Source organism: Methyloferula stellata AR4 (assembly GCF_000385335.1).
GTDB lineage: Bacteria > Pseudomonadota > Alphaproteobacteria > Rhizobiales > Beijerinckiaceae > Methyloferula > Methyloferula stellata.
The window spans coordinates 570,999-628,023 of sequence record NZ_ARWA01000001.1 but is presented as its reverse complement, the minus strand read 5'-3'; the positions used below and the strand labels follow the sequence as shown (position 1 = coordinate 628,023).

The window sequence follows — 57,025 nt, the reverse complement described above, 5'->3', positions numbered from 1 at the left end:
CGGTCTGATTGCAATCGTCGTCGATCGCCTGCTTGCCGAGAATGATGAGGCCCGGTTGCTCGGCCTCCGCGACGGCCTTCAGGATCTTGGCGACGGCCAAGGGCTCCACGGGGGCGTCGGTCTTGACGAGAATGGCGCGGTCGGCGCTGAGCGACAGGCCGTGCCGCAGCGTGTCCGCGGCCTGCGCCGGACCGATCGAGACGAGCACGACTTCGGTGGCCGCGCCTTTGGTGCGCAGCCGGACGGCTTCCTCGACCGCGATCTCGTCGAAAGGATTGATCGACATTTTGACATTGGCGAGATCGACGCCCGACCCGTCCGGCTTCACCCTGATCTTGACGTTGTAATCGACCACCCTTTTGACGGGGACCAGGATCTTCATGGCGGGCTCCAGGTGGCGAGAGCTCTTCTAGCTTTTCAGACGGTCTGAAAAGCGCTCTTCCCACATGTTTTGATTGGGTTTCACAGCAAAAACCGGGGCGGTTTCAGATCTCGCTTGAAAGCTTCGGTTGCAGCGCAATGGGCTGCCGCGCTTGGTAGTCTCGGGGGCCCTGCGAGTCAACGCGGCGCAAAAGCCGGACGGCGGCGCTGGGCGCGTGCATCGGCTTTGCCGAGAAAAGTCGTCCTCGTCCTTCGAGACTCCGTTTTCAACGGCTCCTCAGGATGAAGGCTTCGGTCTGCGCGCTTTCAAAGCCCTCATCCTGAGGAGGCCGCGTAGCGGCCGTCTCGAAGGACGAGGGCGTCTTATCGGTATTCAGCAGGCGCTTTCATGCGCGCAGCAATCGGCTTCGTCCAAAAACATGTTGCGGGCGCGATAGGCGTCGAGCGGCGCCGTATCGATGCCTAAACGTTCGGCGATGGCGTGGCCGACGGCTGCGAAACGCTGGCGGAATTCATAGATGAAACTGAGCGGATGGCCTTGATGGCAGACCTCCGGCCCGACCAGAAACAGGCCGGACAGGATCGTCGATTCGTCATGGCCGGTGAGAGCTGCGTGGCCTTCGCCATCTCTTTCGAGCCAATGGCCGATGAGGCTCGTGCTGCCTGTAAAGCCTGTCGCGAGCACCGGAAAGGACTGCGTCGTCCAGACCCGGCCGTCGGCCGTGCGGAGCGCGACTTGTTCGCCGTGCCGCTCGATGCGGACGATATCGGCATCGCCGACGAGCTTGATCGGCCGCTTTTGCTGAAGCGCCATGTTCAAACGCTGGCAGGTCAGGGGCGAGAGGGCGATCCCTGGATCGCCGTCCTCGCTTTCCCAGGGCGCCGAACGGCTGAGCAAGGTCACGCTCTTGCCAGCTGCCGCAAGGCCGATCGCGGCATCGATGCCGCTCTCATAGCCTCCGACGACGATGGCTTCGCCGCCGGGATAGTCGGACCAGAGCCGGATCTGGCTCGAATGAATGCCATGCTCCGATCCGGGCAGTGCCATATTCGGATATTGAAACTGGCCGGCGGCCCAGATCACGAAACGGGTGCGGACCTCGCCTCGGCTCGTATGAAGCACAATGTCGGAGCCGTCCGGGTCGAGACCGAAAATGTCGATGCCGGTCGTAACATCGAGGCCAAACGCATCGACCGCTTCTTCGAGATAGATGGCATATTCGGCTCCGGTCATATGCTCGCGCCGCAGCACATGCGCAGGCGAACTGTCGAAGCTCACCGCATTGAGATCGGTGAGACCGAAGGCATTGCTCGGAAACGATGGCGTGATGAAATGCGTGGTCCCCGGCCAGAGCTTAAACGACGCCCCGATCGATTTGCGCTCGAAAATCCTGACATGCGGAATGGCGAGATCGCGCAGAACCCGCGCCATTCCGATACCGGCGGGACCGGCGCCGATGATGGCGACGGTCACGCGAGCCTGCGGCGGCAGGGAAGAAGAGGATCTGCTCAACGTTTGGTCCTGCCGCTGGAGATGGCTTGCCGTGCGGATATCGTTCTTCGAGGGAAAGCGCCTCCGGCCTCAGCCGGACAGGGCGCCCAGCAATTCGATGGTCACATCCTCGGTGCCTAGGATGCATTGGCAGGCGAGGCGCGATTTCGAGCCGACGCCGATGATCGAATCAAGCTTTTCGCTTTCCGGCCGGCCCATTTTCGCGAGGCTCTTTCTGCCTTCGAGAACGAAGATATGGCAGGACTCGCATTTCGCGTCCCTGTCGCATTTCACTTCCATCGGTTCGCCTGCGGCCAGAATAGCATCCAAAATGCTGGCTCCGGATTCGACGGTTTGGGTCTTGCCGGAAGGCTTGATGGTTACGGTCGGCATGGTTGGTCCTGTCTTTTGATTTCACGCAAAAACCGAAGGCGGCGTGCGGATCACCTTCAGTTGTTAGAAATGATATAACATAACTTATCGAGCCTATGTCAAGACGGGAAACGCGCCTCAATCGGCAAGACAACACCGTGCGCCGTCAGCGATGCGCGCCGGGGACCCAGAGAATGTCGGCTTCGCCCTTGCGATTGCTGTAGCGCGCCGCAACGAAGAGAAAATCCGACAGGCGGTTCAAATATTGAAGCGCCGCCGGGCTGACGACCTCGCCGGGCGTGGCGGAGAGTGCGACCGTAAGACGTTCGGCGCGCCGCGTGATGGTGCGCGCAAGATGCAGTGCCGCGGCGGCCGGACTTCCGCCCGGCAGAACGAAGGAGCGCAGCGGCGTCAATTCCGCGTTCAGCTCGTCGATCTCCTGTTCGAGGCGGATGACTTGCGACGCCAAGATCCGCAAGGGCTCGTGGTGCGGTGTCATCGGGGTCTCGGGAGTCGAGAGGTCGGCGCCGAGATCGAACATGTCGTTTTGGATGCGCAGCAACATGGCGTCGATTTTGGCATGTTCCGCCAGATCTGCGGTCGAGAGCCTCGCGAGACCTATGGCGCTATTGGCCTCATCGACGGTGCCATAGGCCTCGATGCGTAGATCGTCCTTCGGCCGTCGCTCGCCGCTGGCGAGAGCGGTCGTGCCATCATCGCCGCTGCGTGTATAGATTTTCGACAAAACGACCATGGGGCTTCCACCTTAGGCAACAGGTTTTCAACTGCGTCATGGCCGGGCTTGACCCGGCCATCCAGGCGCTAAGCTGTTGTGCTTGGATGCGCGGATCAAGTCCGCGCATGACGGCGTTTTGCGATTTATCTGACCGTCCGCCGCTCTGTAGGTTATGGACTCGTGAGCGGGTGCGATTTGATGCTCGAAGATTGAGCGCGTTTCCTTCTCCCAGAGGGAGAAGGTGGCTTGCGGGCAAGCCAGATGAGGGGTTACCACCTATTCGGATGAGGCCGTAACCCCTCACCCGGCGCCTTTCGGTGCCACCCTCTCCCTTTGGGAGAGGGTTACCCTGCTCGCGGACCGAAGTGATATTCTAGCCCCGGAACCAGAGCACGCACATGATGATGATGACGGCGACGAATTGCAGGCCGACGCGCCAGCGCATCAGTTTTTGCGACAGATCCGGGCTGCCGCCGCGCATCATGTTGATGAGGCCGGCAAAGAGAACGAGCGCCACGACGGAGACCGCGACGCCGACGATGAAATTGCCGGAAATATGCATGAGGTCGTGCCTGTGATGAGCGGGAAACGCAGTCTAGAGCATAGAACCCGGAAGTGGGAACTGTTTTGGGACGCTCCAGCGCTTACACAAAAAGACCGGGCCCGAAATGTCGAGCTGATCTTTCGGACGATGCCCTCAGCCTTTATTGCGGTGCATCACCCCTCGCGGAAAGTCCTCCCGATTTTTCAGGATGATGCTCAATACCGCCGCAACAGCCGTTCGAGATAGTCCATCTCGTCATGCGGGCGGCTCGGGTCGCTGAGCCTGCGCCGCAATTCTTCGAGTACGCGCTGCGCACGCTGCACCGCGGGTGTCCCCAAAGGATCGAAAGGCGTATTGGAGCCCGGATTATGGTTGGCGCTTGCGCGCGGCCGGCCGAGCGGATCCGTATCGCCCGATCCTTCGGATTGCTCAGACGAACCCTCCTCGCCCTCCCCGCCTTCTCCGGATTCGCCTTGCTGCTGCTTCAGCTTTTCGGCGAGCTTCTGCGAACCTTTGCGCAGCTGGTCGAGGGCGCGTCCCTGCGCATCGACGGCATCGTCCTGGCCGTTCTCGCCTTGGCCGAGCGCCTTTTCGGCGTCCTCCATCGCGCCCTGCGCGTCATCGAGGCCCTGCTCGCCTTGGCCCATCTGCTTCAGGCGCTTTTGCAATTGATCGAGGCTCTGCCGCAAAGCCTGCTGGCGCTTCTGCAAGTCCTCGCTGCTCTGCTGGCCCTGCCGTCCGGGCTTGCCGTCCTGCCCTTGTGGATTCATCTGAGCGTCTTCGTCGTCTTCCGAATCCTGCTGGCCGGGGGCGCCTTGGTTTTGCGGGCTATTGCGGCCGGACTGTTGCTGTTGCTGCTGGCGCCGCTGACCATTGCGCGGAGGCTGGTTGCCCTGGTTGTTTTGACCTTGCTGATAGGTTTCGTCGCGCAGCTCCTGCTGTTCTTTGCTCATGCGGTCGAGATCGTTGAGCGCGCGGGCCGTCTCGCGCGACTTCGGATCTGTGCTGCGCTGCTTGGCAGTCTTCAAGTTTTCCAAAATATTCTGCAATTGATCGAGCGCCTTTTGCGCATCGGCCATATTGCCGGACTTTGCCAGATCCTGCATGCGATCGAGCATGGATTGGAGCTGTTTCGGCGTGACGCTCTTCGATTGGCTTTGGCCACGGTCGGCGTTGCGGTCATTGCCTTGCTCGCGGTTCTGCTGGGCGAGCTGCTGAACGAATTTATCCATGGCCGCGCGCAGATTTTCGGTGAGCTTGCGGATCTCTTCCGGCGAGGCATTGCGCTGCAGCGCTTCGCGTAATTTCTGCTCGGCGTCGCGCATCTCGCGTTCGGCTTCGGAAAGATCGCCATTTTCGATGCGAAGCGCCATGTCCCAAAGATAAGCGGCGAGCGAGACGATATCCTCGTCGGTCTTCACCTCCGCGAGCCTGGTCGCCGCGACCTTGAGGCCGAGGTAGACCGAGTCCTTCATGTCGAAGGCTTCGGGCGCGATCATCAAAGCGTTCAGCGCCGTCTCGACGCCGGCTCTATCGTCCGGCTGGAGCAGGAGATCGCGCCTCTGTTCGGCGAGCGCGCGCGCCAGAGGATTGGCGAAGGGTTTGCGCGGCAGCGTGATTTCGGCGGGGGCGCTTTTGCCCTCATTGCCGCCTTCGTCCTTGGCGGTGAGGGTCATGGTCACGCGCAATCCGGCCCAGGGATGGTCGGAGAGATCGGCCGTCGTCTCGGCATCTCCGAGGCCGCCGGTGCCGGGCGCCAGCGTGAGATTGATTTGCGGCGGGGTGGCGAGCGAGCGGCCGGTGAAACCCGTGCCGTCGGCCAGTTTCGGATTGACGAAATCGGCCGTGGCCCTGGTCACGCCATAATCATCGCCGAGGCGATAGGCGAGCGTGAGCGAGCCGCGTGCATTGATTTTCGGGACTTCGGTCAAGGCGATCGTCGGCGGCCGGTCGGCGATCGCGTGGATTTCGAAGGCGCCGGCCAGAGCGCCGGCATGATGCAGAGTGAGATCCGCATCGCCGCTCAGCAGAAACCGGTGTTCGTTTTCACCCGGGGCAGGCGCGACCTGTTTGACCGGCTGGGCCGCAGGCAGAGCGGGTTTCGCTGCCGCGGCGTCGGCCAGAGCGCCCTTTGTGTCGATCGCGGTCTCGCCGCCGAAAGAGCGCACGATGACGATCGAACCGACAGGAGCTTCGATCACTTGCGGGTGATCGGCCTGCCGCGCTTCGGCGCTGCCAAGATTTAAGAGAAGCGGCGCCTTGCCCGTATAGGCTGGCGGATCGATCCAGGCATCGAGCCTGTAGCCGCTTCCGGATATGCCGGTGCCACGCCAGTCGAAAGCCGCGGCGATCCGCGCATATTTTTCCGGCCCGGCCAGAAAGGCTGTGGCGATCAAGCCGACAAGAATGGCGGCGCGAAGCCCATAGCGGTCGATCTCGACTGTGCGGGGCGAGGGAGAGCCCACGCGCAACGCCGAGATGAATCGCGCCGCGCGGCGCTTATGTAAGGCCCAGAGCGTCCGTGTGACCGGATCGTCGCTCGCATTGGCGAGCCTATCGTCGAGTACCGAGGCTGGCCGATGCGCGAAGCCCGAGGCGCGATCGATCCGGTCGAGCGCATCCTTGCGCGACGGCAGCGCGACGCGGAGCAAGCGCAGGAGAGAAAACCCCAAAAGCCCGGCAAAGACGAGCACCAGCGCAATACGGGCGCCATGCGGTATTTCGAGCCAAAGCCCGGCAAAGGAGAGACTTAAGAAAAGCCCGACCACGCAGAGAGGAAAGACGAGCCCGCGCCAGAGCCGTTCGAAGAAAAGCGCCGACCAGGCGTAAATCACCAGCCGCTTCAACTTGCGGTCGGACTCGGGCGTTAAGCCTGTGTCTTGAGACTCTTGTCCTGTCACGCGTCGATCGATCCTGCGATGGTCGCCATGATATGAGATCCTGAGGCCCATCTGGGAAGGCCGCGATCCATTACATTCCGGGCGTGGCCAATTCCGGCCTTATTCTACTTCAACCAAGCCGGAATTTTGTCCAGCCCGATCAAAGCATCATAGGTGCCGCGCGGCCGCACGACGGCAGAGTTCGAGCCGGAAACCAGAACTTCCGGCGCCAAAAGCCGCGAATTATAGGTCCCGGCTTGAACGGCACCATAAGCGCCGGCCGACATGACGGCGAGAAGCGCGCCCGGCTCAGGCAGCGGCATCTTGCGGTCGAGCGCGAGATAATCGCCGGTCTCGCATACCGGTCCGACGACATCGACGATCGTCTCGGGCGCATCCGTCTCGCGGATCGGCAGAATGTCGTGATGCGCATCGTAAAGCGTGGGGCGCACCAGGTCGTTCATAGCCGCGTCGACGATGACGAAGGTCCGCGCGTCGCCTTGTTTCACATAGAGTACGGAAGTCACGAGAATGCCGGCATTGCCGACGATCAGCCGCCCCGGCTCCAGAATGATCTCGCAGCCGAAAGCGTTGAAATGCCGCTTCACGATCGCGGCATAGCGGTCGGGGTGATAGCTCTCGGGATCTTCCTGGGCATTATAGGGAATGCCGAGGCCGCCGCCGAGATCGATATGGTTGATGGTCACGCCCGCGGCACGCAGCGATTGCACGAATTCGGCAACGAGCGCGAAGGCCGCGTCGAAAGGCGCGAGATCGGTGATCTGCGAGCCTATATGAATATCTATGCCTTCGATGCGGATACCCGGCAGCTTTTGCGCCTCGAGATAGAGCGCATACGCGCGGGCGAAAGGAATGCCGAATTTGTTTTCGGCCTTGCCGGTGGTGATCTTCGCGTGGGTCTTGGCGTCGACATCGGGATTGACGCGCAATGAGATGGGCGCGATCTGGCCGCGGCTTGCGGCAAGAGCCGAGAGCGCGTGAAGCTCTGGCTCCGACTCGACGTTGAAGCAGAGGATCTTCTCGTCGAGCGCATAGGCCATTTCGCCAAGCGTCTTGCCGACGCCCGAGAAGGTGATGCGGCTGCCTGGGACACCCGCTGCCCGCGCCCGTCGCAATTCGCCTTCCGAGACGACATCCATGCCGGCGCCGCGCTCGGCGAGGATCTTCAAGACCGCCTGATTGGAATTGGCCTTCAGCGCATAGCAGACGAGCGTCGGAAGCGGATCGAAGGCCGCCTTGAAGACATCGTAATGGCGCGCGAGTGTTGCCGCTGAATAACAATAAAACGGCGTGCCGACCTCTGCCGCAAGACGCGTGAGATCGACGTCTTCGGCATGCATCACGCCGTTCTTCATCGTAAAATGATGCATGGCTAGAACATTTTCATAAACGATTTAACCGGACAACCGGCGGGAGCTTGCCTTCTCCCTGTGGGAGAAGGTGGCATGCGCAGCATGACGGATGAGGGGTTACCATCGTTGTCAAATTGCACGGTCGTAACCCCTCACCCGGTTGGCTCTGCCAACCACCCTCTCCCGTACAAGTCGGGCCTGCCCGACTTGTGTCTTTTTAGCAATACCCAACTCGGGCAAGCCCGAGTTGGGGGGAGAGGGTTTGCGCACTACGTGGAGACGCTTTACCTGCGTCCATTGTGACACTGCCCTAAAGCAGCGGATCGAGCAGGAAAGGTTTTTTAATTTTGGGCGCGGGCGTTGTGGCGGGCTGCGTGGCCGCCGTGCCGGTCGCGGGCTGCTGCGTCCCCGCATCGGGAATGGGGCTGTTTGATTCCTTCGAGGCCAAGGAATTATTGGCGTCCAAAGTCCCCGACGTGGTTGGGTTGATCATGGGCGCGGCTTGGCTTTCGGGGACGCCCGGCGGTGGCTGCACGGGCCCGCGCCGGCCACAGCCTGCGAGTGCCAACGCAGCCGCGGCGATACAGAGCACCATACCTAGGTTCTTGAGAAGGCTGAAATTCAAGCGATCGACTCCAAAGCCAAGGTCACTCTAGAGCATTTTCAGCAAAAGTGTGCGCGGTTTTGCGCCCGAAAATGCTCTAACTTTTTGAATCGGAGCGTGCCCTTATCGATTGGATGATTCCATCCAATCGGAACACGCTCTAGCCGAAAAAGACCTGTTCGTCAGGCGCAGCCGGAGGGATTGCCCGCACGGCTCTAAGTGGCGGGCTTCTCCTTGGCAAGCCGGCTGAGCCAGCGCTTGGCCTGGGCGCGGACGTTTTTAGGCGCCGTCCCGCCATAGCTCGTCCGGCTTTTGACCGAGTTTTCGACGCCGAGCACGTCATAAATCTCTTTCGTGATCCGCGGCTCGACCGATTGCAGCTCGTTCAATGACAGCTTTTGCAGCCCGATTTTGCGGTCGGACGCCAAAGCGACAAGCCGGCCCGTCACATGATGCGCTTCGCGGAACGGCATTTTCAGCTCGCGCACGAGCCAATCGGCCAGATCGGTCGCTGTCGCATAGCCGTCGCCCGCGGCGGCCTTCATCTTTTTCAGATCGGGTTCGAGATCGCGGACCATGCCGGCCATCGCCGCGATCGACAGCGAGAGCGTCTGCAAGGCATCGAAAGCACCTTCCTTGTCTTCCTGCATGTCTTTCGAATAGGCGAGCGGCAGACCCTTCATGACGATCAGGAGACCGGCGAGCGCGCCGATCACGCGGCCCGATTTGCCGCGCACCAGTTCGGCCGCGTCCGGGTTGCGCTTTTGCGGCATGATGGAAGAGCCGGTCGAAAACTGATCGGTGAGCCGCACGAAGCCAAATTGCGCCGTGGTCCAAAGCACGATTTCCTCGGCGAAACGCGACAGATGCACGGCGCAGATCGCGGCATCGGCGAGCGGCTCCAGCACGAAATCGCGGTCGGCGACCGAATCGAGCGAATTGGCGGTCGGCCGGTCGAAGCCGAGCGCCTTGGCCGTCGCCTCGCGATCGATCGGAAACGAGGTTCCGGCAAGCGCCGCCGCGCCGAGCGGACATTCGTTGAGCCTTGCCCGCGCATCACAAAAGCGCGAGCGGTCGCGCGAAAACATTTCCACATAGGCCAGAAGATGATGCCCAAATGTGACGGGCTGGGCCGTTTGAAGATGGGTGAAGCCCGGCATCAGGCTTCCAGCGTGCTCGACCGCCTTTTCGGCCAAAGCCTGCTGCAGATCCCTCAATTGCGCATCGAGATGATCGATCGTGTCGCGGACCCAGAGCCTGAAATCAACCGCGACTTGATCGTTGCGCGAGCGGGCCGTATGCAGGCGGCCGGCGGCTGCGCCGATCTTGGCTGCGAGCCGGGACTCGATATTCATATGAATATCTTCGAGTTCTGGCGAAAAGGTGAAAGCGCCGCTCTCGATTTCGCCGCGAATTTCGGCTAAGCCCCGCGAAATCGCTTCGGCGTCCTCGCGCGACACGAGACCCGTTTGCGCCAGCATTTCGACATGGGCGAGCGAGCCTGCGATATCCTGCGCGGCGAGCTTGTAATCGAAGCCGACCGAGGCGTTGATCTCTTGCATGATGGCGGCGGGCTTTTCCGCGAACCGTCCGCCCCACATCTTGTTACTCATCGTCTCGCGCTCTTTATCGTCTCGTGCTCTGACAAAGGCCTCATGACCGAAGACCCTCAAAAACCCGTTGAAGCCACCGCCCGGAGGAAATCGCGGCTCGTGCCGATTTTGGCAGGGGTGGCGTTCGTCATCGCCGCCTCGGGTGCCGTCCTATACGGGATTGGCAAGCCTGACAGCAAGGAAGCCGCGGCCGACGCGGCCAAATGTGCGCCGGAACGGGATGTGGCCCTGCGGCTGAAACCGTTCGTTCATGGCGAAGTGGCCGCCCTGAGCCTTAATCCTGCCCCCAAATCCTTGCCGGATCTTACCTTTAATGGGCCGGACGGCGAAAAAACCAGCCTCGCAGCCTTCAAGGGCCGGCTGGTGCTCCTCAATCTCTGGGCGACCTGGTGCGTGCCCTGCCGCCAGGAAATGCCTTCGCTCGACCGGCTCGAGGCCAATCTCGGCTCCGACGGCTTCGAGGTCGTGGCGGTCAATATGGATACGTCGCGGCTCGAGAAGGCGAAGGCGTTTTTCGGCGAGATCGGGGTCGAGAAGCTCGGCTTCTACGCCGATCCGAAGGCCGATGTTTTTCAGGTGTTGAAGCAAAAGGGCGGGATCATGGGCCTGCCGACGACGATCCTGGTCGGCAAGGATGGCTGCGAGATCGGCACGATGGCGGGTCCCGCCAAATGGGATTCGCCCGAGGCCGCGGCGCTGATCACCGCGGCGGCGAAATAGGCATCGCCGCTTTAAGCGACGAGCGTTTTCGGCGCGACGCACACGTCCTCGCTCAAAAGCAGCTTGCCGGCGGGGGCATAGTGCCTTTGCTGCCCCGTATAATGCTGCGCTGCCGTCTGAAGATCGCGCAGACGGCGCTGGAGCGGTGAAGCCTCATAAATCGCGGCGGCGCCGGCGAGCGCGTAACAGGCTTCGGCAACGCTCAAGGACGTACCGGTGATCCAGGCCGTACTTTGCCGCGCTTGCGTAAGAAGCGCTTCGTCCCCCAATGTTCCGGCAAGTGCATAGCGCCAAAAGCGTCCGCCCTCACTTTGGAGGAGGGCCTGGGCGGCATGAAGGTCGGCGGCGGCGCGCCCGAGCCCGGCTTGAAAGAGCTCTGAATCGCGCAAGGGCACGGCGGCGCTGAATTGTTGTCTGCCGCCTTTGGCCATGGCGGTAAGCGCCTCCAAGGCGCCTTCGGCCATGCCGACGGCATTGGCGCTATGAAGAAGAGGCAGGACTTGCTGCGCTCCGTGGGAAAGCGGCGCCGGGACGCAAGGCGTGGCGTTGGCAAAGTCGATGAGATTGGCGTCGGGGACGATGATGTCCTTGAGCAGGATGTCGTTGCTGCCGGTGCCCTTGAGGCCAGCGACATGCCACGTATCTTCAATCTGCCAATCGCTGGCGGGCAGGATGCAGCCGCGAATGACGGGCATGCCGGGTTCTGGCCCCGGGATCGGTTTGCCGTCTTTGACGACGATGCAGAAGGCGGCCATCCAGTCGGCGTGGAGGCAGCCGCTCGCGAAGGACCAGCGGCCATTGACGCGCCATCCGCCCGGGATGGCCTCGGCCGTGCCGCCGGGACGGGCGGAGCCGGCGAAAGCGACGTCCGGGCCCTTCGCATAAATCTGCGCATATGTCTCCTTCGACGCCAAAGGCACGAAAATACTGGCTCCGGTGGCGATCATCGCGGTCCAGCCGACGGAGCCGTCTATTCTGCCGAGAGCGGCGATGACCTCCATGGCAGAGGACAAATCGAATTCCAGCCCCCCGCTGGATTTCGATACCAGCATGCGGAAGACGCCAATCGATTTCAACTTTTCCACGATGTCGAGCGGCATGCGCCGTCCGGCTTCGATCTCGGCCGCGCGGGCGGCGATGCTAGGGGCTAATGCCTGAATGTCGGAGAGGAGATGTTGGACTGTTTTTGTCATGCAGCGAGGCTACGAAACTTGCGTTGCGAGTGCGTTTCAACGCCCGGAAACAAAGTTACGATCGTAGCGCCGGGCAGCTCTGAGGGGTGGGCACCTCAAAAGGCGCAACGGGCTGGCCCGAAATGGATTTCGCCACGACGCTTATCGCCGTGGCGAACAGGCTCAAAAATCGGCCCGGGTTTTACGCGGCAAGCGCTTTCCTGCTGATCTGGGGATCGCCCAAAACCATCTTCCCGGCAGTGACATAATGACGTTGCTGCACGGCATAATGTTGCGATGCCGCCTGCATGTCGCGCAGGCGACGCTGCAATGGCGAGGTTTCGTAAAGCGCGATGCCGCCGGCGAGCCTGTAGCAGGTTTCGGCGATGCGCGTGGCTGTGGCTGCGATCCACGTCCCCGTTTGCAAGGCTTGCGTAAGAAAAGCTTCGTCCTGCAATGTCCCGGCGACAGCATGGCGCCAATGGCTTGCGGCCTGCATCTGCAGCAATCCCTGCGCTGCCCGCAGATCGGCGACGGCGCGGCCGAGTTCGGCTTGGAACATTTCAGATTCGCGTAGCGGTGCCATGGCTCTGAATTGCTGACGTCCGGTGTTGGCAAGTGCGACGAGTTCGTCCAAGGCGCCTTCGGCGACGCCGATCGAATTGGCACAGTGCAGCAAGGGAAGCACTTGCTGCACGGCGCGGGCAAGCGGTGCTTGCACGCACGGTACGGGGTTCGCGATATCGACGAAATTCGCGTCGGGGACTGTGACGTCCTTCAGCACGATGTGGTGGCTGCCCGTAGCCTTGAGCCCGGCCACGTGCCAAGTGTCTTCGATCGACCAGTGGTCGGCCGGCATGAAGCAGCCGCGGATAAGCGGCATGCCTTCGTCCTGTCCGGGAAGCGGCTTCCCGTCCCGGGTCATGATGCAGAACCCGCCCATCCAATCGGCATGCTGGCAGCCGCTGGCGAAAGGCCAGCGTCCATTGACGCGCCAGCCGCCCTGTACGGCTTCGGCCGTTCCGGCCGGCTGGACGGAACCGGCGAAGATCACGTCGGGGCCCTTATCATAGATCTGCGTATAGATTTCCCGGGTGAGCAAAGGCGCAAATATGCCACCTCCGATACCAATCATCGCGGTCCAGCCGACGGACCCGTCAATTCGGCCGAGCGCCGTAATGACATCCAAAGCGGACGGCAGGTCGAACTCCAGGCCGCCATGGGACCCGGGCACGAAGACGCGGAAGACGCCGATGAATTTCAGCATTTCCACGAGGTCGAGGGGCATGCGGCGCGCGGCTTCCATGTCGGCCGCGCGCGCGGCGATGTCAGGGGCCAAGTCCTGAATATTGGCGAGGAGGTGCTGAGCTGTTTTGGTCATGCGACCATGCTGGCGCACCCGCATTGCCGCGGCGTTTCAGCATGCAGGAAAGAGGTTACGACTGTAGCGCGCGCCAGAAACGCAGATGGCCGGGACAAGCCCGGCCATGACGACGTTCTTCTAAAAAAGACGAGGCGGGATTACGCCTTTTGGGGCTGCTTCGGCGGGGCCGGGATCTTGTATTCGATGCCCTTGGCGCTGAGGGTCGTGACGAGCTCGCCCGACTGGAACATTTCCTTGACGATGTCGTTGCCGCCGACGAACTCGCCCTTGATATAGAGCTGGGGAATCGTGGGCCAGCTGGAGAAGTCCTTGATGCCCTGACGGATTTCGTCGTTCTCGAGGCAGTTGACGTGCTCGTAGTTCACGTCGAGGTAGCCAAGCATCTGGACCATCGAGCCCGAAAAGCCGCATTGCGGGAAGTTCGGGGTGCCCTTCATGAAGAGGACGACGTCGTTCTTGTCGATGATGGACTGGATGAGATCAGAAACTCCAGACATGTCTATGTCCTTTCGGTGGTTGTGGCGCGCGGTCAGCCCGCTTGTTTGATGGTTTAGGCCTTCGGTGCGTAGGTCGTGAGCTGCAAAGCATGGAGCACGCCACCCATATTAGCGCCGAGCGCTTTATAGACGATCTGATGCTGCTGGAGCTTGCTCTTGCCGGTGAACTCCGAGGAGATCACGACGGCGGCCCAATGATCCTTGTCGCCGACGAGGTCGGTGGTTTGAACCCGGGCGTCAGGAATACCTTCCTTGATGAGCCGCTCGATTTCTGATCCTTCCATAGGCATAGCTTTAGTCCTCGTCGTGGGGCTGGGGCGCGCAAGGTGCTGCCGCCGGAAAACCCTTAAGTATGGAAACGTCCCATATAGTCCGGAAGCCACGCTTCATGGCCCCGCCTCAGGTCATCCAATAATATGGCCGTGGCGTCCCCGATGGTCAACGCATTGCCCCCGGTCAAACCGATGATTTTGCAGGCAACACCTGCCTGTTGCGATTCCATCAAGATCGCATTTGCCTTATCTGGAGCCGCTGTGACGATATAGCGCGCCTGGTCTTCCCCAAAGAAATAAGCGTGGGGCGGGACTTGGCCGTCGACGTCGACGGTCGCGCCCATATTGCCGGCGAGCGCCATCTCGGCCAGGGCGACGGCGAAGCCGCCGTCTGAAATATCATGCGCGGCCGTCAGTGCCCGGTTGCGAATCAGCCCACGGACGAAGTCGCCATTCTTCTTCTCGGCGGCGAGATCGACCGGCGGCGGAGCGCCGTCTTCACGCCCGCAGATGTCGCGCAGGTAAAGCGATTGGCCAAGCCAGCCCTTCGTCTCGCCGATCAGCAGGATCGAATCATTCGGCCGCATAAAGGCGATGGTCTGGGTCCGGCTCGCATCCTCGAGCGTGCCGACCCCGCCGATCGAGGGCGTCGGCAGAATGTCCTGCCCGGCACTCTCGTTATAAAGCGAGACATTTCCCGAGACGATCGGGAAATCGAGGGCGCGGCAGGCTTCGCCTATCCCGTCGAGGCAGGCGACGAGCTGCCCCATGATCTCGGGCTTTTCCGGATTGCCGAAGTTGAGATTATCCGTCACCGCGCGGGGCAAGGCGCCGACCGCCGAGAGATTGCGCCAAGCTTCGGCGACCGCCTGTTTGCCGCCCTCGTAAGGGTCGGCCTCGCAATAGCGCTGCGTGACATCGGTCGTAAACGCAAGACCAGGCGCAGCCATGGCGCCCGCCTCTTCGTCGAAGGAATCGCCAAGGCGAATCACGGCGGCATCGCCGCCGGGGCCAGCGACTGTGTTGCTCAGAATGAACTGGTCATATTGCTCCCAGATCCAGCGCTTGGCGCAAAGATCGGGGGTGGCGAGAAGCCGCTTCAAAGCCTCGCCATTATCGATCGGTGGCACGATGGAAGCCGCATCGAGGACGGGCAGCTTCTTCGGCGCGACATGCGGGCGATCGTAGAGCGGCGCCTCGTCGCCAAGCTCCTTGATCGGCAGATCGGCTTTGATCTCGCCCTTGTGCTTCACGACGAAGCGCAGATCGTCCGTGGTCTTGCCGATGATTGCGAAATCGAGACCCCATTTGCGGAAGATCGCTTCCGCTTCGGCGCGTTTTTCCGGATGCAGCACCATGAGCATGCGCTCCTGGCTTTCCGACAGCATCATCTCGTAAGCCGTCATATTGGGTTCACGGCAGGGCACGAAATCGAGATCGAGCTCGACGCCGAGATCGCCCTTGGCGCCCATTTCCACGGCTGACGATGTGAGACCGGCGGCGCCCATGTCCTGGATCGCGACGACCGAGCCGGACGCCATCAATTCGAGGCAGGCCTCAAGCAAAAGCTTTTCCGAGAAGGGATCGCCGACCTGCACGGTCGGGCGCTTGGCCTCGGCATCGGCCGAGAAAGACGCCGACGCCATGGTCGCGCCGTGAATGCCGTCGCGGCCGGTCTTCGAGCCCAAATAGACGATCGGATTTCCGACGCCGGTCGCCTTCGCATAGAAAATCTCGTCCGTCTTGGCGATGCCGATGGCCATGGCATTGACCAGGATATTGCCGTCATAGCGGCGATGAAAATTGGTCGAGCCGCCGACGGTGGGCACGCCGAAACTATTGCCGTAGCCGCCGATGCCGGCAACGACGCCCGCCACGAGATGGCGCGTCTTCGGATGATCCGGGGAGCCGAAGCGCAGAAGATTGAGACAGGCGACCGGCCGCGCGCCCATGGTGAACACGTCGCGCAAGATGCCGCCGACGCCGGTTGCTGCGCCTTGATAGGGTTCGATATAGGACGGGTGGTTATGGCTCTCCATCTTGAAGATGCAGGCCCATCCGCCACCGATATCGATGACGCCGGCATTCTCGCCGGGACCCTGGATCACCCAGGGCGCCTTCGTCGGCAATTTGCGCAAATGCAGGCGCGACGACTTATACGAACAATGCTCGTTCCACATGGCCGAGACGATGCCGAGTTCGGTAAAGCTCGGCTCGCGGCCGATGAGCTTTTTGAACCGCTCATATTCGTCGGGCTTCAGGCCATGCGAGGCGACGAGATCGGGGGTGATGGCGGGTTCGGGTGTCACGCTGGGACCTTGGCAAAGGCAGCAAGGCTCTCGAACAACCCGCGCCCATCGATGCCGCCGACGATGTGATCGACGAGGTTTTCGGGATGCGGCATGAGGCCGAGCACATTCAGGCCCGGCGAATAGATGCCGGCGATATCGTTCATCGAGCCGTTGGGATTGGCCGCGCCGCCAATTTTGCCATTGGAGTCGCAATAGCGGAAAGCCACAAGACCTTCGCCTTCGAGCCGCGCGATAGTGTCCGCGTCCGCGGTGTAATTGCCTTCGCCATGCGCGATCGCGACATTGATCGCTTGGCCCTTATGATAATGCGAGGTGAAGGGCGTGTCGTCGCGCTCGACGCTGATATGCTGCAGTTTTGAGACGAAGCGCAGATTGGCGTTGCGCATCAACACGCCGGGCAGAAGCCCGCTCTCGACGAGGATCTGAAACCCGTTGCAAATGCCGAGTACGAGGCCACCGCGCGCGGCATGGGCGCGAACCGCATCCATGATCGGCGCGCGCGCTGCGATCGCGCCGCAGCGCAGATAATCGCCATAGGAAAATCCGCCGGGCAGCACGACGAGATCGGTGCCTTGTGGCAGCGCGGTCTCTGTATGCCAAAGCCGCACGGGGGTCTTTCCGCTTGCCTGCGCCAGAGCGCGCATGACGTCGCCGTCGCGGTTGGAGCCGAGAAATTGGATGACGCAAGCCTGCATCAAAGTCTCTCGATCCGGAAGTCTTCCACCACGAGATTGGCAAGCAGCTTTTCGCAGGCATCTTTCAAAAGCGCCTCGGCTTTCGCGCCATCGGCCTCGGCAAGCTCGATATCGAAAATCTTGCCCTGCCGCACGCTCGCGACGCCCGGCAGATCCATGGATTTGAGCGCGCCTTCGATCGCCTTGCCTTGCGGATCCAAGATGCCTTCCTTCAAGGTCACGATGACACGGGCTTTCATTATGGGCTCTTCAGTTCAGTCGGCGAAGCCGATAGCTAGCCATTCATTCGATGGCGGACATTTTTGGCGAGGCGGTCTCGTTTCTGTCAATGACGATCCTTCGGACCGCCGCCAAGAGATGAATGGCAGAATCTATGCTGCCTGTCTTTTGGCGGTGAGGCTTTGCACATCATTTATGCGCTCTTCACCAAAAACAAAACGGAGGCCGAAGCCTCCGTTTGAATCGTCTGAAGTCGCAACCTATTCAGCTCACTGAACCAGCTTCGGTCCCGTTGCGCGGGGCTGCTCGTTTTCCTGCAGGATACCGAGACGCCGGGCGACTTCCGTATAGGCTTCGACCAGACCGCCAAGGTCGCGGCGGAAACGGTCCTTGTCGAGCTTGTCGTTCGACTTGATATCCCACAGTCTGCAGGAGTCCGGCGAGATTTCGTCGGCGACGACGATACGCATCATATCGCCTTCCCACAGCCGCCCGCATTCGATCTTGAAATCGACGAGGCGGATGCCGACACCCAAGAACAATCCAGACAGGAAGTCGTTGACCCTTATGGCCAAAGCCATGATGTCGTCGATTTCCTGCGGGCTCGCCCAGCCGAAGGCCGTGATGTGCTCTTCCGAGACCATCGGGTCGTTCAGCTCGTCGTTCTTATAATAGAACTCGATGATCGAACGCGGCAGCTGGGTGCCTTCCTCGATGCCGAGCCGGGTCGAGAGCGAGCCGGCGGCGACGTTGCGCACCACGACTTCGAGCGGCACGATTTCCACCTCGCGGATCAATTGCTCGCGCATATTGAGCCGCCGGATGAAATGCGTGGGCACGCCGATATCGTTCAAGTTCTGGAAGATGAACTCGGAGATACGGTTGTTGAGCACGCCTTTGCCGTCGATGACTTCGTGTTTCTTCGCATTGAAGGCCGTCGCGTCGTCCTTGAAATGCTGAATCAATGTGCCGGGCTCGGGACCTTCATAGAGGACCTTTGCCTTGCCTTCGTAAATGCGCCGGCGGCGGTTCATGGGGATTAACCGTGGCTTGAGAGGATCCATTAGTGGCCGTGGCTCCTTTGAATGTCCCTGACGGAATGTCTCTGACCCAGTCCCGCACCTGAACTTTCAGGATTGGATCGGAGAAATTCCGTAAGATCCTTAAAGAATCCGGCAGGTTGCCCTTGACCATCAGGAGCTATGGGCAAGGGCAACCTGCTTTTGGGGCTTCGCGTCCGAACCGGTCCGCGTTTTAGCGCGTCAGGCTGGTGAACAGCCTTTCCGCGTGATGGTGCCGCAGCGCGCTGCGGTCCTAGCTTGTTACGAACCGCGAGACAACCCGGTTCGATGGGACCCTATCCGAAAGGCCCTGCCCGCACAATGCGAGGCGCTTGGCCGCAGGCCGGACTTTCTACCGAATCGCATCAGAGAGCAGGGCGGTGACACGCCGATGACGCTGAAATGCAAGAAAAACCATAATCTTAAGGGCTCACGCCCTTGGCGGATACAGCCAATGGCTGGTCTAGTGCCCGGGCGCAGCCGGAAATCCCGCTTGGGTCTTTCCAGGCGATGCCGCTAATATAAGGGCGAATACCGCAATGCCCAGAGGCGTGGTGCGCGCGGACCCCGGGCATCTGCCGATTGTGCGATGCAAAAAGCCCTAAAAGGTTGAGCAATGACGACTTTCGACGAGCGCGAACGGGCCGAAGAAGCCAAGTTCAGGCATGAGGAAGAGTTGAAATTCAAGGCGACGGTGCGCCGCAATAAATGGCTCGGCTTCTGGGCGGCCGAATTGCTCGGTCTGGAGCCCGCCGCCGCGGAGGAATATGCCTCGGCCCTGATCGCGGCGGAACTCGAAGAAGACGGCGATGAAGAAGTCTTCCGCATGATTCGCACCGATTTCAACACCAAACGTGTCGATAAGACCGATGAGGAAATCCGCGACGCCATGACGAATCTCTACGACGCGGCCGTCATCGAGATCAAAGAAGTTGCGGCCGAAGCCAAAGCGCTCGGCTTCAAGCCGCCGCCGCAGGAGCAAGATCAAGAAGAGTCCTGAACGGAATTTTTAGCTCTCCGGCGTATTCCGTTTCGCATGGAGCATATTTTGGTGGATGGTTCTGCCGCCTTCGATATCGGTCCGGCTGATGCGGAGGTTGCGGAGGCCGCGGCGGCCTGGCTCGCCGAGCTTGCGAGCGAAAAACGGCTGGCGGCGCTGACCTGCGAAGCTTATGCGCGGGATCTCCGGCAATTCCTCGTCTTTCTATCCGAGCATTTCGGACAACCCGTCACATTCGCGACCTTCGCCGATCTGACCGCAGCGGATCTGCGCGCCTTCATGGCCCGCCGCCGCAAGGAAGGGGTCGGCAGCCGGTCGCTGCTGCGGCAGCTTTCGGGCCTGCGCTCCTTCGCCCGCATGCTGCAACGCGAGGGTAAAGCCGAGGCGGCGGCATTTTCGGCCGTGCGCACGCCAAAGGTGGCGCGGACCCTGCCGAAGCCTCTACCCATCAGGGAGGCCCGCGAGATGATGCGAGTCGAAGCCCGCGCCGGCGCGGAAAAACCCGCCTGGGTGCTGGCGCGCGATGCCGCCGTGCTGGGCCTCCTCTATGGCGCGGGGTTGCGTATTTCCGAGGCTCTGTCGATCAAGCGATGCGACGCGCCGCTTGGCACGAGCGATTCCCTGACCGTCACCGGCAAGGGCGGCAAGCGCCGCGGCGTGCCGATCATCCTGCCCGTCAAACGCGGGCTTGAGACCTATCTGTCGCTTTGCCCCTACCATCTGCCACCCGAAGGGCCGCTCTTCGTCGGCGCCAAGGGCGGTCCTCTTTCGCCGCGGATGATCCAGTTCACGGTGGCCGAATTGCGCGGTGCGCTCGGCCTGCCGGACAGCGCTACGCCGCATGCGCTGCGCCATTCCTTTGCGACGCATCTTCTGAGCCGCGGCGGCGATCTGCGCGCCATCCAGGAATTATTGGGCCATGCCTCCCTGTCGACGACGCAGATCTATACGGCTGTCGACGGCAAGCGGTTGCTCGAAGCCTATCGCTCGGCGCATCCAAGGGGGCGGTGAGCCCTGACCGGGCTCACCTCATTATCTGCCATTCTTCTCTTGGCTGGCATTTTCGGCGAGACGGTATCGCTTTTGTCAATGATCGCAGACCGCCTTCGGCGGCGACCCATCTTTGATGGGTCGTCATTGACTAAAGCGATCCGCTCGCCACGCTCGCCGCCAAGAGCTGAATGCAGTAGTCCGATGATGGACCCCGCAATTACGCGCTCTTGCTTCTTCGCCGCACAAGCTCGCGCAGCGCGATCAGCTTGCGGATAAACGGGCTCTGCCCGTGCGCCGCGAGCTTTTCCTTCACCCAAAGACGGAACTCGGCCATGGCCGCGAGGATCTTTTCCTTATAGGGCCGCACCAACTCGTGCGCCCAGGCGTTCACCCGCAAGACCCATTCGTAAAGCTTGAAGAACCACGGCATCGACAAGAGCTTGTCGCGGAGCGCGTCGAAGAGAAAGGCGATAATGCCCGCCGTAAAGGCTTCGGCGAAGCAGAAGGTGAGCACGCCCCAGACGATATGATGATGCCCGAGAAGCCAGATGGCCACGACTTTCAACGGTTCGAGCAGGATGATCGGAATGACGAAAATCACCAGCGCGAGCGGTGCAGGCAATTTGTCGAGGCTGCGCGCCAGCGCCGCCTTGAGGGCGGCAAGCGGGATGATGTCGTAAAGCCAGCGGAGGAAGCCGCCGACATATTCCCAGAGCCAAGCCTCGATGAGGAAGATCGCGGCAAGCGTGAACCAGAAGAATTTCGTAAGCTGCTTCATGAAAAAGCGATCCTGATTTGGCGGCGGAGACGCCCGCATGGACGCCGTCCTTCGAGAGCGCTAATTTCCGCGCCGACTTATCCAGCCATAATATAATAGAGCGCTCGCGATGTCGGATTGCACACCGGACGGCCCCGAATACAAGGTCTTCTTCCTCGACGATCAAGGCAAGATCAAGAAATCGAAGGAGCTGAAGGCGATCGCGAGCGATGAAGAAGCCATTTCCATGGCGCGCACGCTTTTGGACGGGCGCAGGCTCGACTTATTCGAAGGCTGCCGTTTTGTGCGCGCTTTTTCGGGTGCGGGTGCCGAGCAGAGCGCGAGCGGGATAGGTAAGGCGGAGTCAGGCGTCAGTCGATAAGCCGTCATTGCGAGCGAAGCGAAGCAATCCAGGGACAATCGGTCCCACAACAGCATGGATTGCTTCGTCGCTCCGCTCCTCGCAATGACGGTCCTCTGATTACGAAATCATCGAGTCCGGATGCTAAGGCACGCTCGATAAGGTCACGAGCCCGATGCGCGCATCCGACGGCAAAGCCGCCATCACCAGCCGCAAGGCCTGGCCGGCGCTGTGAAAACGGCTGATCTGCCTGATTCCCTGCTCGAACTGGTCCATCGGCTGAGCGGCGGTGACGGCGACGAGAGCGTCCGTGCCGAAAGGCTCCCTGATCTGAACCGTCACACGATAGGTTCTCGTATCGAGAATGCGCGCATCGGAACCCAGAGGATAAAGCGCCTGGACCGTGCCGTCGCCGGCTATGTTGAACAGAACCAAAGACCGGTTCGCGACATTCTCTACGTCGATCTCGACCTTGTCGCCGCGATGCCGCGTCTCGGCGGCGGGGCTGACGCGCATGACTTGCGGCTTTGAGGCCGACAGATCCTTCAGCCCCCGCACCGCCGCCGTGCGGTCGATGACAGCCGGAAGATCGCTTTGCTCGACCTTATAGGCAATGATCGTCCGACCTATGCTCGCGGCATGCGAGGTGGGATCCCACACAAGATCGGGATTGGCACCTGGTGCGACGATTTCAAAGGGCGCATCGCGCGCGGTCATGCCATCGAGCTTGCCGGATTGCCCGTCGGCGACGGCGACGCGAATGGCTGCGACCGGCGCGCCGTTCGGTCCGACAAGCGGCGGCTCCAGATGCGTCGGCGCGATCGGTGCCATTTCCTCACCGGGATTGAGGAGGCGGACGCCGCGGGTCTTTTCAGACGCTGTTCCGGCCGTCAGCACGACGAACATCCCACCAGCGAGACAGCAGGCCGCCAACACGGATGTGGTAAAAAGGTGCAAGACAGGTCCCGCTGAAAAGCGACGGCAGGCCACCGTCATACACCAGATCTCCGGTTCTTGGGTCGTAAGCAGGGCGGCCCGGCTGGGCGCCGGAACCGAGGCGAACGAGCTAAGGCATCTCTTTGTGAAATGCGTTTCACGCTATCCATGAATAATCGATTATGCCCCGCTAAAGAAGAAGCGCATGGTAGGCAAAGCGGGCACGCAAGGTAAAGGGAGGAATTGAAACCTGCTTTGTGTGTTGCCGCGTCCCTCCTGTTGATCTTGGAGGCGGAGTCTGAAAGAAATGGCCGCGGGCGTCATAGGCGCCTGGTGATTCTTCGGTTCCTTCCTTTCCTGGGGCAACATGGCGGCTGCCTGTACCGGGGGCCTCGACACGGGCTTCGTCGCATTGGGCTATGCCAAGGTGGCGGTCCTTGGCGTCGTGCAGGGCCTGACCGAGCTGCTGCCGATCTCCTCGACGGCACATATGCGGATCGTTCCGGCTTTGCTCGGATGGCGCGATCCGGGTTCCGCTTTCTCGGCGGCCATGCAGCTTGCCGCGCTCGCCGCCGTCATCAGCTATTTCTGGTCCGATGTCCGCGGCATTTTCTTCGGCTCGATCGCGGCGGCGCGGCGGCGCGATTTTTCCAATTGGAATTTCCGCTTCGTGATCTGGATCCTGATCGCGACCTTGCCGATCATCATTGCCGGCGTTCTTCTTGCGCCCTGGCTCAATGCCTGCGATTCGCCCTTGCGAACATTGACGGTCATCGGCATCGCCTGTCTCGTGATGGCGGCGCTGCTCGGTCTTGCCGAAGTCTATTCGCTGCATTTGCGCACGCTCGACAATGTGACGATCGTCGATGCGCTCGTCATCGGCATCGCGCAGGTCGGCGCTTTGATTCCCGGCGTTTCGCGCTCCGGCTCGACATTGACGGCGGCTCTATTTCGCGATCTCGAACGGGCCGAGGCCGCGCGCTTTTCCTTTCTTCTCGGACTTCCGGCGATCGCCGCGGCCGGGTTCAAGGAACTGTGGGAATTGCATAAGGCGCATCTCGATGCGCAGGGATGGTCGATTTTAGCCTTGGGCCTCGTCGTCGCTTCGATCTCGGCCTTCGTGGCGATCTGGAGCCTGCTGCGGATTTTGGAGCGTTTTTCGGCTTGGCCTTTCGCGATCTACCGGGCTCTTCTCGGCGTCGTTCTCTTGGCGGGGGTAGCCTTGGGCTGGCTGCCGAACTGACCGGCGGCAGCCCTTGCTGCGATTTGGGCGTGGATCGTTGCAAATAGGTGCGGCACGTTTCCCCACAATTGGGTAAACAATACCAATGGTCGATGAGAGACCTATAATAAAACAGGCGGACGAAGCTTGCTGGGGCCAATGAGCGGCGCCAAACGAGCTTGCGGAGGCGCAAGTCCGAACGGCACAACAGGGCGGAGGCGAAGATGCAGCTCGATCCCACGGTGCTCAGCCGATGGCAATTCGCCTTCACGGTGACTTATCATATTATTTTCCCGGCCTTCACGATCGGGCTTTCGGCCTTCATCGCGACTTTGACGGGATGCTGGCTCTTCACGCGTGACGAGCGCTATCACGATCTGGCGCGGTTCTGGACCAAGATCTTCGCGATCTCCTTTGCCATGGGCGTCGTCTCGGGGCTTGTTCTGTCCTATGAGTTCGGCACCAATTGGGCGCATTTCTCGGTCGTCGCGGGCAATGTCATCGGCCCCTTGCTGGCCTACGAAGTTCTCACCGCCTTTTTTCTCGAGGCGACCTTTCTCGGCATCATGCTGTTTGGCCATAATCGCGTGCCGCCCTGGCTGCATTTTTTGGCATCCATCATGGTCGCGGTGGGAACGGCGACCTCGGCTTTCTGGATTCTCTCGGCCAATTCCTGGATGCAGGTTCCGGCCGGCTATGTGATCAAGGACGGTGTCGCCTATCCGGACGATTGGCTGAAGCTGATCTTCAACCCGACTTTTCCCTATCGTTTCGTCCATATGGTGATTGCCGCCTATCTGACGACGGCGGTGGTCGTGATGGCGGTCGGCGCCAGGCTCATTCTCGCCGGGCGCTATCCGGGTCACGCCGGCATCATGCTGAAGATGGGACTGGGCCTCGCGCTCTTTCTGGCGCCCGTACAGATTTGGGCGGGCGACGAGCACGGGCTTGCGACGGCAAAATATCAGCCGGCCAAATTGGCCGCGATCGAGGCGCATTGGGATTCGGCCGAAGTGCCTGGACTCGTCCTGTTCGGTTGGCCGGACGAGAAAGCCGAGCGCAACGATTACGCCCTGTCGATTCCTCACGGCGCGGCCCTCATCGTCACGCATGAATGGGATGGGCATTTCGAGGGCTTGAAGCAATTTCCGCCGGAAGACCGGCCGCCGGTGGTGCCGGTGTTTTTCGCCTTCCGTATCATGGTCGCGATCGGTTTCGCGCTCTTGGGTCTCGTTCTTTGGGGCGCCTATCTCTGGTATAGGCGCAAGCTTTCGACCGACCGGCTGTTTCTCAATGTCGCGGCTTTGTCGTGGCCGCTGGGCTTTCTCGCGATCATCTCCGGCTGGATGGTGACCGAGATCGGCCGCCAGCCCTGGATTGCGACCGGCATCTTGCGCACGGCGGAAGCGGCTTCGCCCGTCACAGGGGGCGAGGTCGCAATTTCACTTGCGCTCTTCGTGCTTGTTTATGGCATCGTCTTCTCGACAGGGATTTATTACATCAACCGGCTGATCAATGCCGGGCCTTCGCCGGCCATCGTGCGTGGCGACGAGGCCCTGCCGTCGCGGCCGCTGTCGGGCGCGACGCACGCGGCGCAACAGGCGGCTCAGGGCGGCACGTTACCGACGGGTTAATCAACGCAGAGGGCAGTGCGATGACGATAGCGGATTGGTACCTCCCGGTGATCTGGGCCGTCATCATCGGCGTCGCCGTCGCCATGTATGTCATTCTTGACGGGTTCGATCTCGGCCTCGGCATCTTGTTTCCCTTGGCGCGGGAAGAACATTTTCGCGATGATATGATGTCTTCCGTCGCGCCCTTCTGGGATGGCAACGAGACATGGCTCGTGCTTGGCGGCGGCGGCATGCTGGCTGCCTTTCCGCTGGCCTATTCGATCCTGTTTTCGGCGCTTTATATTCCGATCATCCTGATGCTGCTCGCCTTGATCCTGCGCGGCGTCGCGTTTGAATTCCGCTGGGCGGCGAAGCCAAACCAGAAATATTGGGATCTGGCTTTTTCCGGCGGATCGATCGTCGCGGTCTTCGCGCAGGGTCTTGTGCTCGGCGGGATGCTGCAAGGCGTGACGGTCGTGAATGGCCGCTTTGCGGGCGGCCCTTTCGACTGGCTTTCGCTGTTCTCGCTCATGTGCGGCTTCGGGCTTATCGCAGGTTATGGGTTGCTCGCGACCTGCTGGCTGATGATGAAGACGCATGGCGAGGTCGCTTCATATGCGCGAAAGCTGGCGCCGCGTTTCCTGATCGCCGTCGCGCTTTTCGCCGGCCTTGTCAGCCTGTGGACGCCGATCCGCTATGAGCGGATCGCGGAGCGCTGGTTCTCGATGCCGAATATTTTCTTCCTCTGGCCTTTGCCGCTGGCGACGATCGGTCTCGGTTTTCTCGTCTGGCGGTGGATCGGAAGGGGCGCCGAGATGAAGCCCTTCTTCGGCGTCATAGGCATTTTCCTTTTATGTTTCCTCGGACTTGCGATTTCCTCCTATCCTTATCTCGTGCCGCCATCGGTCGACGTCTGGCAGGCCGCCGCGGCATCCGCCTCGCTGAAATTCATGCTGGCCGGCGTCGTTATCTTGCTGCCCCTCATTCTGCTCTACACGGGTTTTGTCTATTGGACGTTCCGCGGCAAACTCGGACCCGGTGAGAGCTATCACTAGATCACGATGATTTGGTTGCGCCGGAAAGGTTGCAGGCTTTTCCGCAGCTTGCTGTAGTTGACAAGGTTGGGCTTTGTTTGCCTAGTCTGCGGAATCGGTCGGTATATCCCGCGATCGTCATAATAGCTAAGCTATGCCCGCTCTCACCCATGTCTTTTTGCGGATGTTTTCGCTCATCGCCGGGTTTCTGGCCCTTGGGTTGATCGTCGGCGCGAGCCTTTGGCTCAGTCTGCGTCAAGCGGAAGACACAGCGGCGCTCCGGTCGTCGGTGGCCACTGAAAGCAGTCTCGCCGCGGTCCTCTCGGCCTTGCAGGATGTCGAAACCGGGCAGCGGGGTTTTCTGCTGACCGGGCAAGAAAGATATCTCGAGCCCTTTAACAATGGCCGCGAAAACCTCGAGAGACAGTTCGAAGTCCTGTCGAAAGAGCTTTCTGGCCACGCAAGCGAGATCCCGCTTCTGTCGACTTTGCATTCCGTCGCGCAGCAAAGACTCGAAATTGCGCAGGCCGGAATTGAGGCAAAAGATGACGGGAAGCTGGCGGTCGTCATAAACAGCGATCGCGGTAAGGTCGTCATGGATCGCGCCCGGGAGCTCATCGCGGAAATCAGGGCGGAGGAGGCGCGCCTCATCGACGAACGTTCGGCCGCGGCCGATGCGGCGTCGAGCCATGTGCGGATTGGCATTCTCTCCGCCGCTGTGCTGGTCGTCGTCCTCGGCCTGTTGAGTTTTTGGATCAATCAGCGGCAGGTCGCGACGCTGCTTGCGGCGCGGGACGCTTTGTCGGCGGCCAATGTCAATCTCGTTCGCGAGGCTCAGGAACGCGAGCGGCTGTCCGATCAATTGCGGCAGGCTCAAAAGATGGAGGCCGTGGGCCAGCTCACCGGCGGGATCGCGCATGATTTCAACAATATGCTCGCGATCGTGATCGGTAGCCTCAATCTCCTGAAAAGACGGCTCGATCGCGGCGAGACAAGCGATGCCGCGCAACTCATGGACAGCGCCTTGGAGGGTGCGACCCGCGCGGCTGGTTTAACGAACCGGCTTTTGGCCTTTTCCCGCCAGCAGGCGCTGACGCCCGAGCCCATCGATCCGAACAAGTTCGTGTCGGGCCTGTCGGATCTTTTGCGCCGGACGCTCGGAGAAGCGATTCAAATCGAGATCGTGCTGGCCGGCGGACTCTGGAAGACGCATGCCGACGCCAATCAGTTGGAAAGCGCCATTCTCAATCTCTGCATCAATGCCCGCGATGCCATGCCCGACGGCGGTAAGCTGACGATCGAAACGCTCAACGCCTATCTTGATGAGACTTACGCTGCCGAGCATGTCGAGGTGCCAGCCGGGCAATATGTTTTGATCGCCATTACCGACACCGGAATGGGCATGCCGTCCGACGTCGTGAGCCGGGCTTTCGATCCTTTCTTTACGACGAAGGAGATCGGTAAGGGCACCGGGCTTGGGCTCAGTCAGGTGTTTGGCTTCGTCAAACAATCGGGCGGCCACATCAAAATCTATTCGGAAGTCGGGCAAGGCACGACGGTCAAACTTTATCTGCCGCGGTTTCTCGGCAGCGAACAGGCCGCCGTTGAAAGTGCGCGCCCCAACCGCGCGGCCGGGAACCTGAGCGAATCGGTCCTTGTCGTCGAGGATGAAGACCGCGTCCGGTCCTTGACGGTCGGCTGCCTGCGCGAACTGGGATATACGGTGCACCACGCCGACGGTGCCGCCGCGGCCTTACGGATTCTCGACGCCGATCCGGCGATCAATCTGCTCTTTACGGATATTGTGATGCCGGAGATCAACGGCCGCAAACTCGCGGATGAAGCGCTGCGGCGGCGTCCCAAACTCAAGGTTCTCTTCACGACCGGCTATACGCGCAATGCCATCGTCCATAATGGCGTGCTCGACCCCGGCGTTCATTTGATCGGCAAGCCCTTCACCCTCGATCAATTGGCGGCCAAAGTCCGCGACGTCCTCGACGGGGCGTGATCCGCCTTTTGTCTGCTCCGCTCCAATCAGCTGCGGCCGGCTGCCTGCCGAAGCCGCTCGCAAATGCGGTATCAGCTTGAAAAGAAAAACCTTTGTCCTGTGCGCAACGCGGCACGGGAATTGAATGGGTCTAAGCGAAATCGGAATGTTCAATTGGGATGAATGATGGCCCTCGATTTACCTACGGTATTCAAATACCATGTCTTCGCCTGCTTTACGAAGCGCCCCGCCGGGCATCCGCGCGGGAGCTGCATGGAGAACGGTGCGGAGCCTTTATGGAACCGGCTGGCGCAAAAGCTTGAGGCCAAACAGCTTGCCGATGTCCAAATGACGAGTTCGGGCTGCCTTTCCTTCTGCCGCGCCGGCCCCTTGATGGTCGTCTACCCGGAAGGCATCTGGTATCACCCGGAAAAGCCGGAAGACATTGATGAAATCATTCAATCGCATTTCGTCGAAGGCAATCCGGTCGAGCGGCTCATCATCGTGCCGCAGAAATGAATCAAGCATCATCCCGAAAAGTTGCAGACTTTTCGGACCGAGATGATGCGGCAGATTAAAGTCGAGGAAATGGCGGGTGGCCGATTGGCTGCGCTAAGGGCCCCCGCGGATGAGCTTGGAGATGGGCTATGCTTGAAACCGTAATCGTCGGCGCCGGCCTCTGCGGCCTTTCACTCGCTGCGGGGTTGCAGGCGCAAGGCCGCCCCTTTTCCATATACGAAGCAAGGTCCCGCATCGGCGGCCGTATCTTGTCCGAACGCTCGGAAAAGGCGGATATGCGCGTCGATCTCGGGCCGACCTGGTATTGGCCCGATACCCAGCCGGGCATGGTCCGCCTCGTCGCCGATCTCGGCCTCATCAGCTTCCTGCAGCATGATACGGGCACGGTGCTGCGCCTGCACGATCACGACAAGAAACCGCATCCGACCGAGAACGAAAGCGTCCATGCGGGCGCCCGCCGCGTCGAGGGCGGCATGGCTTCCGTCATTGAGGCCATTGCGCAAAAAATTCCGGCGGACGCGATCCACCTCGAGCATGTGATCACCGCCGTCTTCGATCGCGGCACGCATGTCGAATTGCATTTCCGGCATGGCGACGCGCTCGTCACCGTCGAGGCGAAGCGCGTCGTTCTCGCGGTGCCCCCGCGTCTCATCGAGGAACGCGTCCGCTTCGAGCCGGAACTGTCGCCGGAACTCGTCGCCGCGATGCAAGAGTCCTACACCTGGATGGCGGGGCAGGCGAAGGCCGTGCTGGCCTATGACAAGCCCGGCTGGCGCGATGAGGGCAAGTCCGGCAATGCTTTCGTCACCCATGGACAAGCCGTGATCGGCGAAATTTTCGATGCCTGCGATGCGACGGGCACGCGCGCCGCGATCGGCGGCTTCATCGCCCTCACGCCGGAACTGCGGGCGAGCTTCATCGACGGCATGCCCATGCTGATGGGCAATCAGATGGGCCAGGTCTTCGGCCCCGACTACGAGCACGGCGAGCAGCATTACAAGGATTGGGCGGCGGACGAATTCACCTGCGCCCGCCTCGACATGGTGCCGCCCGAGGAACATCCCCATTACGGCAATCCGATCCTGCGCCAGACCTGGTGGGACGGGAAACTCTTCTTCGGCGCTTCGGAGACGGCGAGCTACGCCGGCGGCTATATGGAAGGTGCGCTCGATGCTGCCCGCCGCCTGATGCGCGACGTCGGCCGTTATGCGCCGTCAGCGACCGTCACCGCGCCGGGCGCCGGCAAGGGTGCGGTTTCGAACGCCGAAAGCGTCGCCGCCTTCGCCCATTGGGTCGGCGACACGCAGGCCGAGGTTCTGGCCATCTACAAGAAGAACCTCGCCAAGCTGATGGCGAGCCCGGACAAGGAAATCCTCACCCAGCGCGCCATGGTCGCGACCATGGAGGGCGTCTTCTCGAGCGCGCTACTGAAGCTAGAGGATCTCTCCTTCGACATGAGCTCGGTCGCGATCACGAACGGCCGCTCCGACCTCACGCCGGAGATTTTGGGCTCGTTCAAGGGCTTCATCGAGTTCCTGCTCGATTCGGTGATCGAGGCGAACCGCACCTCTTGCGCTTTGTCGAACTTCCCCGGCGAAGACAAGCTCGGCAAGGATTACTTGCAGGCGATCCTGCGCGACATCGCGGCGGCCTGGAAGGAATTCTGCCTCTCGGTGAACGCCTATTTCGTAGCGCATACGCCGGAAGTCGCGGCGGCTTAAGGCTGGTTGTGTCCCTTCTCCCGCTTGCGGGAGAAGGTGTCATGCGAAGCATGACGGATGAGGGCTGTTCCAACAGTTTCATGATTTTAGATGAGGCAGACTTGATGTCCCCTCATCCGACCCCGGCTGACGCCAGGGGCCACCTTCTCCCGCAAGCAGGCGAAGGAAGAGCGTGTCGCCCTCTATCCCGTTATGGTCTTGAGCTATAGAATGAGGGGCGGCAACGAGCGCGACGCGCTTTCATCGTCCACGAGTGCACCATGCGTCTCGGTCTCTTCCTCAATTTCGAGCACGGCCCTAACGATGGCGCCTCGGCCATCCGCACGCAGATGGATCTCGCGGTCAAAGCCGAAGCGCTGGGCCTCGACGAGCTCTGGGTCTCCGAGCATCATTTCAATCGCTTCAGCCAATCCGCCTCGACCCTGCCTTTGATGGCCGCGCTCGCGGCCCGCACCTCGCGCATCCGCATCGGTTCGGCGGCGATCCTGCTGCCGCTGCATGATCCGATCCGAGTCGCCGAGGATCTGGCGACGATCGATATTCTTTCCAACGGAAGGCTCGATCTCGGCGTCGCGCGCGGCGGTCCCTTTCCGATCCAATATCAGCATTTCCGCGTCGAAGCGGCCGACGCGGCGGACCAGAACCACGAGGCAACCGATTTTCTGTTGCGGCTTCTGACCGAGGAGAAGGTTGCCTTCGCCGGACGCTGGTACAAGGCGGAAGGCCTCACGACCTTCCCCCGCATCCAGCAGAACCCTTTGCCGGTCTGGGTGGCGTCGAGCACCAAGGAGACGATTATCGAAGCCGGGCGGCGCGGCTGGGGCCTGATGGCCGGGCATGGCGCATCGCCGGCCAAAATCGCCGAACTCATTCAAACCTATAAGACCGAAGCTTGTGCCGGTGCCGACCCGAATTTCGTGGTTCTGCGCAATGCCTGCATCGCCGATAGCGATCAGGAAGCGCTCGACCTCGCGCTGCCCGCGATCGAGCGCTTCATTCGGGGCATGCGGCCGATGTTCGCCGCGCAAACGCCGGTCGACGCGCCGATCCCCGCCGCCTCGATCGACGGGTTTCTTGCCCATGCGCTGATCGGTTCGCCCGAAACCTGCCGCCGCAAGCTCGCCGAGCTGTGCGCGGCCGCACCTGTCGCGAGCATCGTGCTCAAACAATGCTGGCTCGATCCGGCACGCGGCGAGGATATGCTTCGCCGCTTCCGGACGGAAGTGGTGCCGGTGGCGGCGAAGCAGGAGCCGCCGCTCCGGGTTGCTCTCGGCTAAGACTGAGGCTTTAAAAATACAAATAATATAATCACTTAGCTCTATATCGCAGATTGCGGCGCAGCGATCCGGCTGCCGCGCGGTCCCCCCGGTCCCCGATAAAATCGATCCGCTACAGCAAAGCTGGGATCTTTTTCGGCTTTCGCCCGTTCTATGGCCTGAGCGCTGGCGCACAGAGGTGCGCAGCGATCTCGGGCACAAAGGCCACACCGGAACTGCGGGGCAGCCTTTCGGCCGGAGGACTGGAAAAATGACGATGAGCGCACAAACCCACACGGAAACGCGAAACCATACGGGCGGCTTGCATTTCGCCTTCACCGTCGCGGCGACGGCTGTTCTCACCCTGATCCTGGTGCCTACGGCGGCGCTCGGCCTCAGCTATCTCGCGGGCGGCGCGGCGACCTCGTCGATCCTCTTCGTTTATATCTTCGCCCTGTTCACCAACGCGCCGTTCCTGGTTGCGAGCTTCCTGATCGCCGCGGGCACTTTCGCCATGCCGCGCCTCGTGGCGAACCTCGCGCATCACGATCACGCCTGAGACTTTCTCCACTCCGGCGTAACCCCGTATTAAATCCCAGTCACCTTTCGCTTTTTCTGTTTCCTCGCCACGATCCGCGTTTATGCTCCGGGCCAGAGCATGATCCCAAAAAGTTGCAGACTTTTTGGACGAGATCATGCGTCAAAAACAAAGACCTGCCGGAGGAAGTGCATGCGTTGGCCTCAATCGAAGACATCCGGATCGGTGATCGTCCTATCGCTTTGCCTCGCGATTGCCGCGGGCAGCGGCCCGGCATTTTCAGCCGAGGTCAATGACTACCCGACCTCGGCGCGCGCCGATTATGTCTTCGCCTGCATGAAATCGAATGGCGAAACGCAGGACAATCTCACCCGCTGCTCCTGCTCGATCGATGTCATCGCCTCGATCATAAGCTATGACAATTACGTCGAGGCGGAGACGGTCGCCAGTATGGCCCAGCAGCAGGGCCAGATCGGCACGATGTTTCGCTCCACCGTTCAGGCGAAGGACATCCTCAACGACCTGCACCGTGCCCAGGCGGAAGCGGAAGTCCGGTGCTTCTAAGAAGGGTTAGGGTCACGGACTTGCGACTGCGTCATGGCCGGGCTTGACCCGGCCATCCACGTTTTGAGGCTACCTCCGCTCCGCAATTATTGAAGCACTGCATCGGCGTGGATGGCCGTGACAAGCACGGCCATGACGGTTGAACGGATTGCCAATCCCCGCTGGAGGGTGCTCTTACTTGGATGCGAGACAGCGCGGATTTCGCCATTCATCTCTTGGCGGCGAGCATGGCGGGCGAGTCATACCTGTCAATGATCGCTTTGCGACCGCCTTCGGCGGCGGCCCAAAGGGCCATCATTGACAGGTATGACGCCGCCTCGCCGAAAATGTCCGCCGTCAGATGAATGACTTAACTTGATTGGGCTCAGGCGCGTGTCGGCATGTCACAACAGCCTCTCCGCTCACATCGTCGGATGGACCGGCCATTCGCCGCGGAAGCTCGCGCCGCTCGTGTCCTTCGCTTCGGCGTGAACCTCACGCGCGCCATTGGGCGCGAAGCTGAAGCGGAAATTCGGATCTTCGGAAATCGAAATGCCGCCGGTGACCGCGAGGATGAGATCCTCGCCTTGCGAGATCCGCAGCGAATCGACATAGCGCGCCGGCACGTAAAGATGCGTGATCTGATCCATCTGGAGTCCCGAATTATTCGGGTGCTTCATCATGAAGACGCCTTCCTTCAAGGGGGGCGCCAGATTGGCGTCGGCATCCGCCAGCTCGCGGAACTTCATCTGGCCGAGATTCGAATTGGCCTCGTCGAGATTTTTGGCGGCGGGCGCTGAGCAGCCGCCAGCCGCCTTCACATAGCGCATCACCGCATAGAGTGAGCCGTCGGAGAGCTCCGCCACGGCATGGACATTCGTATATTGATTGACGCGCACGCGCGTCGAAATCGTGCTGATCCGCGCCTTCGGGCCGATTTCGAAAACCGCCGCGACAGGCGCCGGATTTTCGTCGATGACGAGCGTGATCGATTTCACTTTGCGCGGATCGTCCGGCGGCAGCAGGATCGACAATTTCATCGGAACCAGCGCCGCGTCCTCGGCACGAACGGGCGCGTCGAGGCCGATCACGCCGACGCCGTCCTTGATCGGCTTGTCGTGAAACACGTCCGAGACGAGAGACGGCCAGGGATCTGGCTGGGCGTCTTGCGCCTGCGCCGGCCACGAAAGCGCAGTAGCGAGGATACATGTCGCGGCGAGGGCCGTTCCCTTGTGCCAAAGTCCCATCATCCTGCGTCTCCCTGGAAGAATAAGCCGATCTCGCGTCGCTCTCCGCCTACCAAACTATGCCTTCCGGGCAGACCGCTCAAGTGCATCATGTAAGGCCGTGGTTCATTCCCATTCGAGTTCGGCAAAGCCCGCGGTCGCATTGCGCGGATTGTAATCGTTGAAAAGCTGCCAGTTTTTGGCCTCCGATTGCCCGGCCTCTTTGGCTGCTTGTCCGACGTCGTCGCCCTTGGCGATGAGACCGCGGAGATCCTTCGTCAATTTCGTCAAATAGGCGCGCTCGTCGGCGAGCGCCTGCGGCCAATCCAGCCCGATCTTGCCATGGCCGGGAACGGCGAGCTTGGCAGGAATGGCCGTGAGTTCATCCATGGCGGCAAGCCAGCCCTTGAGGCTTCCGTCGACCACCGGCACATGCTGGAAGAAGACGAGATCGCCGGTGAAGAGCGTCGCGGTCTTTTCGTCGAGAACGGTCAGGTCACAGTCGGTATGCATCACCGGCCACGCGCGCAGGACGAGCGTGCGATGACCGAGATCGAGGCGCGTTTCCTTGTCCTTGCCGATATCGACGAGCAGGGTCGGCGGAATGATCTTCACGTCTTTGATGAGATCGTCGCCGATCATCGGCTTGAAAGCCTGGAGATAGAATTCCTTGCGTTGCGCGAGCGCCCTCGGCAAATTCTTATGCCCGACGAAAGTCGCATCCTTCGCCTCGAAGGCGGCGTTTCCGAAAACATGATCCGGATGCTCGTGCGTATTGATAACGTAACGGATCGGTTTGTCGGTGATTTTGCGGATCGCTTCGCGCAGTCTTTGTCCTTCGAGCGCGCTTCCGCCAGTATCGACGACGGCGACCGCATCGTCGCCGACAATGAAACCGATATTCGCGATGGCGCCTTCATTCGCGTGATCCATCAAAGCGATAGCGCCTTCATAGGCGTAGACGCCCGGCGCGATTTCGCGGACTGGTAAAGGATCGAGCGTCTGTGCGATCGCGGGCGCTAGGCTTAAAAAAATCGGGATGAAAAACGGGAACAGCCAAAAGCATCGGTCGATCGGCATGAGCCTTCTCCAGTCATGTGTTGCACAAAAAAGTGTCATTTGATGAAGGAGCCCGCAAATCAAGTGCAATCTTCTATTGCGCGAATGAAAAGGTCATCATAGAATTGAAAACATGGTTCCGGCTTCAAGACGGTCGGCGATGGGAACGTCGCTCGTCTTCGTAGGATCGGTCGGGTTGATGGGCATTTCCAGATGCCTTCTTGACTCAATCGGGACGTGACACGCTGCCGGAGACAAGTTCCCATAACCAGGACGCTGCTGAAACGGGATAACTCGTCATAAGCGTCCACGACCGAAGTGTCGGGAGGAAAACTGATGCGTAAGTTGCTGCTCATGTCATGCGTGGGAACCGCTGCTCTGTTGGCGGGCGGCGCGGCCTTCGCCAACGAAGAACTTATTAAACTGTCGCAGAACCCCAAGGATTGGGTGATGCCGCGCGGTAATTATGCCAGCACCGCCTTTTCTCAACTGAAGCAGATCACACCCGAGAACGTGAAGACCCTTGCTCCGGCTTGGACCTTCTCGACCGGCGTTCTGCGCGGCCATGAAGGCGCGCCGCTGGTCATCGGCGACGTGATGTTCGTGCATACCCCATTCCCGAACATCGTCTATGCGCTTGACCTTAATCACGAGGAGAAGATCCTCTGGAAATATGAGCCGAAGCAGGATCCGAACGTCATTCCGGTGATGTGCTGCGACACCGTTAACCGCGGTCTGTCCTACGGCGACGGCAAGATCTTCTTGCATCAGGCCGATACGACCCTCGTAGCGCTCGACGCCAAGACCGGCTCCGTCGTTTGGTCGGTCAAGGACGGCGATCCGTCCAAGGGCGCGACCGGTACGGACGCTCCCTTCGTCATGAAGGACAAGGTCTTCATCGGCGTGTCCGGTGGTGAGTTCGGCGTCCAGTCGTGGGTCTCGGCCTATAACATCAAGGACGGCAAGCTCGCTTGGCGTGGCTATTCCATGGGCCCAGACAGCCAGACGCTGATCGATCCCGAGAAGACCACCTCGCTCGGCAAGCCGGTCGGCAAGGACTCTTCGCTCTCGACCTGGGAAGGCGATCAGTGGAAGATCGGTGGCGGCGCCACCTGGGGCTGGTATTCCTATGATCCGGCTCTCAACCTGATCTATTACGGGTCGGGCAATCCTTCGACCTGGAACCCGAATCAGCGTCCCGGCGACAACAAGTGGTCGATGACCATTTGGGCGCGTGACGTCGACACGGGCCAGGCCAAGTGGGTCTATCAGATGACCCCCCACGATGAGTGGGATTATGACGGCATCAACGAAATGATCCTCACGGATCAGAAGATCGACGGCAAGGAGCGCAAGCTTCTGACCCACTTCGACCGTAACGGCTTCGGCTATACGCTCGACCGTACCGACGGCGAACTCCTCGTCGCCGAAAAGTATGATCCGGCCGTGAACTGGGCGACCAAGATCGACATGGACAAGTCGTCCAAGACCTACGGCCGCCCGGAAGTCGTCGCCAAATATGCGCCTGGCCATAACCCGGCGGACTTCAACAACAAGGGCATCTGCCCGGCCGCCCTTGGTTCCAAGGACGAACAGCCGGCTGCCTACTCGCCGCTCACGGAACTCTTCTACGTGCCGACCAACCATGTCTGCATGGATTACGAGCCCTTCGTGGTCAGCTATACCGCCGGTCAGCCTTATGTCGGCGCCACCCTGTCCATGTATCCGCCGCCCGGCGAAACCAACATGGGCAATTTCATCGCTTGGGACGGCAAGAAGGGTAAGATCGTTTGGTCCGATAAGGAGCAGTTCTCGGTTTGGTCGGGCGCTCTCGCCACGGCTTCCGGTCTTGTCTTCTACGGCACGCTCGAAGGCTACCTGAAGGCGGTCGACGCCAAGACGGGTAAGGAACTCTATAAGTTCAAGACCCCGTCGGGCATCATCGGCAACGTCATGACCTACGAGCATGGCGGCAAGCAATATGTCGGCATCCTCTCGGGTGTTGGCGGCTGGGCCGGCATCGGCCTCGCGGCTGGCTTGACGAAGCCCACCGACGGCCTCGGCGCGGTCGGCGGCTACGCTGCCCTCTCGAACTACACCGCTCTCGGTGGACAGCTGACGGTCTTCGCCCTTCCCGGCGCGGAATGATCTAGTCCATCAACGCGACTAAAGAGCCCGGCGTGCCTACAGGTTACGCCGGGCTTTCTTTGAGACGCGATCCGAAACGGGCCCGACGTCGTCGGATAGTCCCGCACAGCATGACTGCAATTTAATCTATTCGTCATGCATCGAGCATGTGTCCAAGGACATAATTCGCAAAGACGGCCTCTCGGACGAGAGGGGTTGTTCATTGCTTGAGCGGCGCAGCAAATGGTCGGCGCTGTGAGCGATAAGGGATTGATTCTCATAGATGAGAGCGGGATAGGCAGATAGGTTTACGCAATCTGCATGAATTTGATTGCGGCGGGAAACCGCTGCACGGGTTTTCTCATCCGCTCTGGCTTCGGCGACATGACCGTGACGTGCCACTTGAACAACATCTTCGCTTATCTTCTCCGGGCGCAAGCCGATGCGGCTCCGCCGCGCGCGCAGCCGCAAAAACGGAAAGGTAAACCACCGGAGAGGGTTCAGGTTGAAGCCTGTCTCGGCACCGGAAAGGATTGATGTTCGATGCGTCTCCCTCAAACGCTTCTTGTTATCATGAGTGTGGTTTCAGGCGTCTCCGCGGCCTATGTCGGCGCCGGGACTGCGCGGGCTCAAAGCAATGAAAACGGCGACGCCGCGGCGATCGAGCTGGTCGATCCGAAAGTCTTCAGGGTCTGCGACGATCCCCACAACCTGCCTTTCTCGAATGAGGCCGGCGAGGGATTCGAAAATAAGATCGCCACTTTGCTTGCCGGTAAATTGCAGAAGCCCGTCGCCTATACTTTCTATCCGAACACGACCGGCTTCGTGCGCAACACGCTCAATGCGTTTCGCTGCGATGTGGTGATGGGCATTCCGCAGGGCGACGATATCGTCCAGGGCACTAACCCCTATTACCGGACGGCCTACACGCTGGTATCGAAAAAGGGCTCGGGGCTCGACAAGGTCGAGACGCTCGAGGATCCGCTGCTGAAGGGCAAGCATATAGGCATTATCGCAGGCACGCCGCCGTCGACAAATCTTGCCACCAATGGCCTCATCGCCAATGCCAAGCCCTATCCCCTCGTCGTTGATACGCGCTATGACGCGCCGACGCTCGACATGATCGAAGATTTGAAGAAGGGCACGATCGATATCGCCGTTCTCTGGGGACCGATCGCCGGCTATCTCGCCAAGAAATCGGAGACGCCGCTCGTCGTCGTGCCTCTCATCAAGGAGACTTCGGGGCCGAAAATGGTCTATCGCATCGGCATGGGCGTGCGCCATTCGGATCAGAATTGGAAGCGCGACCTCAATAAGCTGATCGCCGAAAACCAAGGTGAGATTAACAAAATTCTCACCGACTATGGCGTGCCTTTGCTCGATGAAAACAATCAGCCACTGACGCGGTGATCTTGGACGCTCTGATGCGCGTTAAGTCTTCGTTCTGGCTTTCGCTCGCGGTCGCGATCTCCTTTGCTGCGGCCGGCGCTCGCGCGGCGGATAGCGCGCCGCCGCCAGAACCAGAGACCTACCGGCTCGACAATTACCGGGCGCCGACGCCTGCGACGCTCGACGCTCAGCCTGGTCTCATCACGGCGGAAGCCGAAGCGCTCTGGAAGAGCAAGGACGCGGTTTTCGTCGACGTCCTGCCGCATGTGCCGCGCCCGGCGAATCTCGCGGAAGGCACGATCTGGCGGGAGAAGCCACGCGACGACATTCCAGGAAGCATCTGGCTGCCCGATACTGGCTATGGCGCCCTTGCGCCCGAAACCGAAGCCTATTTGCGCGCGGGGCTCGCGGCGGTGACGGGCGGCGCACTTACCCGCAAAATCGTCTTCTATTGCCTCAAGGACTGCTGGATGTCTTGGAATGCCGCCAAGCGGGCGAAGACATTCGGCTATACAAAAGTGTTCTGGTATCCGTGGGGCACCGAAGGCTGGGCCGAAGCTGGCCTGCCGCTCGAAGATCGCAAGCCCTATCCACGCAATTGACCGATAGGCCCGCAGGGCCGGTCTTTGTTTTGGCGCATCATCCCATCCGGCAAGTCGAGCCAGCCTTCGGGGATGATGCTCTAATTCAGATTTTCCTGAATCGTGCGCGCCAGCGCGAACAGCCTCTGTTCGATCAGAACAGGCGACTCGCAGGCAAAGGTCACGGCATTATGCCGGTCCTGGAAAATCCGCAGATCCCATTGCAGTTTTTCCAAAATGGAGGCTTCCGGCCCGGGTGCCGTCTGAGGCCCGCTCTTGTCCTTGAGGTCGGGAAGGGGCGCGCCGCCGGCTTTATCCTGCGCCTCATGCAAGGCCGCGGTTTCCTCGCGCAGCCTGTCGCCGAGGTCCTTCTGCTTTTGGCCGAAGCGGTCGAGCCCGTCGATGATCTGGGTCCGCTCATTATTCAGCTTATGATAAAGCCCTGCGAATAAAGCGGTCAGCTTGCTCGTCTTGTCGGCACCGAGCGTTTTGGCGAAATCCGTAATCTGCTGCTGCGCTTGTTCGAGCGGCAGGCGGCGGGCTGCGAGCTTGTCCGTGAGATCGACGAGTTTGGAATCGCTCTGCCAGTCGATGCCTTCAATGCCGGGGCCGGTCCAGACCGCGGGCACGGAAATAGTCCGGACGAGGATCTGCTGGCAGGGCCAGTCGCTATTGACTTTTTTGCCGGCCCCTTGCGCGAGCCCCGGTTGGATGGCAAAGGCAAGCGTCAAAACCGCAAGGCCGCCAGCGAGCAGCGATCGATCCATTCCATCCTCCCGAGATCACGATGACTTTGGATCGAATCGATCCAAAGTCATAAACGTGATCGGTTCCAATAATTTAGAGCGGGATAGCACAGATAAGCTTGCGCAATCTGCGTAAACTTGATTGCGCCCGAAAAACCGGTATCCACTTTTTCGCATCCCGCTCTAGAAAGCTCAGCGCCGCAAAATGAGGATGTCAGCCTGGGACTGCAAGCTTTTTAACATGAATTCTCGTCAATGCGCCGCAATTGCCGTTTGCGCCCCGCCACCTATAACTGATCCATCTCCGGCTTGCCGTTAAAATGGATCGATTGGATCGATAATGCTGCGTTCAGCCCTGCTGCTTTTTCTTTGCGTTTTCGCCACGGCTGTCATGGCCGCGCCGCCGCGCGCCGTCGTTTTCGATTTCGAATTGATCGATACGAGCCTCACTGGAGAGATGAGGGGCGTCAACAAGGAAGAGACGGCCCGTTTGGCCAAGCTGGCGCCGGTTCTGCGCGAAAAGCTTGCTGCTTCCGGCCGCTATGAAATCGTCGATCTCGGCCCTGAGGAAGCCGCGGCTAAAGCCGCCAATTTGCAGGCCTGCGGCGGTTGCGACGTGGCGATCGCCAAGAAGCTCGATGCCGATCTTTCGATTACCGGTACCGTGCAGAAAGTGTCGGAGCTCATTCTCAATATCAATATTTATATGCGCGACGTGAAAACCGGCAGATTGACCGATGCCTATAGCGTCGATATTCGCGACAATACGGATCAAAGCTGGCTGCGGGGTCTCGATTATCTGATCCGCAACCGTCTCCTCACGTCGTCGGAGAAGCCCGCGCCAGAGAAGGCCACTCAATGACGCTCATGCTCGCCAGCGTCACCGGACCGGCCGAGGCCGAAATCGCTATTGCCGGCGGCGCCGATCTCATCGATCTGAAAGATCCGTCGCAGGGCGCTTTCGGGGCTTTGCCGGTCGCAGTGGTAAGCGAGACCGTCAAGATGATCGCTGGCCGCAGGCTCGTCAGCGCGGTTGTCGGCGACATTCCCATGCAGCCTGCCGCGCTTTTCGAGGCCGCGAGCCGCATGGCGGAAACCGGCGTCGATTACGTGAAGATCGGCTTGCTGCCGAGCGAAGCCTTCGCGGCTTGCATCGAGGCTCTGGCGCCCTTGGCGGCCAAGGTCCATCTCGTCGCGGCCTTCTTCGCCGATCAAGGCCCGCTCGATTTTACGGCGCTCAGTCTTCTCGCGCAGCATGGTTTCAAGGCGGCCATGCTCGATACGGCTGAAAAGGGCGCGGGCCGGCTGATGTCGCATCTCGGCATTGCGGATCTCGCCCGGTTCGTCGAAGCCTGCCGCGAAGCCTCGCTGCTCAGCGGTCTCGCGGGAGCGCTCGAAACGCCGGACATCGCGCGTTTGCTCCTGCTGCAACCGGGCTTTTTGGGCTTCAGGGGCGCGCTCTGTCAGGCCGGCAGGCGTACTGCCGGGATCGATCCGGAAGCGGTGAAGATCGTCCGTGATCTCATTCCGCGCGAAATGGCGGCGAATGAATTCGGCATGGGGCCGAAAGTCGATTGGCGTCTGCTCGCGGCGCGAGGCTATGCCGCGCCAAGCGAAAAGGATGGCGAGACCGACCGCGTCTTCGTTCATGACCTCGTGATGCCGGTCGCCATCGGGGCCTATGATTTCGAACGCGGCCACACGCAGCGCGTCCGTTTCAACATCGATGTCGATATCCGCCGCACAAATACGCAAGCCGAGGATATGCGCGATGTCTTCTCCTATGATCTCATCGTCGATGCGATCAAACTGATCCTGAGCCGCGGTCATGTCGCCCTGGTCGAGACCTTGGCGGAACAGATCGCGGCGGCGCTGCTGGCGCACCGTTCCGTCGTCACGATCAGAGTGCGGGTCGAAAAGCTCGATGTGATCGAGGGCTGCGTCGGCATTGAAATCCATCGCGAGCGCGCCGCTGCTGCGGCGCGCGTGCATCAGATCTTCCCCGGCTTTTCGAGCGGCTAAATTGCCAGCGCCCATCACGCGCCAGCGGCCCTTCGTCATCAAGATCGGCGGCAGTCTGGCTGCGTCCGCGCTCCTGCCGCGATGGCTGCAGGCGCTCGATAAAATTCCTGGCCAGCCCATCGTCGTTCCGGGCGGCGGTCCCTTTGCCGATGCCGTGCGGGCGGCGCAAATGGACATTGGCTTTGATGATCTCGCCGCCCATCACATGGCGCTTCTTGCCATGGAACAATATGGGCTGGTGCTTGCCGCCCTGGCGCCGCGCTTCGTCATGGCCGCGACGCCCGCGGCCATCCGCCGGGCCTGGCGCCTCAATCAAATCCCCATCTGGGCGCCTTCGCATATGCTTGCCGCGACGACGCCGGTGCCGCCCTCCTGGGATGCGACATCTGACACGCTCGCGGCGTGGCTCGCGCATGAGCTCGGCGCGACGAAGCTTCTTTTGGTGAAAAGCACCGATCTGCCTTCAGGCGCCGCGCCTACGCTCGCCGATCTTTCGGCCTCGCGCGTGGTCGATCGCCTGTTTGCAGGCTTTGCCGGCACCAGCGGGGCCGAGGTTTTCATTGCCGGACCTTCGGCCTTAGAAGGGGCTGCCGCGCTTCTCGCCGCGGGCGGCGTACCTGGAACGCGCGTCGCTCTGTCTTGACGGGCGAAATGAATTAGATTGAGAGCATGGCTGAGATCGAACCCGTGGCTGAACGCATCCTGTTCCTGACCGGGCATCTCGCCCGCCCGCGCCTTGAAAAAGTGCTTCACGGTCTCGGCGAGACGCCTTTCGTCTGGACGGTCTTCGATGTCGGCGTGCAGGTCGCGGCCTTGATGACCGGCTCCATTATTTTGCGCCGCCTGCCGCGCCCCGTCGAGGCCGATAAGATCATGGTGCCCGGACGCTGCCGCGCCGATCTCGACGCGCTGTCCGCCGAACTCGGCGTGCCGGTCGTGCGTGGTCCGGACGAGCTCGTCGATCTGCCGGCTTTTCTCGGACGCGGCGGAACCATGCGCGATCTTTCGCGCTACGACATGCGCATTTTCAGCGAAATCGTCGATGCTTCGGCGCAAACGGTCGAGGCGATCGTGCGCCGCGCCTCAGCCATGCGGCAGGCGGGCGCCAATGTCATCGATCTCGGCTGCCTGCCCGATACGCCCTTCCCGCTTCTTGAAGATGCCGTACGCGCGCTCAAGGCGGAAGGCTTTCTGGTCAGCGTCGATTCGGCGCAAACCGAAGAATTGGAGCGCGGCGCCAAAGCGGGCGCCGATTTTCTTCTAAGTTTGACCGAAGAGACTTTGTGGATCGCCGAGCGCTACAAGGTCACGCCCGTGCTGATCCCCAAGGTGCATCGCGATCTCGACTCGCTCTGGCGCGTGACGGAGATGGCGCAGGCCAAACAGCTTTCCTTCATGATCGATCCGATCCTCGATCCGATCCATTTCGGATTCATGGAGTCGCTTGCAGGCTACAGGGAAGCGCGGAGGCGTTTCCCTGTAGCCGAGATCATGATGGGCACTGGCAATCTCACCGAATTGACGGAAGCCGATTCAGGCGGCGTCACCGCCATGCTGCTCGGCATATGTTCGGAACTTGCGATCCGCGATCTTCTCATCGTGCAAGTCAGTCCGCATACGCGCCGTACGATCGAAGAGCATGATGCGGCGCGCCGCCTCATGTTCGCCGCGCGCGAAGACCAGGCTTTGCCCAAAGGCTATGACGCCGGGCTCTTGCAACTGCACGCCAAGAAGCCTTTCGTCGCGATGCCCGCCGAGATCGCCGAGCGCGCCGCCGAGGTGCGCGATGCGAATTTCCGCATCGAGGTCGCGGAAGACGGCATCCACATCTACAATCGCGACGGCCATCATGTCGCGACACATGCGATGGAGCTCTATCCGCGCCTCGGCGTCGAAAAAGACGGCGCGCATGCATTTTATCTCGCCGCGGAACTGACGAAAGCCGAGATTGCCTTCGCGCTCGGCAAAAGATTCGTGCAGGATGAACCGCTCGATTGGGGCGTCGCCACGGACAAGGCCGCGGAGGAGGATCTCTCGCAGCTGCGCGAGGCGGGCCATACGTTGCGCGCAAAAACATCGGACGTGAAAGGTGAAAAACCATGAGGATATTTGCGTGCCGATGATCCGCGAAACGATCGTTGCCACGGTCGATGCGTCAGGTCAGTCACATCTCGCGCCGCTTGGGTTGATCCAAGATGGCGAGGGCTGGATCATCGCGCCTTTCCATCCGTCGAAAACGCTCGACAATCTGCGCGCCGTGCCTTTCGCGACCGCCAATTACACCGACGATGTGCGCATCTTCGCGGGTTGCCTCACAGGGCGCAGCACGTGGCCGCTGATACAAGCGGGCGATTTTCCGGTGTCGCGTTTGGCGGCGGCCCTGGCGCATGCACGGCTCGCCGTTCTGCATGTCGAAGAGCATGACCAAAGGCCCCGGTTCCATTGCAAGGTTTTGCACCTTGCGCAGCATCAGCCCTTCGAGGGCATGAACCGGGCCAAGGCGGCGGTGGTTGAGCTCGCCATTCTTGCAAGCCGTCTGTCCATGCTGCCGCGCGATAAGGTGGAGGCCGAAATCGCCTATATCAGAATCGCCGTCGAAAAGACGGCCGGCCCCGAGGAGCTTGAGGCTTTCGGCTGGCTGATGGAAAAGGTCGAGGGGTTTTATAAAGGGATACAAAGCTAAGAGCGCGCAGCCTTCTCCCTGTGGGAGAAGGTGCCGAGCGAATGCGAGGCGGATGAGGGGTTACAATCCCTCAATTGCACGACCGCAACCCCTCACCCGGCTTGCTCCGCAAGCCACCTTCTCCCGCAGGGAGAAGGTTCGCGCCCAAGCTCAAAAATGCTCCGGCGCGTTTTTTTTCGCCTCTTCCGTCAGCTCATGTTTCATGATGAGCGGCACTTGCGCGAAAGTGAAGAGGAAAATCAAAATCACCGTGCCGGGAAATTTGAACGCCACCCAGACATCATTGCTTTGCGTGCGCCAGACGATTTCGTTTAAAATTGCGAGCACGAAAAAGAAACTTGCCCAGCGGATCGTCAAGAGCCTCCAGCCGCGTTCGGTGAGGTTCATCGCATTATCGAGAACGATCGGCAGCAAGGGCTTGTTGAAAAGCAGCCCGCCGAAAAGGGCGCCACCGAAAGCGAGATAAAGAACGGTGGGCTTCATTTTGATGAAGCGGTCATCCTGCAGATAAAGCGTGAGCGCGCCGAAGATCAAAACCAGGATGGCTGTCACAAGCGGCATGATCGGCAGGCGCTTCGTCGTCACGAAAGAGGCGATGAGCGCTGCGACGACGGCGACCATCAAAACAACCGTCGCGGTGAAAAGCCCGGCGCTTGAGCCATTCAGAATCGCCTCCGGCAGAAGCGGCGCGACCAAGGGCTCGAAAAGTTTCGGCTTCGCATTGGCGAAAAAGAATAAAAGCAGCGGCCCCATTTCGAGAAGAAATTTGACCCAAGGGTTCGGCTTGGCGCGGACGGGAGCGGCATAAGGGTGTTTGCATTGGGTCATTTGAGATCCGGTCGGCGTAATCTAACGAGCGATGGGTAGCATGAAAGACGTCATTGGCATCCTTGATGGAGACATTCCATGCAGGCGTAATGTCCGCTCAGAGAAAGCTCGGAGACTGAGCGACAAGGGGAAGAAGTCTTGTGTCTGCCACAGCGGCGGTGCGATGACCAAGCCCTGCAAGATAAGCTTCGTCCGCCGCGAAAGCCATGAAGGACTCCACGCTTCTTTGACGGACCAGCAACGCCAGGTCCCAGCTTTCGTCATCCGGGCCTATGAGGAATTGGCCGCCGGTCCCCATGAACAGGAGATCGCCGCCGCTCTTCTTGAGATAGGGCAATGTATGGGCGATGTATCGATCATAGGCTTCGGCGCCGCTGATCGGCGTCGGCGGCGCCAGCTCCGGATTTGCGGAATAGTCCGCGACGTCGCGAAAGCGGAGGAGATTCAACATGACGACCTCGCCTTTGATCCCGCGCATGAAAAATGCGCGTCCGGCCTCTTGCGTCGGTTCGAGATAGCAAGCCGGTTCGTCTCTGGTCGCCACAACGCACACTCCAGTCTTGTCATCGCCACGACGTCTTAATCTTCGATTCCGGCAATGGCGCGGGCGAAATCGCGGGCTTCGAACGGTTCGAGGTCCTCCGCCGTCTCGCCGACGCCGATGAAATGCACCGGCAATTGAAATTTCTCCGCGACGGCGACCAAAATGCCGCCGCGCGCGGTTCCGTCGAGCTTGGTCATGACGAGGCCAGTCACGCCTGCGACGCGTCCGAAAATCTCGACCTGGGTCATGGCATTTTGCCCGACGGTCGCATCGAGCACGAGCAGCACGGCATGCGGCGCCGTGGCATCGACCTTTTTCATGACACGGATGATCTTTTCGAGTTCCGCCATCAGTTCGGTGCGGTTTTGCAGACGGCCTGCGGTGTCCATCAAAAGCACGTCGGCCTGTTGGTCCTGCGCCGCCTTGATCGCATCGAAGGCAAGGCCGGCCGCGTCGCTGCCTTGATCGCGCGCGATGATGCTACAGCCGAGCCGCTCGCCCCAGATGCGCAATTGCTCGATCGCCGCGGCGCGAAACGTATCGCCCGCCGCGAGCATCACGTTTTTGCCTTCCTGGCGAAATTTCAACGCAAGCTTGCCGATGGTCGTCGTCTTGCCCGAGCCGTTCACGCCGACAATCAGAATGACGAAAGGCTTTTTGTCCGGAGCGACGATAAGCGGCAGCGCGACGGGCGCCAAGACCTGTTCGACTTCGCTCGCCAAAATGGCCTTTACGTCATCGACATCGACCGTCTTGTCGTAGCGGCCCTTGGCAACGGCTTTGGTGATCTTTGTCGCGGTCGCCGTGCCGAGATCGGCGCGGATCAGGATATCTTCGAGATCCTCCAGCATGGCGTCGTCGAGCTTGCGCTTGGTGAAGATCTCGACGAGACCGGTGCCGATCGAGCCGGAGGAACGGGCAAGCCCTTCGCGCAGACGCGTCCACCAATTGCGCTTTTGCGGCGCGGGCGCGGCAGCTTCGGCCTGTAACGGCGGAGTATCGGCGGGCTCGGCTTCGCGGGACCCAGCGTCGGCCGCCGGCGGTTCGGCACCGGGAGCAGGCTCTTCTTGCGGTATTTGCGGCTCGGCGCGGCCGAAAAGCCGTTTGAACAGGCCGGGCTTCGGTCTATCCCGGTTTTCGTCCGGGGATTCGTCGCTCAAATTCAAAATCCCTGTCGGCACCGGAAAGGTGCGATCATGGTCGGCATCGGGCCGCGCGCGTGTTCTAAACCGCCGGGAGGGCGGAAGACCAGCCGTAAGATGGGGTTTATAGCGCGCCGCCGCCACCGCGCTCCTCTAGCGCGGCTCCGCCGCTGCGAAACGGACGAAAATATCATGACCTTCCGCCGGCGGCGCCACGAGTCTCGCCCGGAAGGCGATGGTCTCGCCGCTCCGGAGCCTGGGCTTCGGCGAGGCCTCGTCCCATGTGTAGATTTCATGACCCGCGGCGTCGCGCACGGCGAGCTTGATCTTCGGGACGGGGGTGTCGCCGCTCCGCTTATTGGCGATCTCGCCATCGACCACGAGAAGCGCCTGGGTTCCGTTATGGACGAGATTGACCTGCAAATGCTTGAGATCGAGCCCGCGTTCATTGACCGGCAGACCGGCAGCGGCATAAATCCCGGCCGCCTGCGGCCAAAACCTGACGATTGTGGCACGCAAGCCGATCACACCCACGGCCAGGGCCAAAACCGCGAAGATCGTCATGGCCCCGTGCGATGGCCGCGGCATGCGCCTTTGCGGCATCGGCACGATGCGTTCTTCCGATTTGACCGTTGGTCCGTAGAGCTCTTCATAGGTCGGCTCTCTGGCGCGTTCGCTGATCGCTTCCGCATTGATTTCCAGCGCGCCGAAGTCATCTTCGGCCTCATTGAGCCCGCGATCGGCGATGCCTTTAGCGTCAGGCGTGACAAACCAGCTTGTCAGGCATTGCGGGCAGGCCACATTTCTGCCGCGCGGGCCAAGCGCGGCACGGCCGATGTGGTAGGATTTTGCGCAACCGGGACAATCGATCAACATCTTGGCTGATTCGGCGTGGGAAAACGTGGGTTTAGGGAAAGCCTTCGTTGGCTCCGACCGATCCTGTGCTGTTATGGTTAATGCGGCCTTAAGAGGCCCGAATCGATGCTGCCGCGGGCGGCCTAAGGCGATCTCGGACGCCGCTTATTAGATCTTGGAACCAACCGGCAAAGGTCCTCCGTGGTCCGATTCGAAAATGTTGGCCTTCGCTATGGGATGGGCGCTGAGATCCTCAAGGATATCAGCTTCTCCATCGAGCGGCAGACGTTCCAGTTCCTGACCGGGCCTTCAGGCGCCGGCAAGACGACCTTGCTGCGCCTCATTCTCCTGTCGCTTCGGCCGACGCGCGGCCTGATCAATCTGTTCGGACATGATGCCGCCCAGCTCGACAAGGACACGATCACGAGTCTGCGCCGCCGTATCGGCGTCGTGTTTCAGGATTTCCGCCTGCTCGACCATTTGACGACTTACGAAAATGTCGCTCTGCCTTTGCGCGTGCAGGGCCGCGAGGAAGCGACCTATCGCGCCGAGGTGATCGAGCTTCTGCGGTGGGTCGGGCTCGGCGATCGCATGCATATTCTGCCGGCGGTTTTGTCGGGCGGCGAAAAGCAGCGCGCGGCGATCGCGCGGGCTTTGATCGTGCGGCCGGAACTTCTTCTGGCCGACGAGCCGACCGGCAACGTCGATCCGACTTTGGCGCGCCGCCTGTTGCGGCTCTTCACCGAGCTGCATAAGTCCGGCACGTCGGTTGTCATCGCCACGCATGATTTGGCTTTGATGGATCAGTTCGAAGGTGCACGGAGGCTCGTCCTCGGCGACAGCCGCCTGCACATCTATGAATGATGGCCGCATGAGCATTCGCAAGCTCAGTCTCGAAAAAATGCTGGATGACGCCGACGACGCGGCGCAGGTGCGCAATGGCTTGAAGCGCGACATGCCTTTGGTGCCGGCGACCTCTATCGCTGGCCGCGCGCTCGTGACCGTCATCGCCATCATGACATTTCTGGCGTCGCTCACCGCGGGTGCCGCGATGCTGATCGCCGAACAGTCGCAGGATTGGCGGCAATCCATCTCGCGCGAGATGACGATTCAAGTGCGCCCGATCGTCGGCCGCGACCTCGAAGCCGAGACCGCCAAGGCTGTCGAGGTTGCACGATCGTTTCCGGCGATCGCCGATGTGCGCGCCTATACGAAGGCCGAGTCCGAAGCGCTTCTGCAACCCTGGCTCGGCGCCGGGCTCGATCTTTCCGAACTGCCGGTGCCGCGCCTCATCGTTTTGAAACTCAATTCCGGTGCGCTGCTTGACACAAGTGCCTTGCGTCAGGCTTTGGCCGACAAGGTGGCAGGCGCGACTCTCGATGATCACCGTCTGTGGCTGAGCCGTCTCGCAGTTATGGCGAAGACCGTGGTCGTCGCCGCCGTGCTGATCTTCCTGCTTGTGCTTGTCGCGATGATGCTCGCCGTCGGCTTTGCGACCCGCGGTGCCATGGCGGGCAATCGCGAAATCATCGAAGTTCTGCATTTCGTCGGCGCCGCGGACCAATTCATCTCGCGGCAATTCCAGAGCCATTTTTTCCGGCTCGGATTGCGCGGCGGCGGCATCGGCGGGGGCTCGGCCATTCTGGTCTTTCTGGTGCTCGGCACTCTATCGTCCTGGTGGCGGGCGACGCCGGGCGGCGACCAGATCGAAGCCATGTTCGGCAGTTTCGGGTTGGAGTTGAAAGGCTATGTTTTGATCGCGCTCATCGCAGCGGGCATCGCGGTGACGACAGGTTTCGTATCGCGGGTCATCGTGTTCCGGCATTTGCGGCGGCTGTCTTAGGGGCAACCCTAAAACCCCTCATCCTGAGGAGGGTCCGAAGGAGCCGTCTCGAAGGATTGAGGGGTTTTTGGACGATAGAAACGATGCCGATCCCTCGTCCTTCGAGACGCACGCTGCGCGTGGTCCTCAGGATGAGGGATCGGCCGTTTTCACGTGGACGCTTAGGTTAACGCGCGAAGCGCCACATCTTGGTCGGATTCACGACTCACAAGGTTTCGGCTATGGTGCAGGAATGCGTCTCAAGAGGTTTGGTGACATCATGATTCGCTTTGCCGCCTGGGCTTTGTTGCTCTCGACCGTTCCCGCCTTCGCCGGGTTTCAGGAATGCCTTGGCGAATTGCGGGCGAAGGCTGCGAGCGCGGGCGTCTCGGCCAGGACGATCGAGTCGGCGACGCGCGATCTGACCTTCGATCCCGATCTGCTTGCCTTCGAGACGGCGCAGCCCGAATTCCAGACGAAGATTTGGGATTATCTGGCAGGCCTCGTCGATGACGAGCGCGTCAATGACGGCCGGGCTCAGATGCATCAATGGGCGCATGCACTTTCCGTTGCAAGCAGCCGCTACGGCGTCGATGCCGCCGTCATAGCGGCGGTCTGGGGCGTCGAATCCAATTTCGGCCAGAACTTCGGCAAGCGGCCCATCATCCAGTCGCTCGCGACTTTGTCTTGCGAAGGCCGGCGGCAGTCCTATTTTCGCGGCGAATTCATTTCGGCCTTGAAAATTCTCGATGCTGGCGATGTCGATCCGAATAAATTCATGGGCTCATGGGCCGGCGCCTTCGGCCATACGCAATTCATGCCCTCGACCTTTCTGCGCATCGCGGTCGATCTCGATGGCGATGGCCGCCGCGATCTGATCGGTTCCGTGCCGGATGCTTTGGGCTCCACAGCCAATTATCTGCATAAGGCCGGCTGGGTTGCAGGCCTGCCCTGGGGCTATGAAGTGCGCCTGCCGGAGCATTATGCCGGGCCATCCGGGTTCAAGCATAAAGAGCCCATGTCGGCCTGGGCCGCGCGCGGCATTACGCGCATCGACGGATCGCCTCTCGGCGAAGGGGCCGCCGGACTATTGCTGCCGGCCGGTCCGGAAGGCCCGGCCTTTCTCGTGACGCGCAATTTCAACGCGATCTTCGCCTACAATGCTTCCGAGTCTTACGTCTTGGCCGTTTCTCTTCTTTCGGACAGGCTGAAGGGACTGCCGGGCGTGCGCACTCCTTGGCCGACGAATGATCCGGGCCTGTCGCGCGCGCAAAGACGGGAATTGCAGGCGCTTTTGATCAAGCGCGGCTATGATCTCGACGGCAAAATGGATGGCGTGATCGGCACCAAGACCCGCGCGGCCATCATCGATTTCCAGACTAGAGCGGGCCTGCCCGCGCATGGCAGGGCAAGCGCATCCGTTCTCGCAGCCTTGCAAGGGCGTTAAACCTTTGGGATCGCGCGTAAACCCCAGCGATCGAAGTACAATTGCCTATTCAAGGTGATCACAGCCTAGTTCCGTTTGAAAGGTCTTAGGCTTGCCGGACGGTCGATCTTGCCGAAATAGGTGCAAGATCCTGCGTAATGCGCGATTGCGTCCGGCCTCTGTCATCGTGCTGTTCAAAAACCTTTGGACATGATGGCGCGAAATCTCAATGCCGGGACGAGTGCCTCTCGTTGTGGCGAGCCAGGAGCGGGCATGGCTTTAACAGATGCAGCGAACTTAAACGTGTCGAAACCGGTTCGAGTGGATGGCCTCATGGCCGTTGCGACTCTGGCGCTTGTCGTGGCTGCTGGCGCCGGTTTTGCCGCGCCGCTTCCCGCGAGCGCCTTCGCCGCGGCGCTTTTCGGCGCGGCGGGGCTCGCGGTTTTGCATATCGCCGCCACCGGACGCCGGCCAGCTCCGATGGAGAGTCTGTTTGATGTCGTCATCATCGGCTTTCTGGCCGCGATGCGCGACGACAGATTGGCGATCTGGCAAATCCCGACGCAATGGCACGACTTACTCGGCCTGACTCCGGCCGGTTTCGCGGTTGTGTGCCTTTTCTATTTCCTCGCATCGATCCATGTGGAGTTGCGGGCACGCCGGCATTTGTCGTGGCGCGAAAGTCTCGCGATCCTCCTCACCCCAATTCTTTTCAACCTCGTCCTGTCGCTGAAAACCGCCGCACTGATGCGCGAGATCGGCTATGCCGCGACCTTGCATATGGCCTCGAACTCCATCTGCATCGCGCTCGGCCGCATCCTGGCTCTCGTTGTCTTGATCGAAACGATGGTCGGTCTTTTCGGATTGATCATCATGGGACGCGTGGCGCGGACGCCACGGCTTCATGCCTTATTGGTTGGCACCGCCGTGCTCGCGGCCTTGACGCCGATCATCGCCAATCTGCCGCAAGCCATGCCGGGCTTTGGCTCAACGCAGATCCTCGTCGCCGTCGCGGCCGCGGCTTTGGCGCAGGCGGGCCTTTGGTGTCTTACCTTTGTTTTGACGGGCGTTGCCATGGATGCCTTGCGCGGCGCGCCGCCGACTTTCATCAAAGCCTATTTTCACGCCAAGGACGGCTTTCTGAAAGGCGCGATCTACGGCGGCACCTTCATGTTCCTGCTGCTGGTCGCGGCCTTGACCCTGCGCCAGCCAGGCTTCACCGGGCTCGTGTCGCAGCAGCCTTTCCTTGTCGCCGCCGTCGGCGGCATGCTGCTCTATCCGCTGATCCAGACGCTCGTTGCGAGCGCCGATGGGACGCCGCCCTTCTTCGGACGGCTCGCGGTCAGCTATCGCAGTCCGCGCGCCTATTGGCGCGGCCTTGTCGCTGGGCTTGGCGTCGCGCTCGCCTTCGCATCGAATCTGAGCCATGAAGATGGCGGTATGCGGTTTCTCGCCGCGTTCGTGATCGGCGCGCTCGCCTATGGCGGGGTCGATTTCTTCTACGATCTTGCCATGCTGGTCACCCGCCGCCGCAAGGTCTTGGAAGGCTGGCAGCCCTATGTCCTGGGACTTGCGCTCGGCGGCTTCGTCGCCGGTGCGCTCGGCTGGTATTTCGACGCCCCGCAAATCGACGTGGTCGTTGCGAAATTCTGGGCCTATACTGATCTTTCCTACAGTGCTGCCGGACGGCCGGTGAATGATTTCACGGTCTATCCCTGGTTCAGCAAATGGGGCATGCTCAATCTCGGCCAGGTCGGCGGCGGCGTGCGCCTTTTCTTCGATGAATCGCTGTCGGGCGTCATCAATTGGTCGATCGCGGCGCCGCTCTTCGGCATTAATTTCTTCGTGCTCGAGGCCGCCTTCAGGCGCAGCCTCTCGCCCTTGAAACGGCTCGCGAGCGGCGAAGGCTTCATCGGCCTTGTCGAGCAGACGGTCCGGGTGCTGCGCTGGGGCCTTTGGATGGCCCCGATCATCAATTCCTTCCTGCGGCAATCGCCCGTGCCCTCCTGGTACAATCAGGATGGCGCGGTGCGTACGATTGCCGCCACCACGATGAATATCGTCGAGACGCCGACCGATTTCCGGAGCTGGAGCCTTTCGATCTTCACCGGACTTCTCGCCTATGATTGGCTGAGGGTTCTGATCTGGTTCGATCATATGGGCCTGCGCGTCGCGACGCTGGTGAACCTCACCTTCGTCGGCGGCGATCGCGCCGACGAAGCGGCGGCCCGTTTCGTCGGCCATTCGGCCCGCGCGCGATTCATCCCGGAAGGTATAAGGCGTTTTGCGACTTGGACGCCGCTTCTGATCCCCTTCTACATTCCGCGCGGCGCCGCATGGGATACGGCCTGGACCGGCGCCGAGCGGCTGCGCGCCGCCGATGTGCCCTTTCCGCTTCCGGTGCTCCAGCTCATCGGCTTCTATGCGGGCGCCGGTCTCGTCGCCGGTCTTGTGGCGAGCCTTATCGTGCGTCACTGGGGCCATCGCGGCGCGGCGATTGCGCCAGCGCTGCCCTTCGTGCCGGAAGCCGTTTTGCAACCTCGCGGCCAATTCGAACTGTCGTCGGGCTTCATGCGGCTTACTTTGCAGCCGGACGGCCGCGGCTTTACGCAGATCGAAGGCATGGTGCGCGGCGGTCAGGGCGTGGATATAACGCGCCGCCTCACCGATCCGCTGCAATTGCGCGGGCCTTTCTTCTATCTCCGCGATATGGCCCATCAAGCGGCATGGAGCCTCGGCTTCGAGCCGATGCAGATTGCGAGCGTCGATTATGCGGCTTCGCAGCCGAAGCCTAATCTCATCAAGCTGTCCAACCGGACGCAGGGAATAGACGCGGAAGCGGAGGTCTCGCTTTCCGACGACGCGCCGGTTGCGATCTGGCGGCTGCGTCTGACCGATTGGTCGGGCCACGCCCGGCATCTGCGGCTGACGAGCTACCGCGAACTCGCCTTGCATGAGCCGGGCTCCTATGTGCGCGATCCGGATTTCAACGCGATGCATGTGCAGACGTGGTTCGTAAAGCCGCTCAACGCGATCTTCGGCCGCAACCGGCTGCTGCATGACCATCGCACCGGCCGGATGTCGCAGGAGATTTTCTTTCATGCCGCCTTCGTGCAAAGCGGCAATGGACGTCTGTCCGGCTATGAGGATTCGCGGACCCGGTTCATCGGCTCCGGCACGGTCCGCGATCCCGATGGGCTCGGCGCCGGAAACCCGCGCGATCCCGACGATCAAGGCTCGCTTTATACGTTCGATCCCGCCGCGAGCCTGACTTTGGACATAGCGCTCGAAGCGCATGGCACATGCGAGCTTATCTTTATCGACGGTCATGCGGCGAGCGAGAGCGCCGCCGCTGCGCTCATCGCCGATCAGTTCGGGCTCGCGCCTTTGGCCGATCAGGAACTCACGGCGCTTCTTGCAAGGCCGCGGGCGCCCGACATGCCGCGCAAGGCACATGACGCATGGCCTTTCGCCTTCTCGGACGCGGGCAAAGCGCTCCACCTGACGCCGAAGACGCCACGGCCATGGGCACATCTTCTGGCCAATCATCACGGACATGGCGCCGTCGTTTCGAACGAAGGCGAAATCCATTCCTTCGCCGGAAACGAGCGGCAGAATGCGCTGACGCCTTACAATCTTGAATCCGTGCCCGTCTCGATTCCGGGCCAATTGATCTATGTCGTCGATCTTGAAACCAATGAGGCTGACACGGCAGGCTTCGTGCCTTTCCGCCGCGCCGATGCGCGCTACGAAGTGACGTATGATTTGGGAACGGCGCAATTTCGCTGTCTGCGCGACGCCGTCGAATTGGAATTGACCGTCTTTACGCCGCCGGAGGAAAAAGCGGGTATCAGGCTTCTCACCTTGCGCAATCCGACCGGTCACGCGAAGCGCTTCCGCATCGTGCCCTATTTCGAGATCGTGCTCGACGAAAACAGTCTCGCGAGCCGCGGCCAGATCCAAACAGAGCGCGACGAAGAGACCGGCACGCTGCTCTTCTCAAACCCGACAAACGATTTCCGCAAGGGTTGGGCCTTCGCCGCGACGAGCCTGCTCAACCCGGCAACCGAAGTAATGCGGCCGCGCTTTATCGGGGGCACGGGCCGTGATCTGACCAATCCCATCATGGTGGAGACGGGCAAGCCCGACGCGTCCTGCCGCACCGACGGAACCCGGGTCGCCGCCTTCGCGGGTGTCGTCGAGGTTCCGGCGCAAAGCGCCATCGACATTGTGGTCGTGCTCGGTCAGGTTGAGACGCGCGACGAAGCCTGCCGGACGGCGATGCGCCTGAAGGATGTCGCAGTGGCACAATTTGCCTTGCAATTGACGCGCGACACTTGGGCGAAACGCGCCGGCAAGATTCATATCGAGACGAACCAGCCGGAGTTCGACCGGCTGGTCAATTATTGGCTGCCCTATCAGATTCTCACGTCGCGCCTTTGGGGCCGCACCGGCCCGAACCAGCGCGGTGGCGCCTTCGGGTTCCGCGATCAATTGCAGGATGTCCTGCCGCTCGTCTTCTCCGATCCCGCGCTCGTGCGGCGTCAGATCGTGCTGCATGCGGGACAGCAATTTCCGGAAGGCGACGTTTTCAAATGGTGGCATGAGGCGCCGAACGGCGAAACGGGCCTTGGCCAAAGGACGAGGGCGTCCGATCCGCATCTCTGGCTGCCCTATGTCCTCACGCGCTATATCGATGCCACCGGCGACTATGGCGTGCTCGATGAAAAGCTCGCCTATCTCGATGGCCCGACCATTCCAGACGGCGTGATCGATCTCGTCTTCGCCGCGCGCCCGTCGCTCGAGGTCGGCACGGTCTATGATCATTGCCGCCGCGCGATCGATTATGCTTTGACGCGGTTCGGATCGCATGGCCTGCCTCTGATCGGCACCGGCGACTGGAATGACAGTATCGACGTTGCCGGCCTGCATGGGAAAGGCGAAAGCGTCTGGCTCGGTTTTTTCCTGCACGATGTTCTCGCCGGATTCGTGGAGCTTGTCCGCATGCGAGAAGGCGAAAAAGCCGCGGCGAATATTCATGAGGTCATGAAGGAATTGAAGGGCTCGCTCGATTCCGTCTGGTTCGGCGACCGCTATCCCCTGGCTTTCGACGATTACGGCAATTGTTTCGATGTCGCGAGCGCGATGACGGCGGCCTGGCCGATCCTCTCGGGCGCGGCCGGTTTCGAACGCGGGCGCCGCGCACTCGAAGAGGCGTTGCAGCATCTCGAAAAGGATGACCGCATTCTGCTCGTGACGCCGCCTTTCGACGAGCATTCGGCGCCTTATCCCGGGCGCGTTGTCGAATATCCGCCGGGCGTGCGCGAAAACGGCGGCCAATATTCGCATGGCGTGTCCTGGGTCGTCGACGCCTATATAAAGCTGGCCGAAAAGGCCAAGGCGGATGGCGAAGCCGTGCTCGCCGAGAAGCTCACTGCGCGCGCCTTTGCCTGTTGGGTGAAAATTTCGCCGATGGGCAAGACGGACGGCGAGAAGCTCGCGGTCTATGGCTTGGCGCCGCATCAGCAACCGGCCGATATTTACGACGGTCCCGGTTATGAGGGGCGCGGCGGCTGGAGCTGGTACACGGGATCGGCCGCGCGCATGCTGTCGGCTGCCTATGCGATCCTCGGTATCGAGATGAAGAACGGCGAGATCACCGTGAAGGATGATCTCTTCGCGCCGAAGGGATCCTTGCAGGTGAAATCGATCAGCATCGATGGACGGGTGAATAACAAAGTTTAGCGATGATAATCCAACCCTCGCCCT

The 57,025-nt window shown here is 61.0% G+C and carries 51 protein-coding genes (1 of these 51 running past the window's edge); 25 read left to right on the top strand and 26 right to left on the bottom strand.

The window, feature by feature from the left end; genetic code table 11:
- From A3OQ_RS0103100 to argH, 9 genes are all read right to left on the bottom strand, one after another.
- A protein-coding gene (locus A3OQ_RS0103100) for an electron transfer flavoprotein subunit beta/FixA family protein (RefSeq protein ID WP_020173893.1) crosses the window boundary here: on the bottom strand, positions 1–382 show its 5' portion. 368 nt of this gene lie to the left of the window's left edge; the window shows 382 of its 750 coding nt (coding positions 1–382); it begins with the start codon at positions 380–382; the stop codon falls past the left edge of the window.
- A 372-nt stretch (positions 383–754) separates the two neighbouring features.
- Positions 755–1,894: an NAD(P)/FAD-dependent oxidoreductase gene (locus tag A3OQ_RS0103095; RefSeq protein WP_040579854.1), complete on the bottom strand. Its 1,140-nt coding sequence runs from the start codon at positions 1,892–1,894 to the stop codon at positions 755–757.
- 69 nt (positions 1,895–1,963) lie between these two features.
- Positions 1,964–2,266, bottom strand: coding sequence for a 2Fe-2S iron-sulfur cluster-binding protein (locus A3OQ_RS0103090; RefSeq protein ID WP_020173891.1), 303 nt, complete (start codon positions 2,264–2,266; stop codon positions 1,964–1,966).
- A 145-nt stretch (positions 2,267–2,411) separates the two neighbouring features.
- Entirely contained in the window at positions 2,412–2,999 is a 588-nt protein-coding gene (locus A3OQ_RS0103085; protein ID WP_020173890.1) for a cob(I)yrinic acid a,c-diamide adenosyltransferase, read from the bottom strand.
- Positions 3,000–3,354: 355 nt separating this feature from the next.
- Positions 3,355–3,543, bottom strand: a complete 189-nt coding sequence (locus tag A3OQ_RS0103080; RefSeq protein ID WP_020173889.1) for a twin transmembrane helix small protein — start codon at positions 3,541–3,543, stop codon at positions 3,355–3,357.
- 197 nt (positions 3,544–3,740) lie between these two features.
- The gene (locus A3OQ_RS0103075) at positions 3,741–6,425 is read right to left on the bottom strand and encodes a TIGR02302 family protein (protein WP_161607292.1); all 2,685 of its coding nucleotides are present in this window, start codon (positions 6,423–6,425) and stop codon (positions 3,741–3,743) included.
- A gap of 104 nt (positions 6,426–6,529) precedes the next feature.
- A complete protein-coding gene (lysA, locus tag A3OQ_RS0103070) occupies positions 6,530–7,795 on the bottom strand; it encodes a diaminopimelate decarboxylase (protein WP_020173887.1) in 1,266 nt (421 codons plus the stop codon).
- Positions 7,796–8,087: 292 nt separating this feature from the next.
- Positions 8,088–8,402, bottom strand: coding sequence for an LPS translocon maturation chaperone LptM (gene lptM, locus A3OQ_RS21210; protein WP_152428304.1), 315 nt, complete (start codon positions 8,400–8,402; stop codon positions 8,088–8,090).
- A gap of 194 nt (positions 8,403–8,596) precedes the next feature.
- On the bottom strand, positions 8,597–9,994 hold the full coding sequence (argH, locus tag A3OQ_RS0103060; RefSeq protein ID WP_026595442.1) for an argininosuccinate lyase: 1,398 nt from the start codon (positions 9,992–9,994) through the stop codon (positions 8,597–8,599).
- Positions 9,995–10,036: 42 nt separating this feature from the next.
- On the opposite strand from argH, the gene tlpA reads away from it, so the two are divergent.
- Positions 10,037–10,714, top strand: a complete 678-nt coding sequence (gene tlpA / locus A3OQ_RS0103055; RefSeq protein ID WP_020173884.1) for a thiol:disulfide interchange protein TlpA — start codon at positions 10,037–10,039, stop codon at positions 10,712–10,714.
- Between the two features lie 11 nt (positions 10,715–10,725).
- Here tlpA and A3OQ_RS0103050 read toward each other — a convergent pair whose 3' ends face one another.
- The 8 genes from A3OQ_RS0103050 to purC all read right to left on the bottom strand — a co-directional run bounded on the left by A3OQ_RS0103050 (position 10,726) and on the right by purC (position 18,329).
- The gene (locus A3OQ_RS0103050) at positions 10,726–11,907 is read right to left on the bottom strand and encodes an acyl-CoA dehydrogenase family protein (RefSeq protein ID WP_020173883.1); all 1,182 of its coding nucleotides are present in this window, start codon (positions 11,905–11,907) and stop codon (positions 10,726–10,728) included.
- Positions 11,908–12,088: 181 nt separating this feature from the next.
- On the bottom strand, positions 12,089–13,267 hold the full coding sequence (locus A3OQ_RS0103045; RefSeq protein WP_152428303.1) for an acyl-CoA dehydrogenase family protein: 1,179 nt from the start codon (positions 13,265–13,267) through the stop codon (positions 12,089–12,091).
- A 140-nt stretch (positions 13,268–13,407) separates the two neighbouring features.
- Positions 13,408–13,767 (bottom strand): Grx4 family monothiol glutaredoxin, encoded by a 360-nt coding sequence (gene grxD / locus A3OQ_RS0103040; RefSeq protein WP_020173881.1) that lies wholly within the window; start codon positions 13,765–13,767, stop codon positions 13,408–13,410.
- A gap of 53 nt (positions 13,768–13,820) precedes the next feature.
- Complete coding sequence (locus A3OQ_RS0103035; protein WP_020173880.1) at positions 13,821–14,051, bottom strand: BolA/IbaG family iron-sulfur metabolism protein; 231 nt, start codon at positions 14,049–14,051, stop codon at positions 13,821–13,823.
- Positions 14,052–14,113: 62 nt separating this feature from the next.
- The gene (gene purL / locus A3OQ_RS0103030) at positions 14,114–16,348 is read right to left on the bottom strand and encodes a phosphoribosylformylglycinamidine synthase subunit PurL (protein WP_020173879.1); all 2,235 of its coding nucleotides are present in this window, start codon (positions 16,346–16,348) and stop codon (positions 14,114–14,116) included.
- Complete coding sequence (gene purQ, locus A3OQ_RS0103025; RefSeq protein WP_020173878.1) at positions 16,345–17,046, bottom strand: phosphoribosylformylglycinamidine synthase subunit PurQ; 702 nt, start codon at positions 17,044–17,046, stop codon at positions 16,345–16,347. Before purQ ends, purL begins: the two co-directional genes overlap by 4 nt.
- Positions 17,046–17,285: a phosphoribosylformylglycinamidine synthase subunit PurS gene (gene purS, locus A3OQ_RS0103020; protein WP_020173877.1), complete on the bottom strand. Its 240-nt coding sequence runs from the start codon at positions 17,283–17,285 to the stop codon at positions 17,046–17,048. The genes purQ and purS overlap by 1 nt, the downstream gene beginning before the upstream one ends.
- Before the next feature lie 249 nt (positions 17,286–17,534).
- On the bottom strand, positions 17,535–18,329 hold the full coding sequence (gene purC, locus A3OQ_RS0103015; RefSeq protein ID WP_026595440.1) for a phosphoribosylaminoimidazolesuccinocarboxamide synthase: 795 nt from the start codon (positions 18,327–18,329) through the stop codon (positions 17,535–17,537).
- A gap of 613 nt (positions 18,330–18,942) precedes the next feature.
- On the opposite strand from purC, the gene A3OQ_RS0103010 reads away from it, so the two are divergent.
- Both A3OQ_RS0103010 and A3OQ_RS0103005 read left to right on the top strand, forming a co-directional pair.
- Positions 18,943–19,326, top strand: coding sequence for an ATPase inhibitor subunit zeta (locus tag A3OQ_RS0103010; RefSeq protein ID WP_020173875.1), 384 nt, complete (start codon positions 18,943–18,945; stop codon positions 19,324–19,326).
- A gap of 36 nt (positions 19,327–19,362) precedes the next feature.
- On the top strand, positions 19,363–20,337 hold the full coding sequence (locus A3OQ_RS0103005) for a tyrosine recombinase XerC (RefSeq protein ID WP_020173874.1): 975 nt from the start codon (positions 19,363–19,365) through the stop codon (positions 20,335–20,337).
- A 199-nt stretch (positions 20,338–20,536) separates the two neighbouring features.
- On the opposite strand, the gene A3OQ_RS21205 is transcribed toward A3OQ_RS0103005, so the two are convergent.
- Positions 20,537–21,097, bottom strand: coding sequence for a hypothetical protein (locus A3OQ_RS21205; protein WP_152428302.1), 561 nt, complete (start codon positions 21,095–21,097; stop codon positions 20,537–20,539).
- Between the two features lie 109 nt (positions 21,098–21,206).
- Here A3OQ_RS21205 and A3OQ_RS0102995 point away from each other — a divergent pair, with 109 nt between their 5' ends.
- Positions 21,207–21,458 carry a hypothetical protein gene (locus tag A3OQ_RS0102995; RefSeq protein WP_020173872.1) on the top strand — a complete coding sequence of 84 codons (252 nt, stop codon included), beginning with the start codon at positions 21,207–21,209 and terminating at the stop codon, positions 21,456–21,458.
- 123 nt (positions 21,459–21,581) lie between these two features.
- Here the strand turns inward: A3OQ_RS0102995 and A3OQ_RS0102990 are convergent, their stop codons facing one another.
- Positions 21,582–22,394 carry a hypothetical protein gene (locus A3OQ_RS0102990; protein WP_152428301.1) on the bottom strand — a complete coding sequence of 271 codons (813 nt, stop codon included), beginning with the start codon at positions 22,392–22,394 and terminating at the stop codon, positions 21,582–21,584.
- Positions 22,395–22,740: 346 nt separating this feature from the next.
- On the opposite strand from A3OQ_RS0102990, the gene uppP reads away from it, so the two are divergent.
- The 9 genes from uppP (at position 22,741) to A3OQ_RS0102940 (ending at position 32,827) form a co-directional block, all read left to right on the top strand.
- Positions 22,741–23,616, top strand: a complete 876-nt coding sequence (gene uppP / locus A3OQ_RS0102980; protein WP_020173869.1) for an undecaprenyl-diphosphatase UppP — start codon at positions 22,741–22,743, stop codon at positions 23,614–23,616.
- Between the two features lie 203 nt (positions 23,617–23,819).
- The gene (locus A3OQ_RS0102975) at positions 23,820–25,229 is read left to right on the top strand and encodes a cytochrome ubiquinol oxidase subunit I (RefSeq protein ID WP_020173868.1); all 1,410 of its coding nucleotides are present in this window, start codon (positions 23,820–23,822) and stop codon (positions 25,227–25,229) included.
- A gap of 20 nt (positions 25,230–25,249) precedes the next feature.
- Positions 25,250–26,263 (top strand): cytochrome d ubiquinol oxidase subunit II, encoded by a 1,014-nt coding sequence (cydB, locus tag A3OQ_RS0102970; protein ID WP_020173867.1) that lies wholly within the window; start codon positions 25,250–25,252, stop codon positions 26,261–26,263.
- A 133-nt stretch (positions 26,264–26,396) separates the two neighbouring features.
- On the top strand, positions 26,397–28,250 hold the full coding sequence (locus A3OQ_RS0102965) for a CHASE3 domain-containing protein (RefSeq protein WP_020173866.1): 1,854 nt from the start codon (positions 26,397–26,399) through the stop codon (positions 28,248–28,250).
- Positions 28,251–28,415: 165 nt separating this feature from the next.
- Entirely contained in the window at positions 28,416–28,748 is a 333-nt protein-coding gene (locus A3OQ_RS0102960) for a (2Fe-2S) ferredoxin domain-containing protein (protein ID WP_026595437.1), read from the top strand.
- A 128-nt stretch (positions 28,749–28,876) separates the two neighbouring features.
- Positions 28,877–30,469 (top strand): flavin monoamine oxidase family protein, encoded by a 1,593-nt coding sequence (locus A3OQ_RS0102955; RefSeq protein WP_020173864.1) that lies wholly within the window; start codon positions 28,877–28,879, stop codon positions 30,467–30,469.
- A 260-nt stretch (positions 30,470–30,729) separates the two neighbouring features.
- On the top strand, positions 30,730–31,746 hold the full coding sequence (locus A3OQ_RS0102950) for an LLM class flavin-dependent oxidoreductase (RefSeq protein ID WP_020173863.1): 1,017 nt from the start codon (positions 30,730–30,732) through the stop codon (positions 31,744–31,746).
- 256 nt (positions 31,747–32,002) lie between these two features.
- Positions 32,003–32,284 carry a hypothetical protein gene (locus A3OQ_RS0102945; RefSeq protein ID WP_152428300.1) on the top strand — a complete coding sequence of 94 codons (282 nt, stop codon included), beginning with the start codon at positions 32,003–32,005 and terminating at the stop codon, positions 32,282–32,284.
- 171 nt (positions 32,285–32,455) lie between these two features.
- Positions 32,456–32,827: a hypothetical protein gene (locus A3OQ_RS0102940; RefSeq protein WP_020173861.1), complete on the top strand. Its 372-nt coding sequence runs from the start codon at positions 32,456–32,458 to the stop codon at positions 32,825–32,827.
- A gap of 401 nt (positions 32,828–33,228) precedes the next feature.
- Here the strand turns inward: A3OQ_RS0102940 and A3OQ_RS0102930 are convergent, their stop codons facing one another.
- Positions 33,229–34,053: a quinoprotein dehydrogenase-associated SoxYZ-like carrier gene (locus A3OQ_RS0102930; protein WP_020173859.1), complete on the bottom strand. Its 825-nt coding sequence runs from the start codon at positions 34,051–34,053 to the stop codon at positions 33,229–33,231.
- Positions 34,054–34,158: 105 nt separating this feature from the next.
- On the bottom strand, positions 34,159–35,112 hold the full coding sequence (locus tag A3OQ_RS0102925; protein WP_020173858.1) for a quinoprotein relay system zinc metallohydrolase 2: 954 nt from the start codon (positions 35,110–35,112) through the stop codon (positions 34,159–34,161).
- Between the two features lie 315 nt (positions 35,113–35,427).
- Here A3OQ_RS0102925 and xoxF5 point away from each other — a divergent pair, with 315 nt between their 5' ends.
- From xoxF5 to A3OQ_RS0102905, 3 genes are all read left to right on the top strand, one after another.
- A complete protein-coding gene (xoxF5, locus tag A3OQ_RS0102920; protein ID WP_020173857.1) occupies positions 35,428–37,239 on the top strand; it encodes a lanthanide-dependent methanol dehydrogenase XoxF5 in 1,812 nt (603 codons plus the stop codon).
- A gap of 552 nt (positions 37,240–37,791) precedes the next feature.
- Complete coding sequence (locus tag A3OQ_RS0102910) at positions 37,792–38,628, top strand: substrate-binding domain-containing protein (RefSeq protein ID WP_244427248.1); 837 nt, start codon at positions 37,792–37,794, stop codon at positions 38,626–38,628.
- Positions 38,629–38,642: 14 nt separating this feature from the next.
- Positions 38,643–39,209, top strand: coding sequence for a PQQ-dependent catabolism-associated CXXCW motif protein (locus A3OQ_RS0102905; RefSeq protein WP_026595433.1), 567 nt, complete (start codon positions 38,643–38,645; stop codon positions 39,207–39,209).
- Positions 39,210–39,289: 80 nt separating this feature from the next.
- Here the strand turns inward: A3OQ_RS0102905 and A3OQ_RS0102900 are convergent, their stop codons facing one another.
- Entirely contained in the window at positions 39,290–39,955 is a 666-nt protein-coding gene (locus tag A3OQ_RS0102900; protein ID WP_020173853.1) for a hypothetical protein, read from the bottom strand.
- Positions 39,956–40,274: 319 nt separating this feature from the next.
- Between A3OQ_RS0102900 and A3OQ_RS0102895 the strand changes: the two genes are divergently transcribed.
- From A3OQ_RS0102895 to A3OQ_RS0102875, 5 genes are read left to right on the top strand one after another with little or no spacing between them, the layout of a single operon-like run.
- Entirely contained in the window at positions 40,275–40,796 is a 522-nt protein-coding gene (locus A3OQ_RS0102895; protein ID WP_020173852.1) for a DUF3280 domain-containing protein, read from the top strand.
- Positions 40,793–41,956: a (5-formylfuran-3-yl)methyl phosphate synthase gene (locus tag A3OQ_RS0102890; protein ID WP_020173851.1), complete on the top strand. Its 1,164-nt coding sequence runs from the start codon at positions 40,793–40,795 to the stop codon at positions 41,954–41,956. Before A3OQ_RS0102895 ends, A3OQ_RS0102890 begins: the two co-directional genes overlap by 4 nt.
- Position 41,957: 1 nt before the next feature.
- Positions 41,958–42,599: an amino acid kinase family protein gene (locus tag A3OQ_RS0102885; RefSeq protein ID WP_020173850.1), complete on the top strand. Its 642-nt coding sequence runs from the start codon at positions 41,958–41,960 to the stop codon at positions 42,597–42,599.
- Positions 42,600–42,625: 26 nt separating this feature from the next.
- The gene (locus A3OQ_RS0102880) at positions 42,626–44,059 is read left to right on the top strand and encodes a DUF6513 domain-containing protein (protein ID WP_020173849.1); all 1,434 of its coding nucleotides are present in this window, start codon (positions 42,626–42,628) and stop codon (positions 44,057–44,059) included.
- 16 nt (positions 44,060–44,075) lie between these two features.
- Positions 44,076–44,639 carry a DUF447 domain-containing protein gene (locus tag A3OQ_RS0102875; protein ID WP_020173848.1) on the top strand — a complete coding sequence of 188 codons (564 nt, stop codon included), beginning with the start codon at positions 44,076–44,078 and terminating at the stop codon, positions 44,637–44,639.
- A gap of 150 nt (positions 44,640–44,789) precedes the next feature.
- On the opposite strand, the gene A3OQ_RS0102870 is transcribed toward A3OQ_RS0102875, so the two are convergent.
- The 4 genes from A3OQ_RS0102870 to A3OQ_RS21200 form a co-directional block, all read right to left on the bottom strand.
- On the bottom strand, positions 44,790–45,467 hold the full coding sequence (locus A3OQ_RS0102870) for a septation protein A (RefSeq protein ID WP_020173847.1): 678 nt from the start codon (positions 45,465–45,467) through the stop codon (positions 44,790–44,792).
- Between the two features lie 97 nt (positions 45,468–45,564).
- Entirely contained in the window at positions 45,565–46,011 is a 447-nt protein-coding gene (locus A3OQ_RS0102865) for a DUF1330 domain-containing protein (protein WP_244427082.1), read from the bottom strand.
- Positions 46,012–46,046: 35 nt separating this feature from the next.
- Positions 46,047–46,946 carry a signal recognition particle-docking protein FtsY gene (ftsY, locus tag A3OQ_RS0102860; RefSeq protein WP_051116074.1) on the bottom strand — a complete coding sequence of 300 codons (900 nt, stop codon included), beginning with the start codon at positions 46,944–46,946 and terminating at the stop codon, positions 46,047–46,049.
- A 360-nt stretch (positions 46,947–47,306) separates the two neighbouring features.
- A complete protein-coding gene (locus A3OQ_RS21200; RefSeq protein ID WP_020173844.1) occupies positions 47,307–48,029 on the bottom strand; it encodes a zinc-ribbon domain-containing protein in 723 nt (240 codons plus the stop codon).
- 180 nt (positions 48,030–48,209) lie between these two features.
- Here A3OQ_RS21200 and ftsE point away from each other — a divergent pair, with 180 nt between their 5' ends.
- The 4 genes from ftsE (at position 48,210) to A3OQ_RS0102835 (ending at position 57,001) form a co-directional block, all read left to right on the top strand.
- On the top strand, positions 48,210–48,872 hold the full coding sequence (gene ftsE, locus A3OQ_RS0102850) for a cell division ATP-binding protein FtsE (protein ID WP_026595432.1): 663 nt from the start codon (positions 48,210–48,212) through the stop codon (positions 48,870–48,872).
- Between the two features lie 7 nt (positions 48,873–48,879).
- A complete protein-coding gene (locus A3OQ_RS0102845) occupies positions 48,880–49,851 on the top strand; it encodes a cell division protein FtsX (protein WP_244427081.1) in 972 nt (323 codons plus the stop codon).
- 259 nt (positions 49,852–50,110) lie between these two features.
- Positions 50,111–51,277, top strand: coding sequence for a lytic murein transglycosylase (locus A3OQ_RS0102840; protein WP_020173841.1), 1,167 nt, complete (start codon positions 50,111–50,113; stop codon positions 51,275–51,277).
- Between the two features lie 312 nt (positions 51,278–51,589).
- The gene (locus tag A3OQ_RS0102835; protein ID WP_161607291.1) at positions 51,590–57,001 is read left to right on the top strand and encodes a GH36-type glycosyl hydrolase domain-containing protein; all 5,412 of its coding nucleotides are present in this window, start codon (positions 51,590–51,592) and stop codon (positions 56,999–57,001) included.
- Positions 57,002–57,025: the final 24 nt, after the last annotated feature.

Excerpts from the sequence above, each read along its gene's own strand:
- A3OQ_RS0103090 (WP_020173891.1), bottom strand. The coding sequence starts at position 2,266 with ATGCCGACCGTAACCATCAAGCCTTCCGGCAAGACCCAAACCGTCGAA.
- A3OQ_RS0103085 (WP_020173890.1), bottom strand. The coding sequence starts at position 2,999 with ATGGTCGTTTTGTCGAAAATCTATACACGCAGCGGCGATGATGGCACG.
- A3OQ_RS0103080 (WP_020173889.1), bottom strand. The coding sequence starts at position 3,543 with ATGCATATTTCCGGCAATTTCATCGTCGGCGTCGCGGTCTCCGTCGTG.
- lysA (WP_020173887.1), bottom strand. The coding sequence starts at position 7,795 with ATGCATCATTTTACGATGAAGAACGGCGTGATGCATGCCGAAGACGTC.
- argH (WP_026595442.1), bottom strand. The coding sequence starts at position 9,994 with ATGAGTAACAAGATGTGGGGCGGACGGTTCGCGGAAAAGCCCGCCGCC.
- tlpA (WP_020173884.1), top strand. The coding sequence starts at position 10,037 with ATGACCGAAGACCCTCAAAAACCCGTTGAAGCCACCGCCCGGAGGAAA.
- A3OQ_RS0103050 (WP_020173883.1), bottom strand. The coding sequence starts at position 11,907 with ATGACAAAAACAGTCCAACATCTCCTCTCCGACATTCAGGCATTAGCC.
- A3OQ_RS0103045 (WP_152428303.1), bottom strand. The coding sequence starts at position 13,267 with ATGACCAAAACAGCTCAGCACCTCCTCGCCAATATTCAGGACTTGGCC.
- grxD (WP_020173881.1), bottom strand. The coding sequence starts at position 13,767 with ATGTCTGGAGTTTCTGATCTCATCCAGTCCATCATCGACAAGAACGAC.
- A3OQ_RS0103035 (WP_020173880.1), bottom strand. The coding sequence starts at position 14,051 with ATGGAAGGATCAGAAATCGAGCGGCTCATCAAGGAAGGTATTCCTGAC.
- purQ (WP_020173878.1), bottom strand. The coding sequence starts at position 17,046 with ATGCAGGCTTGCGTCATCCAATTTCTCGGCTCCAACCGCGACGGCGAC.
- purS (WP_020173877.1), bottom strand. The coding sequence starts at position 17,285 with ATGAAAGCCCGTGTCATCGTGACCTTGAAGGAAGGCATCTTGGATCCG.
- purC (WP_026595440.1), bottom strand. The coding sequence starts at position 18,329 with ATGGATCCTCTCAAGCCACGGTTAATCCCCATGAACCGCCGCCGGCGC.
- A3OQ_RS0103010 (WP_020173875.1), top strand. The coding sequence starts at position 18,943 with ATGACGACTTTCGACGAGCGCGAACGGGCCGAAGAAGCCAAGTTCAGG.
- A3OQ_RS0103005 (WP_020173874.1), top strand. The coding sequence starts at position 19,363 with ATGGAGCATATTTTGGTGGATGGTTCTGCCGCCTTCGATATCGGTCCG.
- A3OQ_RS21205 (WP_152428302.1), bottom strand. The coding sequence starts at position 21,097 with ATGAAGCAGCTTACGAAATTCTTCTGGTTCACGCTTGCCGCGATCTTC.
- A3OQ_RS0102995 (WP_020173872.1), top strand. The coding sequence starts at position 21,207 with ATGTCGGATTGCACACCGGACGGCCCCGAATACAAGGTCTTCTTCCTC.
- uppP (WP_020173869.1), top strand. The coding sequence starts at position 22,741 with ATGGCGGCTGCCTGTACCGGGGGCCTCGACACGGGCTTCGTCGCATTG.
- A3OQ_RS0102975 (WP_020173868.1), top strand. The coding sequence starts at position 23,820 with ATGCAGCTCGATCCCACGGTGCTCAGCCGATGGCAATTCGCCTTCACG.
- cydB (WP_020173867.1), top strand. The coding sequence starts at position 25,250 with ATGACGATAGCGGATTGGTACCTCCCGGTGATCTGGGCCGTCATCATC.
- A3OQ_RS0102965 (WP_020173866.1), top strand. The coding sequence starts at position 26,397 with ATGCCCGCTCTCACCCATGTCTTTTTGCGGATGTTTTCGCTCATCGCC.
- A3OQ_RS0102960 (WP_026595437.1), top strand. The coding sequence starts at position 28,416 with ATGGCCCTCGATTTACCTACGGTATTCAAATACCATGTCTTCGCCTGC.
- A3OQ_RS0102955 (WP_020173864.1), top strand. The coding sequence starts at position 28,877 with ATGCTTGAAACCGTAATCGTCGGCGCCGGCCTCTGCGGCCTTTCACTC.
- A3OQ_RS0102950 (WP_020173863.1), top strand. The coding sequence starts at position 30,730 with ATGCGTCTCGGTCTCTTCCTCAATTTCGAGCACGGCCCTAACGATGGC.
- A3OQ_RS0102945 (WP_152428300.1), top strand. The coding sequence starts at position 32,003 with ATGAGCGCACAAACCCACACGGAAACGCGAAACCATACGGGCGGCTTG.
- A3OQ_RS0102940 (WP_020173861.1), top strand. The coding sequence starts at position 32,456 with ATGCGTTGGCCTCAATCGAAGACATCCGGATCGGTGATCGTCCTATCG.
- A3OQ_RS0102930 (WP_020173859.1), bottom strand. The coding sequence starts at position 34,053 with ATGGGACTTTGGCACAAGGGAACGGCCCTCGCCGCGACATGTATCCTC.
- A3OQ_RS0102925 (WP_020173858.1), bottom strand. The coding sequence starts at position 35,112 with ATGCCGATCGACCGATGCTTTTGGCTGTTCCCGTTTTTCATCCCGATT.
- xoxF5 (WP_020173857.1), top strand. The coding sequence starts at position 35,428 with ATGCGTAAGTTGCTGCTCATGTCATGCGTGGGAACCGCTGCTCTGTTG.
- A3OQ_RS0102910 (WP_244427248.1), top strand. The coding sequence starts at position 37,792 with ATGAGTGTGGTTTCAGGCGTCTCCGCGGCCTATGTCGGCGCCGGGACT.
- A3OQ_RS0102905 (WP_026595433.1), top strand. The coding sequence starts at position 38,643 with ATGCGCGTTAAGTCTTCGTTCTGGCTTTCGCTCGCGGTCGCGATCTCC.
- A3OQ_RS0102900 (WP_020173853.1), bottom strand. The coding sequence starts at position 39,955 with ATGGATCGATCGCTGCTCGCTGGCGGCCTTGCGGTTTTGACGCTTGCC.
- A3OQ_RS0102895 (WP_020173852.1), top strand. The coding sequence starts at position 40,275 with ATGCTGCGTTCAGCCCTGCTGCTTTTTCTTTGCGTTTTCGCCACGGCT.
- A3OQ_RS0102890 (WP_020173851.1), top strand. The coding sequence starts at position 40,793 with ATGACGCTCATGCTCGCCAGCGTCACCGGACCGGCCGAGGCCGAAATC.
- A3OQ_RS0102880 (WP_020173849.1), top strand. The coding sequence starts at position 42,626 with ATGGCTGAGATCGAACCCGTGGCTGAACGCATCCTGTTCCTGACCGGG.
- A3OQ_RS0102875 (WP_020173848.1), top strand. The coding sequence starts at position 44,076 with ATGATCCGCGAAACGATCGTTGCCACGGTCGATGCGTCAGGTCAGTCA.
- A3OQ_RS0102870 (WP_020173847.1), bottom strand. The coding sequence starts at position 45,467 with ATGACCCAATGCAAACACCCTTATGCCGCTCCCGTCCGCGCCAAGCCG.
- A3OQ_RS21200 (WP_020173844.1), bottom strand. The coding sequence starts at position 48,029 with ATGTTGATCGATTGTCCCGGTTGCGCAAAATCCTACCACATCGGCCGT.
- A3OQ_RS0102845 (WP_244427081.1), top strand. The coding sequence starts at position 48,880 with ATGAGCATTCGCAAGCTCAGTCTCGAAAAAATGCTGGATGACGCCGAC.
- A3OQ_RS0102840 (WP_020173841.1), top strand. The coding sequence starts at position 50,111 with ATGATTCGCTTTGCCGCCTGGGCTTTGTTGCTCTCGACCGTTCCCGCC.
- A3OQ_RS0102835 (WP_161607291.1), top strand. The coding sequence starts at position 51,590 with ATGGCCGTTGCGACTCTGGCGCTTGTCGTGGCTGCTGGCGCCGGTTTT.